At 57.1% G+C, this 57,498-nt stretch carries 52 protein-coding genes and 1 pseudogene (2 of these 53 cut by a window edge); 34 read left to right on the plus strand and 19 right to left on the minus strand.

From position 1 onward, the window contains the following. Both EGY08_RS24650 and EGY08_RS24655 read left to right on the plus strand, forming a co-directional pair. On the plus strand, positions 1-504 hold the 3' portion of the coding sequence (locus EGY08_RS24650; protein ID WP_004122893.1) for a pseudouridine-5'-phosphate glycosidase. Its footprint begins 432 nt before the window's first position; only the last 504 of its 936 coding nucleotides appear in the window; its start codon lies beyond the left edge, outside the window; the stop codon is at positions 502-504. A 95-nt stretch (positions 505-599) separates the two neighbouring features. After that, positions 600-1,850: a NupC/NupG family nucleoside CNT transporter gene (locus EGY08_RS24655; protein ID WP_004122892.1), complete on the plus strand. Its 1,251-nt coding sequence runs from the start codon at positions 600-602 to the stop codon at positions 1,848-1,850. 32 nt (positions 1,851-1,882) lie between these two features. On the opposite strand, the gene EGY08_RS24660 is transcribed toward EGY08_RS24655, so the two are convergent. The 3 genes from EGY08_RS24660 to EGY08_RS24670 form a co-directional block, all read right to left on the minus strand. After that, the gene (locus EGY08_RS24660; protein ID WP_123829077.1) at positions 1,883-2,971 is read right to left on the minus strand and encodes a sugar kinase; all 1,089 of its coding nucleotides are present in this window, start codon (positions 2,969-2,971) and stop codon (positions 1,883-1,885) included. Position 2,972: 1 nt separating this feature from the next. Continuing rightward, the gene (nfo, locus tag EGY08_RS24665) at positions 2,973-3,830 is read right to left on the minus strand and encodes a deoxyribonuclease IV (protein ID WP_004122889.1); all 858 of its coding nucleotides are present in this window, start codon (positions 3,828-3,830) and stop codon (positions 2,973-2,975) included. Positions 3,831-3,926: 96 nt separating this feature from the next. Then, positions 3,927-4,976, minus strand: coding sequence for a YeiH family protein (locus EGY08_RS24670; protein WP_004122887.1), 1,050 nt, complete (start codon positions 4,974-4,976; stop codon positions 3,927-3,929). 173 nt (positions 4,977-5,149) lie between these two features. Between EGY08_RS24670 and yieE the strand changes: the two genes are divergently transcribed. From yieE to cirA, 3 genes are all read left to right on the plus strand, one after another. Then, entirely contained in the window at positions 5,150-6,016 is an 867-nt protein-coding gene (yieE, locus tag EGY08_RS24675; protein WP_009653952.1) for a DNA-binding transcriptional regulator YeiE, read from the plus strand. Between the two features lie 158 nt (positions 6,017-6,174). Beyond that, positions 6,175-7,644, plus strand: coding sequence for an amino acid permease (locus EGY08_RS24680; protein WP_004122883.1), 1,470 nt, complete (start codon positions 6,175-6,177; stop codon positions 7,642-7,644). 302 nt (positions 7,645-7,946) lie between these two features. Then, on the plus strand, positions 7,947-9,920 hold the full coding sequence (cirA, locus tag EGY08_RS24685) for a catecholate siderophore receptor CirA (protein ID WP_004122881.1): 1,974 nt from the start codon (positions 7,947-7,949) through the stop codon (positions 9,918-9,920). 120 nt (positions 9,921-10,040) lie between these two features. Here cirA and fghA read toward each other — a convergent pair whose 3' ends face one another. Then, on the minus strand, positions 10,041-10,877 hold the full coding sequence (gene fghA, locus EGY08_RS24690; protein WP_123829078.1) for an S-formylglutathione hydrolase: 837 nt from the start codon (positions 10,875-10,877) through the stop codon (positions 10,041-10,043). 368 nt (positions 10,878-11,245) lie between these two features. On the opposite strand from fghA, the gene folE reads away from it, so the two are divergent. The 9 genes from folE to EGY08_RS24735 all read left to right on the plus strand — a co-directional run bounded on the left by folE (position 11,246) and on the right by EGY08_RS24735 (position 20,190). Beyond that, positions 11,246-11,914, plus strand: a complete 669-nt coding sequence (gene folE / locus EGY08_RS24695) for a GTP cyclohydrolase I FolE (protein WP_004103895.1) — start codon at positions 11,246-11,248, stop codon at positions 11,912-11,914. 15 nt (positions 11,915-11,929) lie between these two features. Continuing rightward, positions 11,930-13,087 carry a DUF418 domain-containing protein YeiB gene (yeiB, locus tag EGY08_RS24700; RefSeq protein ID WP_123829079.1) on the plus strand — a complete coding sequence of 386 codons (1,158 nt, stop codon included), beginning with the start codon at positions 11,930-11,932 and terminating at the stop codon, positions 13,085-13,087. Positions 13,088-13,242: 155 nt separating this feature from the next. Beyond that, entirely contained in the window at positions 13,243-14,265 is a 1,023-nt protein-coding gene (gene galS / locus EGY08_RS24705; protein ID WP_004122864.1) for an HTH-type transcriptional regulator GalS, read from the plus strand. Between the two features lie 288 nt (positions 14,266-14,553). Next, the gene (gene mglB, locus EGY08_RS24710; protein WP_004122863.1) at positions 14,554-15,552 is read left to right on the plus strand and encodes a galactose/glucose ABC transporter substrate-binding protein MglB; all 999 of its coding nucleotides are present in this window, start codon (positions 14,554-14,556) and stop codon (positions 15,550-15,552) included. A gap of 118 nt (positions 15,553-15,670) precedes the next feature. After that, entirely contained in the window at positions 15,671-17,191 is a 1,521-nt protein-coding gene (mglA, locus tag EGY08_RS24715; RefSeq protein ID WP_004122862.1) for a galactose/methyl galactoside ABC transporter ATP-binding protein MglA, read from the plus strand. A gap of 15 nt (positions 17,192-17,206) precedes the next feature. Further along, positions 17,207-18,217 carry a galactose/methyl galactoside ABC transporter permease MglC gene (gene mglC, locus EGY08_RS24720; protein ID WP_004122861.1) on the plus strand — a complete coding sequence of 337 codons (1,011 nt, stop codon included), beginning with the start codon at positions 17,207-17,209 and terminating at the stop codon, positions 18,215-18,217. Positions 18,218-18,433: 216 nt separating this feature from the next. After that, positions 18,434-19,105 (plus strand): CsgG/HfaB family protein, encoded by a 672-nt coding sequence (locus tag EGY08_RS24725; RefSeq protein WP_004122860.1) that lies wholly within the window; start codon positions 18,434-18,436, stop codon positions 19,103-19,105. Positions 19,106-19,177: 72 nt separating this feature from the next. Next, on the plus strand, positions 19,178-19,534 hold the full coding sequence (locus tag EGY08_RS24730) for a DUF4810 domain-containing protein (protein ID WP_004122858.1): 357 nt from the start codon (positions 19,178-19,180) through the stop codon (positions 19,532-19,534). Continuing rightward, positions 19,531-20,190 (plus strand): DUF799 domain-containing protein, encoded by a 660-nt coding sequence (locus tag EGY08_RS24735; RefSeq protein WP_049113998.1) that lies wholly within the window; start codon positions 19,531-19,533, stop codon positions 20,188-20,190. The genes EGY08_RS24730 and EGY08_RS24735 overlap by 4 nt, the downstream gene beginning before the upstream one ends. A gap of 82 nt (positions 20,191-20,272) precedes the next feature. Here EGY08_RS24735 and sanA read toward each other — a convergent pair whose 3' ends face one another. The 5 genes from sanA to EGY08_RS24760 form a co-directional block, all read right to left on the minus strand. Further along, positions 20,273-20,989 (minus strand): outer membrane permeability protein SanA, encoded by a 717-nt coding sequence (gene sanA / locus EGY08_RS24740; RefSeq protein WP_123829080.1) that lies wholly within the window; start codon positions 20,987-20,989, stop codon positions 20,273-20,275. Positions 20,990-21,113: 124 nt separating this feature from the next. Next, complete coding sequence (gene cdd, locus EGY08_RS24745) at positions 21,114-21,998, minus strand: cytidine deaminase (RefSeq protein WP_004122852.1); 885 nt, start codon at positions 21,996-21,998, stop codon at positions 21,114-21,116. Positions 21,999-22,125: 127 nt separating this feature from the next. Continuing rightward, positions 22,126-22,821 (minus strand): CidB/LrgB family autolysis modulator, encoded by a 696-nt coding sequence (locus tag EGY08_RS24750; RefSeq protein WP_004122851.1) that lies wholly within the window; start codon positions 22,819-22,821, stop codon positions 22,126-22,128. Then, positions 22,818-23,216 (minus strand): CidA/LrgA family protein, encoded by a 399-nt coding sequence (locus tag EGY08_RS24755; RefSeq protein ID WP_004122849.1) that lies wholly within the window; start codon positions 23,214-23,216, stop codon positions 22,818-22,820. The genes EGY08_RS24750 and EGY08_RS24755 overlap by 4 nt, the downstream gene beginning before the upstream one ends. 121 nt (positions 23,217-23,337) lie before the next feature. Next, complete coding sequence (locus EGY08_RS24760) at positions 23,338-24,255, minus strand: LysR substrate-binding domain-containing protein (RefSeq protein WP_004122848.1); 918 nt, start codon at positions 24,253-24,255, stop codon at positions 23,338-23,340. A gap of 128 nt (positions 24,256-24,383) precedes the next feature. Here EGY08_RS24760 and EGY08_RS24765 point away from each other — a divergent pair, with 128 nt between their 5' ends. The 9 genes and pseudogenes from EGY08_RS24765 (at position 24,384) to EGY08_RS24805 (ending at position 34,901) form a co-directional block, all read left to right on the plus strand. Then, positions 24,384-25,742 (plus strand): MFS transporter, encoded by a 1,359-nt coding sequence (locus EGY08_RS24765; protein ID WP_123829081.1) that lies wholly within the window; start codon positions 24,384-24,386, stop codon positions 25,740-25,742. 11 nt (positions 25,743-25,753) lie between these two features. Continuing rightward, complete coding sequence (gtdA, locus tag EGY08_RS24770; RefSeq protein ID WP_004122841.1) at positions 25,754-26,791, plus strand: gentisate 1,2-dioxygenase; 1,038 nt, start codon at positions 25,754-25,756, stop codon at positions 26,789-26,791. 23 nt (positions 26,792-26,814) lie between these two features. Next, positions 26,815-27,513 (plus strand): fumarylacetoacetate hydrolase family protein, encoded by a 699-nt coding sequence (locus EGY08_RS24775; RefSeq protein ID WP_004122838.1) that lies wholly within the window; start codon positions 26,815-26,817, stop codon positions 27,511-27,513. Positions 27,514-27,521: 8 nt separating this feature from the next. Continuing rightward, positions 27,522-28,166, plus strand: coding sequence for a maleylacetoacetate isomerase (gene maiA, locus EGY08_RS24780; protein WP_123829450.1), 645 nt, complete (start codon positions 27,522-27,524; stop codon positions 28,164-28,166). 8 nt (positions 28,167-28,174) lie between these two features. Next, the gene (locus EGY08_RS24785) at positions 28,175-29,368 is read left to right on the plus strand and encodes a 3-hydroxybenzoate 6-monooxygenase (RefSeq protein ID WP_004122835.1); all 1,194 of its coding nucleotides are present in this window, start codon (positions 28,175-28,177) and stop codon (positions 29,366-29,368) included. A gap of 172 nt (positions 29,369-29,540) precedes the next feature. After that, positions 29,541-30,479, plus strand: a complete 939-nt coding sequence (dusC, locus tag EGY08_RS24790) for a tRNA dihydrouridine(16) synthase DusC (RefSeq protein ID WP_032742166.1) — start codon at positions 29,541-29,543, stop codon at positions 30,477-30,479. Positions 30,480-30,631: 152 nt separating this feature from the next. After that, positions 30,632-31,465 (plus strand): transcriptional antiterminator BglG, encoded by an 834-nt coding sequence (bglG, locus tag EGY08_RS24795; RefSeq protein ID WP_004122830.1) that lies wholly within the window; start codon positions 30,632-30,634, stop codon positions 31,463-31,465. 52 nt (positions 31,466-31,517) lie between these two features. Further along, positions 31,518-33,489 (plus strand): annotated as a pseudogene (gene bglF / locus EGY08_RS24800) (PTS beta-glucoside transporter subunit IIABC). A 17-nt stretch (positions 33,490-33,506) separates the two neighbouring features. Beyond that, positions 33,507-34,901 (plus strand): glycoside hydrolase family 1 protein, encoded by a 1,395-nt coding sequence (locus tag EGY08_RS24805; RefSeq protein WP_123829083.1) that lies wholly within the window; start codon positions 33,507-33,509, stop codon positions 34,899-34,901. Positions 34,902-35,003: 102 nt separating this feature from the next. Here EGY08_RS24805 and EGY08_RS24810 read toward each other — a convergent pair whose 3' ends face one another. Further along, positions 35,004-35,738: a class I SAM-dependent methyltransferase gene (locus EGY08_RS24810; RefSeq protein ID WP_123829084.1), complete on the minus strand. Its 735-nt coding sequence runs from the start codon at positions 35,736-35,738 to the stop codon at positions 35,004-35,006. A gap of 119 nt (positions 35,739-35,857) precedes the next feature. On the opposite strand from EGY08_RS24810, the gene mdtQ reads away from it, so the two are divergent. After that, a complete protein-coding gene (gene mdtQ / locus EGY08_RS24815) occupies positions 35,858-37,297 on the plus strand; it encodes a multidrug resistance outer membrane protein MdtQ (RefSeq protein ID WP_112165643.1) in 1,440 nt (479 codons plus the stop codon). A 105-nt stretch (positions 37,298-37,402) separates the two neighbouring features. On the opposite strand, the gene EGY08_RS24820 is transcribed toward mdtQ, so the two are convergent. Continuing rightward, complete coding sequence (locus EGY08_RS24820) at positions 37,403-37,972, minus strand: DedA family protein (RefSeq protein ID WP_004122820.1); 570 nt, start codon at positions 37,970-37,972, stop codon at positions 37,403-37,405. A gap of 155 nt (positions 37,973-38,127) precedes the next feature. Between EGY08_RS24820 and EGY08_RS24825 the strand changes: the two genes are divergently transcribed. Next, a complete protein-coding gene (locus EGY08_RS24825; protein ID WP_004122818.1) occupies positions 38,128-38,715 on the plus strand; it encodes a Yip1 family protein in 588 nt (195 codons plus the stop codon). A 176-nt stretch (positions 38,716-38,891) separates the two neighbouring features. After that, complete coding sequence (pbpG, locus tag EGY08_RS24830) at positions 38,892-39,839, plus strand: D-alanyl-D-alanine endopeptidase (RefSeq protein WP_004122816.1); 948 nt, start codon at positions 38,892-38,894, stop codon at positions 39,837-39,839. Between the two features lie 137 nt (positions 39,840-39,976). On the opposite strand, the gene EGY08_RS24835 is transcribed toward pbpG, so the two are convergent. Both EGY08_RS24835 and dld read right to left on the minus strand, forming a co-directional pair. Next, complete coding sequence (locus tag EGY08_RS24835) at positions 39,977-40,531, minus strand: GNAT family N-acetyltransferase (protein WP_004122814.1); 555 nt, start codon at positions 40,529-40,531, stop codon at positions 39,977-39,979. A 97-nt stretch (positions 40,532-40,628) separates the two neighbouring features. Continuing rightward, positions 40,629-42,371 (minus strand): D-lactate dehydrogenase, encoded by a 1,743-nt coding sequence (gene dld, locus EGY08_RS24840; RefSeq protein WP_123829085.1) that lies wholly within the window; start codon positions 42,369-42,371, stop codon positions 40,629-40,631. 194 nt (positions 42,372-42,565) lie between these two features. On the opposite strand from dld, the gene bglX reads away from it, so the two are divergent. The 5 genes from bglX (at position 42,566) to EGY08_RS24865 (ending at position 48,774) form a co-directional block, all read left to right on the plus strand. Continuing rightward, the gene (gene bglX / locus EGY08_RS24845) at positions 42,566-44,863 is read left to right on the plus strand and encodes a beta-glucosidase BglX (protein WP_123829086.1); all 2,298 of its coding nucleotides are present in this window, start codon (positions 42,566-42,568) and stop codon (positions 44,861-44,863) included. A gap of 167 nt (positions 44,864-45,030) precedes the next feature. After that, positions 45,031-45,948, plus strand: coding sequence for an ABC transporter substrate-binding protein (locus EGY08_RS24850; protein ID WP_123829087.1), 918 nt, complete (start codon positions 45,031-45,033; stop codon positions 45,946-45,948). Between the two features lie 7 nt (positions 45,949-45,955). Further along, on the plus strand, positions 45,956-47,113 hold the full coding sequence (locus tag EGY08_RS24855; protein ID WP_004122807.1) for an ABC transporter permease: 1,158 nt from the start codon (positions 45,956-45,958) through the stop codon (positions 47,111-47,113). Next, positions 47,106-48,053 (plus strand): ABC transporter ATP-binding protein, encoded by a 948-nt coding sequence (locus EGY08_RS24860; RefSeq protein WP_004122804.1) that lies wholly within the window; start codon positions 47,106-47,108, stop codon positions 48,051-48,053. Before EGY08_RS24855 ends, EGY08_RS24860 begins: the two co-directional genes overlap by 8 nt. Continuing rightward, entirely contained in the window at positions 48,037-48,774 is a 738-nt protein-coding gene (locus EGY08_RS24865) for an ABC transporter permease (RefSeq protein WP_004122802.1), read from the plus strand. Before EGY08_RS24860 ends, EGY08_RS24865 begins: the two co-directional genes overlap by 17 nt. On the opposite strand, the gene EGY08_RS24870 is transcribed toward EGY08_RS24865, so the two are convergent. Continuing rightward, positions 48,749-48,862, minus strand: coding sequence for a protein YohO (locus EGY08_RS24870; RefSeq protein WP_004103838.1), 114 nt, complete (start codon positions 48,860-48,862; stop codon positions 48,749-48,751). The genes EGY08_RS24865 and EGY08_RS24870 overlap by 26 nt on opposite strands. A gap of 159 nt (positions 48,863-49,021) precedes the next feature. Continuing rightward, positions 49,022-49,780 carry a MerR family transcriptional regulator gene (locus EGY08_RS24875; protein WP_004122800.1) on the minus strand — a complete coding sequence of 253 codons (759 nt, stop codon included), beginning with the start codon at positions 49,778-49,780 and terminating at the stop codon, positions 49,022-49,024. 210 nt (positions 49,781-49,990) lie between these two features. On the opposite strand from EGY08_RS24875, the gene EGY08_RS24880 reads away from it, so the two are divergent. From EGY08_RS24880 to EGY08_RS24890, 3 genes are read left to right on the plus strand one after another with little or no spacing between them, the layout of a single operon-like run. Further along, positions 49,991-51,679, plus strand: a complete 1,689-nt coding sequence (locus EGY08_RS24880; RefSeq protein ID WP_004122798.1) for a sensor histidine kinase — start codon at positions 49,991-49,993, stop codon at positions 51,677-51,679. Beyond that, the gene (gene btsR / locus EGY08_RS24885) at positions 51,673-52,392 is read left to right on the plus strand and encodes a two-component system response regulator BtsR (protein ID WP_004122796.1); all 720 of its coding nucleotides are present in this window, start codon (positions 51,673-51,675) and stop codon (positions 52,390-52,392) included. The genes EGY08_RS24880 and btsR overlap by 7 nt, the downstream gene beginning before the upstream one ends. Positions 52,393-52,445: 53 nt before the next feature. Continuing rightward, positions 52,446-52,913, plus strand: a complete 468-nt coding sequence (locus tag EGY08_RS24890) for a DUF1456 family protein (RefSeq protein WP_004138601.1) — start codon at positions 52,446-52,448, stop codon at positions 52,911-52,913. Between the two features lie 111 nt (positions 52,914-53,024). Here the strand turns inward: EGY08_RS24890 and EGY08_RS24895 are convergent, their stop codons facing one another. The 4 genes in view from EGY08_RS24895 to EGY08_RS24910 are tightly spaced (at most 12 nt apart) and all read right to left on the minus strand, a layout consistent with a single transcriptional unit that may run on beyond the window. Beyond that, complete coding sequence (locus tag EGY08_RS24895) at positions 53,025-53,486, minus strand: YehR family lipoprotein (protein WP_004122790.1); 462 nt, start codon at positions 53,484-53,486, stop codon at positions 53,025-53,027. Positions 53,487-53,498: 12 nt separating this feature from the next. Beyond that, positions 53,499-55,505: an SWIM zinc finger family protein gene (locus EGY08_RS24900; RefSeq protein WP_123829088.1), complete on the minus strand. Its 2,007-nt coding sequence runs from the start codon at positions 55,503-55,505 to the stop codon at positions 53,499-53,501. After that, positions 55,502-56,638: a vWA domain-containing protein gene (locus tag EGY08_RS24905; protein WP_004122786.1), complete on the minus strand. Its 1,137-nt coding sequence runs from the start codon at positions 56,636-56,638 to the stop codon at positions 55,502-55,504. Before EGY08_RS24905 ends, EGY08_RS24900 begins: the two co-directional genes overlap by 4 nt. Further along, a protein-coding gene (locus EGY08_RS24910; RefSeq protein WP_123829089.1) for a DUF5682 family protein crosses the window boundary here: on the minus strand, positions 56,638-57,498 show its end. The gene runs 1,425 nt beyond the window's last position; the window shows 861 of its 2,286 coding nt (coding positions 1,426-2,286); the start codon falls outside the window, past its right edge — the gene reads right to left on this strand; its stop codon occupies positions 56,638-56,640. The genes EGY08_RS24905 and EGY08_RS24910 overlap by 1 nt, the downstream gene beginning before the upstream one ends.

A 57,498-nucleotide genomic window follows, 5' to 3' on the forward strand; every position in this document is an offset into this window, starting at 1 on the left:
GATATTTCTGCCGATTTACAGGAGCTCGCTAATACCAACGTTACCGTGGTCTGTGCCGGTGCGAAATCTATTCTCGATCTCGGTTTAACCACCGAGTATTTAGAAACGTTTGGCGTCCCGCTTATTGGTTATCAAACTTCGGCGCTGCCGGCATTCTTCTGCCGAACCAGCCCGTTTGACGTCAGCATTCGCCTCAATAGCGCCAAAGACATCGCCAAAGCGATGGCGGTGAAATGGCAGTCGGGTCTGAATGGCGGCATGGTGGTGGCAAATCCTATTCCTGAAGCGTTCGCGATGCCGGAAGAGAAAATCAATGCCGCCATCAACCAGGCGGTGAAGGAGGCGGAAGAGCAGGGCGTAGTGGGTAAAGCGAGCACGCCGTTCCTGCTGGCGCGCGTCGCGGAACTGACCGGCGGCGATAGCCTGAAATCCAACATTCAGCTGGTCTTCAACAACGCCGTTCTGGCCTGCGAGATTGCCAAAGAGTATCAGCAGATCGCCTGACGACAGTCGCGGGCCGTTTGCGGTTGCCCGCCCCGATATCAACGATACCGAAAGCCTGGCCTGCGCCGGGTTTTCCACCAGGTAAGGATATCATTATGGACATCATGAGAAGTCTTCTGGGGATGGTGGTGTTGCTGGCCATTGCCTTTGCGCTGTCAGTTAATAAAAAACGCATCAGCATCAGAACGGTAGGGGCAGCGCTGCTGCTGCAAATCGTGATTGGCGGGGTGATGCTCTATTTTCCCCCTGGCAAGTGGCTGGTCGAGCAGGCCGCGCTTGGGGTACACAAAGTCATGTCCTATAGCGACGCCGGAAGTGCGTTCATTTTTGGTTCACTGGTCGGCCCGAAGATGGACGTGCTGTTTGACGGCGCCGGCTTTATCTTCGCCTTTCGCGTTCTGCCCGCCATCATTTTTGTTACCGCGTTGATCAGTCTGCTTTACTACCTCGGCGTGATGGGGCTGCTGATCCGTATCCTCGGGGGGATCTTCCAGAAAGCGCTGAATATCAGCAAGATCGAGTCTTTCGTCGCCGTGACCACCATTTTCCTTGGGCAAAACGAGATCCCGGCGATCGTCAAACCGTTTATCAACAAGCTCAACCGCAATGAGCTGTTTACCGCGATTTGCAGCGGGATGGCGTCGATCGCCGGGTCGATGATGATCGGCTATGCCGGTATGGGCGTGCCGATTGATTATCTGCTGGCCGCTTCGCTAATGGCCATCCCCGGCGGGATTCTGTTTGCCCGTATGCTGAGTCCGGCAACGGAAGCATCCCAGGTCACTTTCGACAATCTCTCTTTCACCGAGACGCCGCCGAAAAGCGTGATCGAGGCAGCGGCGTCAGGGGCGATGACCGGCCTGAAAATTGCCGCCGGGGTGGCCACCGTGGTGATGGCATTTGTGGCGATTATCGCGCTGCTGAACGGTATTATCGGCGGCATTGGCGGCTGGTTTGGCTACGGTCACGCGACGCTGGAGGGGATTTTCGGCTTTCTGCTCGCACCGCTGGCGTGGATCATGGGCGTTGACTGGAGCGATGCGACGCTGGCAGGCAGCCTGATTGGCCAAAAGCTGGCGATCAACGAATTCGTTGCCTATCTCAACTTCTCGCCCTACCTGCAAAGCGGCGGAAACCTGGACGTGAAAACCGTTGCGATTATTTCGTTTGCGCTGTGCGGTTTCGCCAACTTTGGCTCGATCGGCGTGGTTGTCGGGGCGTTTTCGGCTATTTCACCGCAGCGCGCGCCGGAAATTGCCCAGCTTGGACTGCGCGCCCTGGCGGCGGCCACGCTCTCTAACCTGATGAGCGCCACCATCGCCGGGTTCTTTATTGGGCTGGCATAATGTGATGCGCGCGCCGCGTCTGCGGTGCGCTGCTATCCGTTGGGAAGTAAATTGAGCGCGTTATCAACGGACAAAGAGGGGTTGTTGATGCTGTCGCTGGCTCGGGTGATGGCGGTGCAGGCCATGGCGAAAGCGGCGCTCTCTTTAAAGTCGCTGCCGTCGAGGTAGCTATAAAGTAGCCCGGCCATCAGCCCATCGTCGGCGCCGAAGCTGTCAATCGTCGTATGGCCCGGCAAACTCATCCGGAAGCGTTCGCCGCCGGCTTCGCTACAGAAAATCGAATCATCTTCCGAGCAAATCACCACCCGCTGGGTGCCTTTTTCGTGTAGCCATGCTAGCGCCCGATCGCGATCGGCCTCGTTTTCAATGGGCTCGCCCCAGAGAATCTGCAGTTCGCGCAGCGTGGGTTTCAGCGTGTGGATCTTTCCCAGCCACGGGCGAATGCGGTGCGCTTTAAACTCTGACACGGTATCAACAAACACCGGAATAGCGTTGGTCAGAGTAAACACCCACTCCAGCGACTGTTCCGTTAAATTACAATCGACCAGAACGACGCCTGCATGCGTCAGTAGATCCCGATACTGATTCAGCAGCTGCGGCGTGAGCGACTGTAAAATATGCGTATCGTTAATCGCCAGCACCGTCTCTTCCTGCGGATTGGCGATGGAGAGGTAGGTGGCGGTATTGTGACCGTGCAGGCGGATACAGCTTTGCACGTTAACCCCGGCCTGTCGGGTCTGCTCCAGCAGCGTTTCGCCATAAAAATCGCTGCCGACGGCGGAAATCAAATGCACATCGCGGCCCAGCAGCGCCAGGTTATGCGCGATATTTCGCGCCACGCCGCCAGCGGAGCACTGGATATTACCCGGATTTGACACCGGTTGAGGATAATGGATATCGGCAATTCCGCGGATATCCATATTCACCGCGCCCAGCGAGACGCAATACTCCTGCTCGGTAAGGATGTAGCCTTTGCCCTTGATGGCCCCCTTACGCGTGAGGTCCATAATATGCGCGGCTACGCGGGAGCGGCTAATCTGCAGAATATCGGCAATCTCATGCTGCTGAATCAGCGGGTTGCGCCGCAAAATTTTGAGGATCTGCTTTTCCCTGTCGTTCATATCAGACCGTAGCCTCTTCCGTTTGCTGAGCCCGCAGCCAGGCGATCTCTTCCGCCCAGATATCAGGATTGATCGTTTCCAGAATCAGCGGGATACCGTCAAAGCGGCTGTCCTGCATAATCCAGCGGAAAGCATCATGGCCGATATTGCCTTCACCCAGGCTGTGGTGACGGTCAACGCGGCTGGCGAACGCGCTTTTCGCATCGTTCAGATGCATACCGCGCAGATACTGAAAACCGACAATCCGTTCGAAATCAGCGAAGGTTTTTTCACACTCTTCGGCGCTGCGCAGATCGTAGCCGGCGGCGAAGGCATGGCAGGTATCAATGCATACGCCGACGCGTGATTTATCTTCTACGCCGTCGATGATGGCCGCCAGATGCTCAAATTTAAAGCCCAGGTTACTGCCCTGGCCAGCGGTGTTTTCAATCACCGCCGTAACGCCTTCGGTTTTTGCCAACGCGATATTGATCGATTCGGCGATTCGCGCCAGACATTCGTCTTCCGGGATTTGCTGCAGATGGCTACCCGGATGGAAATTCAGCAGCGTCAGGCCGAGCTGCTGGCAGCGGGAGAGTTCATCAATAAACGCATCGCGGGATTTTTCCAGCGCATCCTCAACCGGATGGCCGAGGTTTATCAGATAGCTGTCGTGCGGCAGAATTTGCCCCGGACCGAAATGGTGCTTTTCGCAGGCGGCTTTAAATTCAGCAATGGTTTCGTCGCTCAGAGGCGCGGCGCGCCACTGGCGCTGGTTTTTGGTAAAGAGGGCAAATGCGGTCGCGCCGATTTCGGCTGCGCGAATGGCGGCGTTGGCTACACCGCCGGAGGCGCTGACGTGCGCTCCAATATATTTCATAAAAAAACTCCAGATAAGCCGCTGGGGGGAGGGTAATGATAGCGGCTTAGCCGGAGAGTTACATCATCCTTAATACAACCTGAATCGCGAGGGGCTTCAGGCCATCAGGCTATGAATGGCCAGGTTAATCGCGCCGCCGCCGACAATCAGCCAGGCGAAGAGCATCAGCGCCATCAGCAGCGGTTTGGCGCCGGCTTTTTTCAGCGCGCTGACGTGGGTGGTCAGGCCGAGGGCGGCCATCGCCATCGCCAGCAGTACGGTATCCAGCGTGACCAGCATATCGACAACCGCTTTCGGCAGCAGGTGGAAGGAGTTAAACACCGCCACCAGAATAAACAGGATCGCAAACCACGGAATGGTGATTTTGCTTTTTTCCCCGCCGTTGGCCGGGGCTAATTGTTTCACGCGCGCGGCGAGGAACAGCAGGAACGGAGCCAGCATCATCACGCGCAGCATTTTTGCAATCACCGCCGCGTTTTCCGCGTCCGGACCCACCGCGTGGCCCGCAGCGACAACCTGAGCAACCTCATGCATCGTCGACCCCATATAAATGCCGTAGGCTTCCGGCGTAAACCAGTGCGCCAGGAAGGGGTAAATAGCCGGGTACAGGAAAATGGCAATGGTGCCGAAAATGACCACCGTGGCGACGGCAACCGTCACTTTGCTGGCTTCCGCTTTGACGACCGGTTCGGTCGCCAGCACCGCTGCGGCGCCGCAGATGCTGCTGCCGGCGCCAATCAGCCAACTGGTATGTTTATCCAGGCCGAAAACCTTTTGCCCAAGAAAGCAGGCGATAAAAAAGGTGCTGGAAAGTGTCAGCGCGTCAATGACGATACCGCCTATGCCGACGTCGGCAATCTGGGCGAACGTCAGGCGAAAGCCGTATAAAATGATGCCGAGACGCAGCAGGTGCTGCTTGGCAAAGATCACGCCGCCGTCGCAGGGCTGCCAGATTTTCGGGTAAACCGTGTTACCGATGACCATGCCGAATAAGATAGCCAGCGTGAGGGCGCTGAAGCCCGCGCCGGCGATAGCCGGATAACTACCGGCCCACAGCGCTGCGCCGGTGAGAACGGCGGTCAGCGCCAGTCCAGGTGCAAAGTGCCGCAATGGGCGATGTTTAGTCGGTAAAGTGAGTGCTGTCATAACCTTCTCCTTTGTCTGGGAAAAGCATACGACCCGCTGGTTTAAATATAAAATTGATTATATATTTATAATTAATCGAAATAAGTGGTAAATGCGCGATTTCGCGGTTTGAGATCGATGGACCTCAGCCTCACGCCGCGGATCGCGAGTTGTATATAAAGGCAGGAAAAATCATGCATATCACGCTAAGGCAGCTGGAAGTTTTTGCTGAAGTATTAAAAAGCGGTTCGACGACGCAGGCATCGCAAATGCTGGCGCTTTCCCAATCGGCGGTTAGCGCGGCGCTGACCGATCTCGAAGGGCAGCTGGGCGTGCAGCTATTTGACCGCGTAGGGAAAAGGCTGGTGGTCAACGAGCACGGCAGGCTGCTTTATCCGCGGGCGCTGGCGCTTCTGGAGCGGGCGCTGGAGATAGAACAGCTGTTTCGCGGCGACAACGGCGCGATCCGCGTCTACGCCAGCAGCACCATCGGCAACTATATTCTGCCGGAAATTATTGCGCGCTATCGACGCGATCTGCCGGATTTACCGCTGGAGCTGAGCGTAGGCAATAGCCAGGACGTGATCAATGCGGTGGCCGATCTGCGCGTGGATATCGGGCTGATTGAAGGTCCCTGTCACGCCGCGGATATTATTGCCGAACCCTGGCTGGAAGATGAACTGGTTGTCTTTGCCGCGCCAGATTCGCCGCTCCTCGAAGGGGAGGTGACGCTGCAACGGCTGGCGGAAGCGCCGTGGATTTTACGCGAGCATGGCTCCGGGACCCGGGAAATCGTCGACTATTTATTACTCTCGCATTTACCGGCGTTTCATCTGGGGATGGAGCTGGGCAACTCGGAAGCCATCAAGCACGCTGTGCGCCATGGCTTAGGCATTAGCTGCCTGTCGCGACGCGTGGTGGCGGAGCAGCTTGAAGTGGGGTCTTTGGTAGAGCTGGCGATCCCGCTGCCGCGTTTAACCCGCACCTTGTGGCGCATTCATCACCGGCAGAAACATATTTCCAAGGCATTACAGCGATTTCTGCATTATTGCGACGTGTAAAAGCGACACAATGCGCGCTGGCGTTTCCGGGATTTCATGCTTTACTAATAATCCATGCTCGATCATGAAGCTCTCTTATAACTTTGCAATTGTATCGGATGGATCACAGACACTCTGCTACAATCTCGCCTCGTTTTTTGGATGGATAGCATTTTCACATGGTTTCGGATACTAAAACCACAGAAGCGCCCGGTTTACGTCGTGAACTGAAGGCGCGCCACTTGACCATGATCGCGATTGGCGGTTCCATAGGTACAGGTCTTTTTGTTGCCTCTGGCGCAACGATTTCTCAGGCGGGCCCTGGCGGGGCGCTGCTCTCTTATATTCTCATCGGCCTGATGGTTTATTTCCTGATGACCAGCCTCGGCGAGCTGGCGGCGTTTATGCCGGTGTCCGGCTCTTTTGCGACCTACGGGCAAAATTACGTTGAGGAAGGCTTTGGTTTTGCCCTGGGCTGGAACTACTGGTACAACTGGGCGGTAACCATCGCCGTTGACCTCGTTGCCGCTCAGCTGGTGATGACCTACTGGTTCCCCGATGCGCCCGGCTGGGTCTGGAGCGCGCTGTTCCTCGGCATCATGTTCCTGCTGAACTGGATCTCGGTAAAAGGCTTTGGTGAAGCGGAATACTGGTTTTCGCTGATCAAAGTCGCCACCGTCATCATCTTTATTATTGTCGGCGTGATGATGATCTTTGGCATCTTCAACGGCGCACAGCCTGCGGGCTGGAGCAACTGGGTCGTCGACGATGCGCCGTTTGCCGGCGGCTTTGCGGCGATGATTGGCGTAGCGATGATTGTCGGCTTTTCGTTCCAGGGAACCGAGCTTATCGGCATCGCGGCCGGCGAGTCGGAAAACCCGGAGAAGAATATTCCGCGCGCCGTACGGCAGGTGTTCTGGCGTATCCTGTTGTTCTATGTGTTCGCGATTCTGATTATCAGCCTGATCATTCCGTATACCGATCCGAGCCTGCTGCGTAACGACGTTAAAGATATTTCCGTTAGCCCGTTCACGCTGGTCTTCCAGCACGCGGGGCTGCTGTCGGCAGCGGCGATTATGAACGCGGTTATCCTGACGGCGGTACTGTCGGCGGGTAACTCTGGGATGTACGCGTCCACCCGCATGCTCTACACTCTGGCCTGCGATGGCAAAGCGCCGCGTATTTTCTCTAAGCTGTCCAAAGGCGGCGTGCCGCGTAATGCGCTGTATGCCACCACGGTGATTGCAGGGCTGTGCTTCCTGAGCTCGATGTTCGGTAATCAGACCGTTTACCTGTGGCTGCTGAATACCTCCGGCATGACCGGTTTTATCGCCTGGCTGGGGATTGCTATCAGCCACTATCGCTTCCGTCGCGGCTACGTGCTGCAGGGGAACGATCTCAACGACCTGCCGTATCGTTCAGGCTTCTTCCCACTGGGGCCGATCTTCGCTTTCGTGCTGTGCCTGATCATTACCCTGGGCCAGAACTACGAAGCGTTCCTCAAAGATACCATCGACTGGGGCGGCGTGGCGGCAACCTATATCGGTATTCCGCTGTTCCTGGTGATCTGGTTCGGTTACAAGCTGGCGAAAGGGACGCGTTTTGTACGCTACAGCGAAATGAAGTTCCCGGAGCGCTTTAAAGGCTAAACCGCGCTCGCATAGTCAGATAAAACCCTCTCATGAAGAGGGTTTTTTTATGTCCCCAGCCCTTACAAATTGACACATTTCTCCATAATTTTATTGATAACTGTAATCATTATCTTTATCATTTCCGCCAAATTCAGGATGAAGCCAATCCCCGTATCTTGCAGAGGGTCAGACTGACAAGGGGCGACCAGCCACATCTACTGTAAAAAATTGCGCGCATACGCCGTTAGAGCGCTATGCCGACAGTACCTGTGAGCAGGACCTTTTTGTTTGTTTTGTTGTACACCTCATGGAGATATGGAATGTTCAGGCTAAACCCTTTTGTCCGGGCCGGATTATGCGCGTCCGTCGTATCCCTGGCGTTTCCGGCGCTCGCCGACGTCAATGAAGAAACGCTGGTCGTCACCGCTGCGGCAACTGAACAGAGCGTCAAAGATGCGCCCGCCAGTATTAGCGTTATCACCCAGCAGGATCTGCAGCGTAGACCGGTACAAAACCTGAAGGATGTCCTGCGGGAAGTGCCGGGCGTGCAGCTCACCAACGAAGGGGATAACCGCAAAGGGGTGAGCATTCGCGGCCTCAGCAGCGGCTATACGCTGATCCTCGTTGACGGCAAACGCGTTAACTCGCGCAACGCCGTTTTCCGCCACAACGATTTTGATCTCAACTGGATCCCGGTTGATGCCATCGAACGTATCGAAGTCGTGCGCGGGCCGATGTCCTCACTCTATGGTTCCGACGCCCTCGGCGGCGTGGTGAATATCATCACCAAAAAAGTCGGCCAGCAGTGGACCGGCACCCTCAGCGCGGACACCACTCTTCAGGAACACCGCGATCGCGGCGATACGTACAACGGTCAGTTCTTTACCAGCGGCCCGCTGATTGACGGCGTGCTGGGGATGAAAGCCTACGGCAGCCTGGCGAAGCGCGCCAAGGACGATCAGCAGGCTTCCAGCAACGCAGCGGGCGAAACGCCGCGTATTGAAGGCTTCACCAGCCGCGACGGCAACGTCGAATTCGCCTGGACGCCAACCGATAATCAGGACATGACCGCAGGCTACGGGTTTGATCGCCAGGATCGGGATTCCGACTCTCTTGACCGCAACCGCCTCGAGCGCCAGAACTACTCCCTGAGCCACAACGGCCGCTGGGATGTCGGCAATAGCGAGCTGAAATTCTACGGCGAGAAAGTGGATAATAAAAATCCGGGTCAGGCCGGGACCATCACTTCTGAGAGTAACTCGGTTGACGGCAAATACGTTCTGCCGTTGGGAATGATTAACCAGCTGCTGACCTTCGGCGGCGAATGGCGTCACGATAAGCTGAAAGACCCGGTCAATCTGAGCAGCGGCAGCCAATCCACCTCCGCCAGCCAGTACGCGCTGTTCCTCGAAGATGAATGGCGGATCATCGAACCTCTGGCCTTGACCACCGGCATTCGTATGGACGATCACCAGACCTATGGCGATCACTGGAGCCCGCGCGCTTATCTGGTGTATAACGCCACCGATACCGTGACCGTGAAGGGCGGCTGGGCGACGGCATTTAAAGCGCCATCCCTGCTGCAGCTGAACCCGGACTGGACCACCAACTCCTGCCGCGGCTCGTGCAGCATTATCGGTAACCCGGATCTGAAACCGGAAACCAGCGAAAGCTTCGAGCTGGGCCTGTACTATCGCGGCGAAGAGGGCTGGTTTGACGGCGTGGAAGGAAGCGTCACCACCTTCCAGAATAACGTTGACGATATGATCGATATCCTGCGTACCTCCAGCGCCAGCGAAGCGCCGGGCTACCCGAACTTTGTCGGCTGGAAAACGGTGAACGGTAAACGCGTGCCGATCTTCCGCTACTTCAACGTCAATAAGGCGCGTATCAAAGGGGTAGAAACGGAATTGAAGGTGCCGTTCGGCGACGAATGGAAGCTGACGGTTAACTACACCTATAACGATGGCCGCGACCTGAGCAACGGCGGCGATAAACCGCTGCAAACGCTGCCGTTCCATACCGCTAACGGTACCCTCGACTGGAAACCTCTGGACGACTGGTCCTTCTACGTCACCGCCAACTATACCGGCGAACAGCGTTCGGTCAGCGCGACGGGCAAAACGCCCGGCGGCTACACCATGTTTGATATCGGCGCGGCCTGGAACGTCACCAAAAACGTCAAGCTGCGCTCCGGGGTACTCAACGTTGGCGATAAGGATCTGAGCCGCGACGACTATAGCTATACAGAAGAAGGCCGCCGCTACTTTATGGCCGTCGATTACCGCTTCTAACCGGGCGATAAAAGAGGGCTGGCAGATTTCCCTGCCAGCCCTCGCTAAAGGCGCTCAGGGTGAAGCCAGACGGAAAAGCATCAATGCGCCGGGAAGGAGCTTCACGACGCATTGAGATGATCAGGCGAAGAGGTACCGGGCGTGGAAGCGCAGGTGGTCCTCAATAAATGAGGCGATAAAGTAGTAGCTGTGATCGTAACCGGGCTGAATGCGCAGGGTTAACGGCCAGCTTTTCTGCCGCGCGGTTTCCGCCAGTACTGCCGGCTGCAGCTGCTCGGCAAGAAATGCATCGCTGTCACCCTGATCAATCAGGGTTGGAATCGCGTCAGATTCGCTGCTGGCCTGCATTAACGCGCAGCTGTCCCAGGCCTGCCAGGCCGCTTCATCCGCTCCCAGATAGGCGGTAAAGGCTTTTTTGCCCCAGGGAACCTGGGTCGGGTTAACGATAGGCGCGAACGCGGAAACGCTGACGAAGCGGCCCGGATTCTTCAGCGCCATCACCAGCGCGCCGTGGCCGCCCATGGAGTGTCCGCTGATGGCGCAGCGATCGCTGAGAGTGAACTCGCGGGCAATCAGCTGCGGCAGCTCGTCGCGAAGGTAATCGTACATGCGGAAATGCGCTGACCACGGCGCCTGGGTGGCATTGAGGTAAAAGCCCGCGCCTTTACCCAGATCGTAAGCGCTATCGTCGGCAACATTATCACCGCGCGGGCTGGTGTCCGGCATCACCAGCGCAATGCCCAGTTCGGCGGCGACGCGCTGAGCGCCCGCTTTGGTAGTGAAGTTTTCATCATTGCAGGTCAGGCCGGAGAGCCAGTAGAGAACCGGCGGCGGCGCGTCCGCGTTGGCGGGCGGTAAAAAGATGCTGAAGGTCATTGAGCAGTTCAGCGTTGCGGAGTCGTGCCGCCAGCGTTGCTGCCGACCTTCAAAACAGCGGTGCTCTTCGAGCAGTTCCATGCAGGGCTCCTTAAGTGTCTCAGGCGTAATTTTCCATAATACAGATATTTCATGGCCTCGTGAGTAACTTTCACTTCCTCCTTTTCGGAACGTATTGCATCATTAATGCAACTTTTAACCAACATGCTGACCTTGCCGTAGCGGCAGGAGTCGCGCTATGGGGCGGCGATTGGGTTGGTTGCGGCAAGGTGAGCAGGGCGTTGCGTGACGCATCGTAGTGCGCTGGTCTGGCGGCGTGGAACGAGAGGTGACGCCAATTTCAACAATTATCGATGCGGCTACTGGATTCTGTGCGTCACCTCACGCACAATGAATACAAACTTTGCCCTCAGAAGAGCAAAGAGCGCCACACCTGCAGGAGAACAAAAATGTCATCACTGAGTAAAGAAGCCATACTCGTTCATGAAGCGCTGGTCGCTCGTGGGCTGGAGACGCCGCTGCGTCCGCCAGTACAAGAAATTGATAATGAAACTCGCAAGCGTCTGATCGCCGGACACATGACCGAGATTATGCAGCTGTTAAACCTTGATCTAAGTGATGACAGCCTGATGGAGACTCCGCATCGCATCGCCAAAATGTACGTCGATGAGATTTTCTCCGGCCTGGACTACGCCCGGTTCCCTAAAATCACCGTCATCGAAAATAAGATGCAGGTTGATGAAATGGTGACCGTACGCGATATCACTCTGACCAGCACCTGCGAACACCATTTTGTCACGATCGACGGCAAAGCGACGGTGGCCTATATCCCGAAAGATTCGGTAATTGGCCTGTCGAAAATTAACCGCATCGTGCAGTTCTTCTCCCAGCGCCCGCAGGTGCAGGAGCGACTGACGCAGCAGATCCTCACCGCGCTGCAAACGCTATTGGGAACCAGCAACGTCGCGGTTTCCATCGATGCGGTGCACTACTGTGTGAAAGCGCGCGGCATTCGCGATGCGACCAGCGCCACCACCACCACGTCGTTGGGCGGCCTGTTTAAATCCAGCCAGAATACCCGCCAGGAGTTCCTGCGCGCCGTACGTCACCACAACTAAAACGGAGCAGGGTACATGGAGAGAAATGTCACGCTGGACTTTGTCCGCGGCGTCGCCATCCTCGGTATCCTGCTACTGAATATCAGCGCCTTCGGTTTACCGAAGGCCGCTTACCTAAACCCGGCGTGGTCCGGGAGCATCTCCGATAGCGACGCCTGGACCTGGGCGATTCTCGATCTGCTGGCGCAGGTCAAATTCCTGACCCTGTTCGCCCTGCTGTTTGGCGCCGGGCTTCAGCTTTTACTGCCGCGCGGCAAGCGTTGGATCCAGTCGCGCCTGACGCTGCTGGCGCTGTTGGGCTTTATACACGGTCTGTTTTTCTGGGACGGCGATATTCTGCTGGCTTATGCGCTGGTAGGGCTGGTGGGATGGCGAATGGTGCGCGACGCCCACGATGTCAAATCGCTGTTTAATACCGGCGTGGTGCTGTACGTCATTGGCGTGGCGGTCCTGCTACTGCTGGGATTGATTTCCGGCAATACGCCCAATCGTTCGTGGGTGCCGGACGCGGCCAATTTGCAGTACGAGCAGTACTGGAAGCTAAAAGGCGGCTTTGAGGCGGTGAGCAATCGCGCGGATATGCTGTCGGATAATCTGCTGGCGCTGGGCGCGCAGTACGGTTGGCAGCTGGCCGGTATGATGCTGATGGGCGCCGCGCTAATGCGCAGCGGCTGGCTCAAAGGGCAGTTCAGCCTTCACCACTACCGGCGTACCGGCGGGCTGCTGATTATCGCCGGAATGGCGGTCAATTTGCCCTCTATCGTCGCCCAGTGGCATCTGGGCTGGGATTATCGTTGGTGCGCATTTTTGCTACAGGCGCCGCGCGAACTGAGCGCGCCGCTGCAAACCATCGGCTACGCGGCGCTGGCCTGGGGCTTCTGGCCGCAGCTGTGTAAGTTTCGTCTGGTGGGGGCGATTGCCTGCGTCGGGCGCATGGCGCTGACCAACTATCTGCTGCAGACCCTCATTTGCACCACCCTATTTTACCGCTTCGGCCAGTTTATGAAGTATGACCGCTTACAGCTGTTAGCCTTCGTGCCGCCCGTATGGGCGGTGAATCTTCTCTTCTCGTGGTTTTGGCTACGTCATTTCCGCCAGGGGCCCGTTGAGTGGCTATGGCGCCAATTCACCCTGCGTGCGTCGGGGACATCATTAAAAGATACATCCAGATAACGATCTGGATCACAATCATTAACAAAATGGATGTAACCGTTTCCATCCCTGTGACCTCACTCACGTAGCGTACGGCACGTCGCTGCCAGAATAGCCTCCTTGCTGAACACAGGAGGTGAGTGTGACGTACTGCAATGCTCTACAGGTTGGTGAGTATGATCACCATTCGTGATGTCGCCCGCCAGGCGGGGGTTTCCGTTGCGACGGTTTCGCGCGTGCTGAATAACAGCGCGCTGGTGAGCCCGGATACGCGAGAAGCGGTAATGAAGGCGGTAACGCTATTGGGCTATCGGCCGAACGCCAACGCGCAGGCGCTGGCGACGCAGGTCAGCGATACCATCGGCGTGGTCGTGATGGACGTGTCGGACGCCTTTTTTGGCGCGCTGGTCAAAGCGGTTGATACCGTCGCCCAGCAGCATCAGAAATATGTGCTTATCGGCAATAGCTATCATGAAGCGGAAAAAGAGCGTAACGCCATTGAGGTGCTGATTCGCCAGCGCTGTTCAGCGCTGATCGTCCATTCCAAGGCGCTGAGCGACGCAGAGCTGGGGGATTTTATGGAGCATATGCCGGGAATGGTGCTGATTAACCGCATCGTGCCGGGGTACGCCCACCGCTGCGTTGGGCTGGATAACGTCAGCGGCGCGCTGATGGCGACCCGCATGCTGCTCAATCATGGTCACCAGCGCATCGGCTACCTCTCTTCCAATCACGGCATCGAAGATGATGAATTACGGCGGGAAGGATGGTTCAGGGCGTTACATGAACACGGCATCGTCGCTCCCGAAAGCTGGGTGGGATCCGGATCTCCGGATATGCAGGGCGGCGAGGCGGCGATGGTCGAACTGCTGGGGCGCAACCTCGGTCTGACCGCGGTCTTCGCCTATAACGACAGCATGGCGGCCGGCGCGCTCACGACGCTTAAAGATAACGGCATTGCCGTACCGCAGCATCTCTCGCTGATCGGTTTTGATGATATCCCCATTTCCCGTTACACCGACCCGCAGCTGACGACGGTGCGCTACCCGATTATGTCGATGGCGAAACTGGCGACCGAGCTGGCGCTACAGGGCGCGGCGGGGAAGCTGGATCGTGAAGCCAGCCACTGCTTTATGCCGACGCTGGTGCGCCGGCATTCGGTGGCGCAGAGGCAAATTGTGGGGCCGATCACTAACTAATTATCTGCCTGATGTAACCGCTTTCAATATGTGAGTGATTTCACAGTTTGTTAACATTAAGCTGACTATGATTGCTGCGTTTACAAGTCTGAACATACTATGTCACGGTGATTAATCACTTTTACAGCAGTAATCGGCGTTAAACGATGAATAAAGCCGTTTTTCAGGAGCGGTACCCTACACGGAAGACAGAATTACAGTCGTGAATGTCGCTGTGCAGTAACATTAATGTAACGCTCGCCAGCCATTTTCACACCAAAGACCCTGCATAATAAAACCGGAGATTCCATGAATAAGAAGGTGTTAACCCTGTCTGCTGTAATGGCCAGCATGTTATTCGGCGCCGCGGCGCACGCAGCAGATACGCGTATCGGCGTGACGATCTATAAATACGACGACAACTTTATGTCGGTGGTGCGTAAGGCAATTGAGAAAGACGGCAAATCGGCGCCGGATGTTCAGCTGCTCATGAATGACTCGCAAAACGATCAGTCCAAGCAGAACGATCAGATTGACGTCCTGCTGGCAAAAGGCGTGAAGGCGCTGGCGATTAACCTGGTTGACCCGGCGGCGGCGGGGACGGTCATCGATAAAGCCCGTAGCCAGAACGTGCCGGTAGTATTCTTTAACAAAGAGCCATCCCGTAAGGCGCTGGATAGCTACGATAAAGCGTACTACGTCGGTACCGATTCAAAAGAGTCCGGCGTGATTCAGGGTGACCTGATTGCCAAGCACTGGAAAGCGAACCCGAACTGGGATCTGAATAAAGATGGCCAGATTCAGTTTGTCCTGCTGAAAGGCGAGCCGGGCCATCCAGATGCGGAAGCGCGTACTACCTATGTGATTAAAGAGCTTAACGACAAGGGCTTCAAAACCCAGCAGCTGGCGTTAGACACCGCCATGTGGGACACCGCTCAGGCGAAAGATAAGATGGATGCCTGGCTGTCTGGCCCGAACGCCAACAAAATTGAAGTCGTTATCGCTAACAACGATGCGATGGCGATGGGCGCGGTAGAAGCGCTGAAGGCCCACAATAAGAGCAGTATCCCGGTATTCGGCGTCGATGCGCTGCCGGAAGCGTTAGCGTTGGTTAAATCCGGCGCTATGGCGGGTACAGTACTGAACGATGCCAACAACCAGGCGAAAGCCACCTTCGATCTGGCGAAAAATCTCGCCGATGGCAAAGAACCGGCTGCCGGCACTAACTGGAAAATTGAAAATAAGATTGTCCGCGTACCGTACGTGGGCGTTGATAAAGACAATCTGAGTGAATTTATCGGTAAGTAATAGCTTAATAAGCTGCGGGCGTGCGCGCTGTACGCCCGATTATTCCTGATACAGAACCCGTCCCTGTTCGTCGTTAATTCGTCGGCTGGGGTATGCACGCACGCAGCCAGGTATAACTATGGTCAGCAATAATAGCGAACGGTCAGGCGAATATTTGTTGGAAATGACCAACATCAACAAATCGTTTCCTGGCGTCAAGGCTCTCGATAATGTGAACCTCAAGGTTCGTCCCCACTCTATTCACGCCTTAATGGGGGAGAACGGCGCGGGCAAATCAACATTATTAAAATGCCTATTTGGGATCTACCAAAAAGATTCCGGCAGTATTCTTTTTCAGGGGCAAGAGATCGATTTCCATTCGGCTAAAGAAGCCCTGGAAAACGGTATTTCAATGGTTCATCAGGAATTAAACCTGGTCTTACAACGTTCGGTGATGGACAACATGTGGTTGGGACGTTATCCCACCAAAGGCGTGTTTGTCGATCAGGACAAAATGTATCGTGATACCAAAGCGATTTTCGATGAGCTGGATATTGATATCGACCCGCGCGCTCGCGTCGGTACGCTATCGGTATCGCAAATGCAGATGATTGAAATTGCGAAGGCATTTTCCTATAACGCCAAAATTGTCATTATGGATGAGCCGACCTCTTCGTTAACCGAAAAAGAGGTCAACCATCTGTTTAAAATTATCCGTAAGCTAAAAGAGCGCGGCTGCGGTATAGTCTATATTTCCCACAAAATGGAAGAGATCTTCCAGCTGTGCGATGAAATTACCATCCTGCGCGACGGCCAGTGGATCGCCACTCAGCCGTTGGAAGGGCTTGATATGGATAAGATTATCGCGATGATGGTCGGTCGCTCCCTCAATCAGCGCTTTCCGAACAAGGAAAATAAGCCGGGTGAGGTGATTCTCGAGGTGCGCAATTTAACCTCATTGCGCCAGCCGTCGATTCGCGATGTCTCTTTCGATCTGCACAAAGGCGAAATCCTGGGTATTGCCGGACTGGTTGGCGCGAAACGTACCGATATCGTCGAGACGTTATTTGGTATTCGCGAGAAGGCCGGTGGGACGATCAGGTTGCACGGTAAGAAGATTAATAATCATAGCGCCAATGAAGCCATCAACCACGGCTTTGCCCTGGTGACCGAAGAGCGACGCTCGACGGGAATTTATGCCTACCTGGATATCGGTTTTAACTCGCTGATCTCCAATATTAAGAAATACAAGAATAAGGTCGGATTGCTGGATAATTCACGCATGAAAAGCGATACCCAATGGGTGATTGATTCGATGCGCGTGAAAACCCCAGGGCAGCACACGCAAATTGGTTCGTTGTCCGGTGGTAACCAACAAAAAGTGATTATCGGTCGCTGGCTATTAACCCAGCCGGAAATTCTGATGCTCGATGAACCCACGCGTGGGATTGACGTTGGGGCGAAGTTCGAAATTTATCAGCTGATCGCCGAGCTGGCAAAAAAAGACAAAGGGATCATTATTATTTCCTCCGAGATGCCGGAGCTGCTGGGTATTACTGACCGTATTCTGGTAATGAGCAATGGTCTTGTTGCCGGAATTGTTGAGACTAAAACCACCACGCAAAACGAAATTCTCCGTCTTGCGTCGTTGCACCTTTAAGATCAGGGGCTCCTCATGAGTGCGTTAAATAAAAAGAGTTTTCTCACCTATTTGAAAGAAGGTGGGATTTACGTGGTTCTTTTAGTATTGCTGGCTATTATTATTTTCCAGGATCCGACATTCTTAAGTTTGCTGAACTTAAGTAATATTCTGACCCAGTCTTCGGTGCGTATTATTATCGCGCTCGGCGTGGCCGGACTTATTGTCACTCAGGGTACCGACCTTTCAGCCGGACGTCAGGTCGGTCTCGCGGCGGTTATCGCCGCCACGATGCTGCAGGCGGTGGACAATGCCAATAAGGTGTTCCCGGAGATGGCTACGATGCCGATCCCGCTGGTTATCCTGCTGGTGTGCGCGATCGGCGCGGTCATTGGTCTTATCAACGGTATTATTATCGCTTACCTGAACGTGACGCCGTTTATCACCACTCTCGGCACGATGATCATCGTTTACGGTATCAACTCCCTGTATTACGACTTTGTTGGCGCGTCGCCGATTTCCGGCTTCGATAGCCACTTCTCGCAGTTTGCCCAGGGGTTCGTGGCGCTGGGCTCATTCCGCCTGTCGTATATTACCTTCTATGCGCTGATTGCGGTGTTCTTCGTATGGATCCTGTGGAACAAAACCCGCTTTGGTAAAAACATTTTTGCTATCGGCGGTAACCCGGAAGCGGCGAAGGTTTCCGGCGTCAACGTCGCTCTGAACCTGCTGATGATTTATGCGCTCTCCGGCGTGTTCTACGCCTTCGGCGGCCTGCTGGAAGCCGGACGCATCGGTTCGGCGACCAATAACCTTGGCTTTATGTATGAACTGGATGCCATTGCCGCCTGCGTGGTCGGCGGCGTATCGTTCAGCGGCGGGGTCGGCACCGTGTTCGGCGTGGTGACTGGGGTGATTATCTTCACCGTCATCAACTACGGTCTGACCTATATCGGCGTGAACCCGTACTGGCAGTACATTATCAAAGGGGCGATTATCATCTTCGCCGTGGCGCTGGATTCGCTGAAGTATGCGCGGAAGAAGTAAGTTCCTCTGTTGATAAAAGCTGCCTTCGGGCAGCTTTTTTATTTTGCGCGGGTCTGGCTCACGAAAATCGATATTGCTGAATAAATAGCTATTAGTCTTTTCATATCACGAATGAATTAATGAGTTTGTCAAGATGTAAACATATATTTATATATCTTTCCGCCAACTACGGATATTATGCTCATTTGCTTTTTGATGATGGAAAGGAACCATACAATGTTAAAGAAAATCATTGCCGCGATAGGCTTCGCAAGCCTCTTTTTATTGAGCGGCTGCGCAAAAGAATCATCCCGCTCTCTTGAAGTCGCCAAGGTGACGACCTGGAATACGCCTTACCACGGCGCTCGCAGCCCAATTTCAGTGGGTAAGTTTGATAACCGCTCCAGCTATATGAACGGCGTATTTTCTGATGGCGTCGATCGTTTGGGTAATCAGTCAAAAACAATTCTCATAACACATTTGCAACAAACCGGGCGATTCAACGTTCTCGACCGGAGTAATATGGCCGAGTTGCAGAATGAAGCCAGTATAAAAGGAACCAGCCAGACGCTAAAGGGCGCTGATTACGTGGTGACGGGCGACGTGACCGAATTTGGGCGCAAGGAAGTCGGGGACCATCAGTTATTTGGCATCCTGGGAAGAGGGAAGAGCCAAATTGCCTATGCCAAAGTGAATCTGAATATCGTAAATGTCCAGACATCCGAAGTCGTTTTTTCATCGCAGGGTGCCGGGGAGTTTGAGCTTTCTAACCGCGAAGTGATCGGATTCGGCGGTACCGCCAGCTATGACTCCACGCTAAACGGAAAAGTGTTGGATCTCGCTATCCGCGAAGCCGTAAATAATCTGGTTGCAGGTATCGAAAGCGGTGCGTGGACACCGGCTAAATAATCGTTCTGATTTCGACATTTCCCGTGTGCGCACGGTGAAATGTCGCGTTAAATCATAATATGGATGTTAAAAATGAATATTATTCGTTCTGTTTTCATTCTGCTCGCCGTGGCGGTGATAAGCGGTTGTGCGACAAGCCCCAAACCTCTCTATAGCTGGAATGAATATCAGCCTGTGGTTTATGAGTATTACGCGCTGGATATGGGGCCACAAGAGCAAATCGAAGCATTAAAAAAAGATATTGAAAAAGCGCGGGCGCAGGCCCTTCCTGTTCCTCCGGGACTGCATGCGCATCTGGGGATGTTATATATCGATACCGGTCATCCGGAATTGGCAAAAACAGAATTTGAACAGGAGAAACGGCTATTTCCTGAATCCAGCCAGTTTATGGATTTTCTGTTGAAGAAAATGCAGGGAGGCAAAGCATGAAAAAGTTATATGTATTATGCGCAGGTTTATTAGTGACCCTGTTGTTGAGCGGTTGCGCACCGAAAAAATCCTATGACTACACGGCATTCAGGCAGAGTAAACCGAAGAGTATTCTGGTCCTGCTGCCGAAAAACGAATCACCGGACGTTAAAGCGGGCTATGGGGTACTTTCGCAGGTCACGCTGCCGCTTGCCGAGGCGGGATATTATGTTTTCCCTGTTGCCGTCGTTGAGAACACCTTTAAACAAAATGGCGTCGTGAATGGTGAAGAAATGCACGGTGTCAGCCATCAAAAGCTAAGAGAAATTTTTGGCGCTGACGCTGTGCTCTATCTTAAGGTCACGGAATATGGGACATCGTATCAGGTTATCAATAGCGATACGCGTGTCGCCGTTTCCGGTGAACTGGTGGATATTCGTAACGGGAAACTATTATGGAAAGGCAGCGCGGTAGCTTCAAGCAGCGAAGGTGACAGCAGCGGCGGTTCGCTTTTAGGCATGCTTATCCAGGCTGCCGTTGACCAGATAGTCAACACCATGACCGACAGAAGCTATAAGGTTGCGGGTATTGCCGATGCGCGCCTGCTTACGCCTGCCGCGCCCGCAGGTATGTTGTACGGCCCTCGCTCTCCTAAATACGGTAAAGATTTGCAATAGTGTCCTCAATAGATGGCCGATGCGCGCCTTTGCATCGGCCATTTATTGCTTATCAGGAAGCCGTCTTTGCCAGATAACGAGGCTACTTCTCTTTTTTCTGCAGCTCCAGCAGCTGCTGGGGCGTGACCGCAGGATAGGACTGCGCGCCGTCGGGAACTTCCTGCTGCGTGGGGATGGGGATCAGCGGGCCTAAAAAGCGCGGCTCGCGTTTAAAAATATAGAGATCCGCCAGCGCGCCGAAGCGGGCGCCGAACTCGCGCAGGCGAACGCTCCACATATCTTTTGGCGACGGTACCGCGTAGCACTGCGCCTGAATCCCCATATGCAGGGCAATAAACAGCGCCCGCTCGCAATGGAAGCGTTGGGTAATGATAATAAAGTCGTTCGTATCGAAGACTTTACGGGTGCGAACAATCGAATCGAGGGTACGAAAACCCGCATAGTCCAGCACGATATCCGCCGGATCGACGCCGGCTTTGATCAAATCGCGGCGCATGGTCATCGGCTCGTTATAGCTTTGCAGCGCGTTATCGCCGCTGAGCAGCAGATAGTTCACTTTGCCGCTGTTGTAGGCGTTCAGCGCGCCCTGAATCCGGTAACGATAATATTGGTTGATAACCCCGGTACGGTAGTACTTGGCGGTACCGAGCACGACGCCGACCTGGCGGTAGGGCAGGTCCTGTAGCTCATCGTAAATATAGGGAGAGGTTTTCCAGCTCATCCAGCGGTCGAGACCCAGCACGGTTAACAGCAGCAAGCCGAACAGGACTAACAGGCTGTATAACACACGCTTTAACATGAACCTGGCTCAATAGTGGATGAGGGAAGCTTCAGGCTACTTTACCCGTCGGGCAAGCGCAAGAAACCGTCGTTTAATTGCGGGGATTTTCAACAGTGCGGGCCGTTTGGCCCGCAGAATGTGACTAACCTAACAGTACGCGATCGATATTATGGCAGCCCAGCGCCTTTAGCGTCGCCGCGGTGGCGTCCCACTGAATTAGCGCCGCATCGGCCTTCTCGGCCAGAATCGCGCGCTGGATATCCGGGTAATCGTATCCATTGAGGCTCAGTAGATTTAGCGCGCCCTGTAGCGGAGGCAGCGTCGGGTTAAAAGCGGCGTTCTCGGCATAGCTGCCGGTGAAAAGGGTACCGTCTTTCAGCTCCAGCGCAACGCCGGATGGCGAATTGCTGTAAGGCATGTGGCAACGGTTGGCCGCCTGAATCGCCGCCTGAGCCAGCGCGTCGCCACTGAGCGGGAAGCCGTGGTCCTGCTCATCCATCAGCAGTATTTTAATGTCCAGATCTTTCGGGCCGAAAGCGTCCGGCAAATAGTGCTGCAGCGAATGCGCCTCGCGACCGGGGAGGTGGATGCGCAGCGCCAGGCCGCTGTTCAGCTCGTTCATAAACTGTCGGCAGTGGCCGCAGGGAGTGTAGTTAACGGTAATCGCCCGCAGGGATTTTTCGCCGCGCAGCCAGGCATGGCTGATGGCGCTTTGTTCGGCGTGCACGGTTTGCTGCATGGTGGCGCCGAGAAATTCCATATTTCCGCCGAAGTACCAGGTACCGCTGATGCCGCGGGCAATCGCGCCGACGTTAAAATGCGACAGATCGGCCCTCGCGCAGGCCGCCGCCAGCGGCAGCAAAGCAAAGGCCAGCGCGTCTTCATCCAGCCCCGTTGCGCTTTGCAGCGCCGCAACCTGGTCTGCATTCAGCAGGGCCGGGAAATGCCGATCGGCCAGCATCGGGGCGATGGCCGCTTGCAGGTCCGCCGCCAGTTGGGGAAGAACAGCTTGAAAACGTGGGTGCATGGCGTTGCCTCATAACAATGTAATGGAAATCTAGTGTACGGGGGGTGACAGCCTGTATATGTGATAAACATCTCATTGTCATTGCAACTAATTCGTGTTGCATTTAAAAATGCGATTCAAATCACAATTATCCAACAACAGCTAAAATAAGCGGAAATAAGAACGGCGCGACCAGCGAGGTAATGATCCCGCAAAGCACCAGCGCCAGCGAGCTGAATGCCCCTTCCTGATAGTCGAGTTCAGCGCAACGGGCGGTCCCCAGGGCGTGGGATGCGGTGCCCATCGACAGCCCGCGCGAGGCTTTGGTGCGGATGCGCATCACATTCAGCAGGGTGTGGCCAAAGACCGCGCCGAGAATGCCGACGAAAATCACGCACACCGCGCTGATCGCCGGGATCCCGCCAATGCTGCTGCTCACCGCCATGGCAATCGGCGTCGTCACCGATTTCGGCAAAATAGAGGCGGCAATCTGCGGGGTTGCGCCCATCATCAGGGCAACGGTAGTGCCGGTGACCATCGCCACCACGCTGCCGATAAAGCAGATGGTGATGATTGACTTCCAGCGGGCGCGGATTTGGTGCAGCTGCTCATACAAAGGAAAGGCCAACGCCACCACCGCCGGCTGCAGCAGGTCGTTAAGAATTTTGCTGCCGAGGAAATAGCGCTCGTAGGAGATGCCGGTAATCAGCAGAAAAGGTATCAGCACCACCATCGCCACCAGCAGCGGGTTGAGCAGCGGAAATTTAAACCGCGCCGCCAGCCTGCGGGCAAGGAAAAAGACGGCCAGGGTTAGCGGCAGCGACCACCAGATTTCATGGATCATTCTTCACTTCCTTTTTGTCCAACCACTTTGCGCTCACCGTGAACCAGGTGTGAACTCCAGCTGACGACTAAAAAGACGACCAGCGTGCTTATCGCGCAGGAAACCACCACCGGGCCAAACTGCGCGCGCAGTAAATCCCAGTACTGCATGACGCCGACGCCGATAGGCACAAATAGCAGCGCCATATAGCGAATCAGAATGTTGCAGCCGGGGTTGACCCACTGTGGCGGCATGATCTGCAGCGCCAGCAGAAAAAACAGAATCAGCATGCCAATAATGCTGCCGGGAATAGCGATCGGCAGTAGCGAAGAGAGAAAAATGCCCGCATACAGGCAGGCGTAGATGAGCACGAAAGCGCGCAGATACTGCCAGACAATAATCAGTGATTTACTCATGGTAATAACCCTTGATGAACCGCATTCATCATACAATTAAAGCCAAAAATGTGCTACCGATCACATCATGAATTCTACGCATACCTGCAATAGAGACGGGGAACAGCAAAACGGACGGCTATCAGAGTGTAGATTGCAGCGACAGGCAGTGCAGAAACCGGCTCAGCGCCAACGACGGTGTTTCACTTTTTCGCCAGAACACCCCAACGCTACCTTTTTGTTCAATGCGCGGCAAATTAAGAATCGCCAGCTGGTGCTGGGCCGCGTAGCGCTGCGCCAGGCGCAAGGAGAGAATTGAGACCATATCGCTACTCTGCAGCAGGTTGCTGGTCACGTTCATCGAGGCCGATTCGATAGTATTCTCCGGCAGCATCACGCCGTTATCCACCAGCGCGTTGTCGATGCTCAGGCGAATTGGCGTGCCGGTGGGCCAGACAATCCAGCGCCAGGGGGAGAGGTCGGCCCAGCTTAATTGCGGTTTCTGGGCCAGCGGGTGATCGGGGCGGGCGACAAAGCAGACCGGTTCGGTGTAGAGCACCCGGTAGCTCAGCGGCAGTTCCAGCGCCCGCCCGCCAACGCGTCCGACAACGACATCAACCACGCCGGCGAGCAGATCGTTAAGCAGCGGCGTCATAACCTTTTCTTCGATATTCAGGTGCAGAGTCGGCATCTCTTTGAGCAGTTCAAGAATTGCCTGTGAGACGCAGTCGGTCGCCACCGGCGAACAGCCAATCATCAGGCTGCCCACCTGTCCGCCCTGTTTAAAACGCTCGATTTCATACTGCGAACGCGACATATCGTTAATCAGCCGCTGGGCGTGCTGAAGCAGCAGCTTTCCGCCTTCGGTCGGGCGCAGGCCTTTGCTATGGCGTTCGAACAAAGTCATGCCGACTTCCTCTTCAAACTGGCCGAGCCATTTGGAGAGCGCGGGCTGAGTAATGTTAATCATTTTCGCCACCTGCGTGAGATTGCCTTGCTCCCCCAGCGCCACCAGCATCTGTAAATGATGCAGCTTGAGTTTCTGCGTCCAGTTCACCATTAGGTATAACCTCCAGGTTATGTCTATGCCCGAAATACCATTGTACATTTCATTGCCATGCTTACAAAATCGCAACATAAAAGAAATAAATACAACATCTACCTCCCTACCTGCTCTGAGGCATAACCATGACTCAACGACTTGAACTACAAAAACTACTCAATGCCGCGCCGGTCGGCGCCCGACAATGGCGCGTGATTATCTGCTGTTTCCTGGTGGTCATGCTCGATGGTTTCGATACGGCGGCGATTGGTTTCATCGCCCCGGATATCCGTAGTCATTGGCAGCTCACCGCCGGTGACCTCGCGCCGTTATTTGGCGCAGGGCTGCTGGGCCTGACCGCCGGGGCGCTGCTCTGCGGTCCGCTCTCCGACCGCTTTGGCCGTAAACGGGTAATTGAGTTCTGCGTCGCTCTATTCGGCCTGTTCAGCCTGCTTTCCGCGTTTGCCCCCGATCTACAGATGCTGGTGTTCCTGCGTTTCCTGACCGGGCTCGGCCTCGGCGGCGCGATGCCTAATACCATTACCATGACCTCGGAATATCTGCCTGCCCGGCGGCGTGGGGCGCTGGTGACCCTGATGTTTTGTGGATTCACACTCGGCTCGGCGTTCGGCGGCGTGGTCAGCGCGCAGCTGGTCCCGCTGATTGGCTGGCACGGCATTCTGGTTCTCGGCGGCGTTTTACCGTTGACGCTGGCGGTGGCGCTGATACCGCTGCTTCCCGAGTCTCCGCGCTGGCAGATCCGTCGCCAGCTCCCGCAAGCGGTGATAGCCAAAAACGTTGGCGCAATAACCGGCGAACGCTATACCGATACCCATTTCTGGCTTGATGAGCCTGCCGCAGCGGCGAAGGGCAGCATCAGCCAGCTGTTCGCCGGGCGTCAGCTGGCCATCACCTTAATGTTATGGGTGGTGTTCTTTATGAGCCTGTTGATTATCTATCTGCTCTCCAGCTGGATGCCGACGCTGCTTAACCATCGGGGGATTGATTTACAGCACGCTTCGTGGGTCACCGCCGCCTTCCAGATTGGCGGTACCTTCGGCGCCTTGCTGCTCGGCGTGCTGATGGATCGCTTCAATCCCTATCGGGTGCTGGCGCTGAGCTACGGCCTGGGGGCGGTGTGTATCGTCATGATTGGCCTGAGCGAGAACGGCCTGTGGCTGATGGCGCTGGCGATTTTCGGCACCGGGATTGGCATCAGCGGTTCGCAGGTCGGTCTCAATGCGTTAACCGCCACTCTGTATCCCACCCAAAGCCGCGCGACCGGTGTGAGCTGGTCAAACGCGGTCGGCCGCTGCGGCGCCATCGTTGGCTCGCTCTCCGGCGGCGTGATGATGGCGATGAATTTCTCTTTTGACACCCTGTTTTTTGTTATCGCAGTACCGGCCGTCGTTAGCGCCGTGATGCTTGTCCTGCTGACGCTTGCCGTCCGCAACCCAACATCTGTACCTGCCGCGTTGCCTTCTGCGGGCATCGTGAATAAATAAGGAGAACGCTCATGACTCAATCTTCAATGGAAATCAATAAAGATCGTCAGCAGTACTATCAGCATATTTCCGGGCAAAACCTGACGCCGCTTTGGGAATCCCTGCACCACCTGGTGCCGAAAACGCCGAACGCCACCTGCGCCCCGGCCTACTGGAATTATCAGGAGATTCGTCCGCTGCTGATGAAAAGCGGCGAGCTGATTGGCGCGAAAGAAGCGATACGCCGCGTGCTGGTGCTGGAGAACCCGGCGCTGCGCGGACAGTCATCGATTACCTCATCGCTGTATGCTGGTTTACAGCTGATCATGCCCGGAGAGGTAGCGCCGAGCCATCGGCACAACCAGTCGGCGCTGCGCTTTGTCGTGGAAGGCGAGGGGGCGTTTACCGCCGTTGATGGCGAACGCACCGCCATGCGCGCCGGGGATTTTATTCTGACTCCGCAGTGGCGCTGGCACGATCACGGCAACCCCGGCAATGAGCCGGTGGTCTGGCTCGATGGTCTCGACCTGCCGCTGGTGAATTATTTGGGCTGCGCTTTTGCTGAGGATTACCCGGAAGATCAGCAGCCGGTGACCCGCAAAGAGGGAGACTACCTGCCGCGCTACGCCGCCAATATGTTGCCGCTGCGCCATCAGGTGGGTAACTCTTCGCCCATCTTTAACTATCGTTACGACCGCAGTCGCGAAGCGCTGCACGACCTGACGCGAATGGGCGATGCCGACGAGTGGGACGGCTATAAAATGCGCTACGTCAATCCGGTTACCGGCGGCTATCCGATGCCGTCGATGGGCGCTTTCCTGCAGCTGTTACCGCAAGGGTTTACCTCACGCGCGGCGAAAACCACCGACAGCACTATCTATCATGTGGTGGAAGGTAGCGGCCAGGTCACCATTGGCGAACAGACCTTCACTTTCCAGGCAAAAGATATCTTCGTGGTGCCGACCTGGCACGCCGTCTCTTTTAACTCTGCCGAAGATACCGTGTTATTCAGCTTTTCGGACCGTCCCGTGCAGGAAGCGCTCGGCCTGTTCCGCGAAGCGCGTTATTAAAAATGAAGAATAAGGAATCCATCATGACTCAATACGTTTTTGCCCCCCAGGCCCCGATTAGCGTTCCAGTTGTCGGCAGCGATGAGCAGTTTCCGGTGCGCCGCGTTTACTGCGTGGGCCGCAACTATGCCGCCCACGCGCGTGAAATGGGCTTTGACCCGGATCGCGAACCGCCGTTTTTCTTCTGTAAGCCAGCCGATGCGGTGGTGCCCGTCGCCGCGGGAGAAACGCTGAACCTGCCGTATCCGACGCAAACCGATAACTATCACTATGAAATTGAGCTGGTGGTGGCGATTGGTAAACAGGGAAGCGATATCCCGCTGGAGCAGGCCCACGAGTATATCTGGGGCTATGCCACGGGGCTGGATATGACCCGCCGCGATCGCCAGATGGAGATGCGCCAGATGGGCCGTCCGTGGGAGATTGGTAAAGCTTTTGACCTTTCCGCGCCGATTGCGCCGCTGCACAAAGCGGATACGGCGGACGTGAACCAGGCCGGAATTTGGCTGCAGGTGAACGGGGAAGATCATCAGCGCAGCGATATTCGACACCTGATCTGGTCGGTCAATGAAACCATCAGCTATCTTTCCGGCTTCTTTGAGCTGCAGCCAGGCGATCTGATTTTTACCGGCACGCCGGAAGGCGTCGGCGCGGTGGTGAAAGGCGATGTGATCACCGGCAACGTAGAGGGTCTGACGCCAATCGCCGTGCGTGTGGTGTGAGGTGAATGATGAAGCTGTACAGTTTTTTTAATAGCTCGGCGTCATATCGCGTGCGGATTGCGCTGGCGCTGAAGGGCATTGACTACCAGAGCGTGGGGGTCAACATCCGCATTGGTCAGCAGAACGCGCTGGAATACCGGCGGCTGAATCCGGTTGGCCTGGTGCCAACGTTGATCACCGATGATGGCGAATCTCTCGGCCAGTCGCTGGCGATTGCCGACTGGCTGGATCGGCACTATCCGCAGACGCTGCTGCTGCCTCAGGACGACAGCGCGCGGATGCGGGTGCTGGAGATTGTTTACGCCATCGCCTGCGATATTCACCCAATAAACAACATGCGCGTTTTACGCTACCTTGGCGACGAACTGAAGGTAAGCGAAGAGGATAAAAAACGCTGGTATGCGCACTGGATCCAGCAGGGATTCAGCGCCGTCGAGCAGCTATTGCGCCACGCGAAATCCGGCGATTTTTGCGTGGGCGATGCGCCCACCCTGGCGGACTGCTGTCTGGTACCGCAGTGGGCCAACGCCTTGAGGATGGGCTGCGATCTCAGCCACTATCCACGCTGTCAGGCGGTCTATGACGCCTGCACCCGGCTGCCGGCGTTTATCGCCGCTGCGCCGGAAAACCAACAAGATAAGATCCCGGCTTAGGAGGCAACATGGCAAAAGTAATGCGAGCAATCATTGTCGGCGGTGGGATTGGCGGGGCAGCTACCGCTCTCTCTCTGGCGCGCCAGGGCATCAAGGTCATGCTGCTGGAAAAGGCCCATGAAATCGGCGAAATCGGCGCCGGGATCCAGCTTGGCCCTAACGCGTTCTCGGCGCTGGACAGCCTCGGCGTCGGCGAAGTCGCCCGTCAGCGTGCGGTCTTTACCGATCATATCACCATGATGGATGCGGTCAACGGTGAAGAGGTGGTTCATATTGAGACCGGACAGGCGTTCCGCGACCATTTTGGTGGGCCGTATGCGGTGATCCACCGGGTAGACATCCACGCCACCGTCTGGGAAGCCGCGCTGACCCATCCGGCTGTCGAGTATCGCACCTCGACGCAGGTGGTGGATATCCGCCAGACCGCCGATGACGTGACGGTTTTTGATGATAAAGGCAACAGCTGGACGGCGGATATTCTGATCGGCTGCGACGGCGGTAAGTCTGTGGTGCGCCAAAGCCTGCTGGGCGATTCGCCGCGGGTCACCGGCCACGTGGTCTATCGTGCGGTCGTCGATGCCGCCGACATGCCGGATGATTTACGCATCAATGCGCCGGTGCTGTGGGCCGGTCCGCACTGCCACCTGGTACATTACCCGCTGCGCGGCGGCAAGCAGTACAACCTGGTGGTGACCTTTCACAGCCGGGAAACAGAAGAGTGGGGCGTGCGCGACGGCAGTAAAGAAGAGGTGCTCTCCTACTTTAAAGGTATCCACCCGCGTCCCCGGCAGATGCTGGATAAGCCGACCTCCTGGCGCCGCTGGTCCACCGCCGACCGCGAGCCGGTAGAGAAATGGGGCAACGATCGTATTACGCTGGTCGGCGATGCCGCGCATCCGGTGGCGCAGTATATGGCCCAGGGGGCCTGTATGGCGCTGGAAGATGCGGTGACGCTGGGTAAAGCGCTGGCGCAGTGCGACGGCGACGCCGCCCGCGCTTTCGCGCTGTATGAGTCGGTTCGTATTCCGCGTACCGCGCGGATCGTCTGGTCGACGCGTGAAATGGGGCGGGTCTATCACGCCGCCGGCGTTGAGCGCCAGGTACGCAACCTGCTGTGGAAAGGCAAAACCCAGAGCGAGTTTTATCGCGGCATCGAGTGGCTGTACGGCTGGAAAGAGGATAACTGCCTGGAAGCACGTTAAGCGGCTTTGCATTTCCCGGGTCGCAAACAGAGGTGACCTTGTAGCCCGGCTAAGCGCAGTGCAAGCCGGGAAGCAGCAGAGCCGCGGCAGGGAAAACCGATATTGGCCCCTTTCAACCCGCATCCAGAGGCGCTAACATAGCGCCTCTTTTTTCCGGGCAATGAAAAACAATATGCGTGTACTACTGGCGCCGATGGAAGGCGTGCTCGATTCGCTGGTGCGCGAGCTGCTGACCGAAGTGAATGATTACGATCTCTGCATCACTGAATTCTTGCGCGTGGTGGATCAGCTCTTGCCGGTAAAATCGTTCTACAGACTGTGTCCGGAACTGCATAACAACAGCCTGACGCCGTCCGGCACCCGCGTGCGCGTGCAGCTGCTCGGGCAGTATCCGCAGTGGCTGGCGGAAAACGCCGCTCGCGCGGTCGAGCTCGGTTCCTGGGGCGTTGACCTCAACTGCGGCTGCCCGTCAAAGCTGGTAAACGGCAGCGGCGGCGGGGCGACGCTGCTTAAAGACCCTGAGCTTATCTATCGCGGCGCGAAAGCGATGCGCGAGGCGGTTCCCGGCCATCTGCCGGTCACGGTAAAAGTACGGCTTGGCTGGGACAGCGGCGAGCGGCGATTTGAAATTGCCGATGCGGTCCAGCAGGCCGGAGCCAGCGAGCTGGTGGTGCACGGTCGCACCAAAGAGGACGGCTATAAAGCGGAGCGCATCGACTGGCAGGCCATTGGCGAAATCCGTCAGCGCCTGACTATTCCAGTGGTGGCCAACGGCGAAATCTGGGACTGGCAAAGCGCCCAGGATTGCCTGGCCGCGACCGGCTGCGACTCGGTGATGATTGGTCGCGGCGCCCTGAACGTTCCAAACCTGAGCCGGGTGATAAAATATAACGAACCGCGTATGCCCTGGCCGCAGGTGGTCGAACTGCTGCAAAAATACACCCGTCTGGAAAAGCAGGGCGACACCGGCCTTTATCACGTCGCGCGTATCAAACAGTGGCTGAGCTATTTGCGTAAAGAATACCTTGAGGCTGCTGAGCTGTTCAGCGCGGTACGCACCCTACAGGATTCAACCAGCATTGCGCGCACGATTAACGACTGGCGTAGCTAAACTATCTGACCGGCATCACATTTTTTAGCTTGTCCCATTGAGATTACCCGGCGGACAGTGAAATACTCACTACCGATTGTTACTGCTCCGGCAGGCAAAACCTGATTTCCTGGCATCCGTCGGGGTCAGGTTTTTTTGTTTTTGGGGTTCATATGCAAATCGCCAAAGTACTTAATAATAATGTAGTGGTGGTTGTTGATGAGCAGCAGCGCGAACAGGTAGTCATGGGCCGAGGGCTTGCCTTTCAAAAACGCGTTGGTGACTCTCTTGATGAAAGTAAAATTGAAAAGGTCTTCGCGCTACAGAGCGATGAACTGGTTGGCCGTTTAGGTGAATTACTCAGTCAAATACCGTTAGAAGTGATGACGACCTGCGATCGGATCATCGATCTGGCGCGCGGTCGTCTCGGTAAGTTACAGGATAGTTTGTACATTACCCTGACCGACCACTGCCACTTTGCGATTGAGCGGCAGAAGAAGGGCATCGCCATTCGTAATGTGCTGCTGTGGGAAATAAAGCGGCTGTATCCGAAGGAATTTGAGTTAGGGCAGGAGGCGCGGGCGATCGTCAGCAAACGGCTCGGGGTTGAACTGGCCGAAGATGAAGCGGGTTTTATCGCCCTGCATCTGGTCACGGCGCAGCTCAACAGCGAAATGCCGGAAGTGATGCACGTGACCCGGGTCATGCAGGAGATCCTGCAGCTGGTGAAGTATCAGCTGACGCTGAACTACGACGAAGAGTCGCTGAGCTACCAGCGCTTTGTCACCCATCTCAAGTTTTTCGCCCAGCGTATGCTGACGCGAACGGTGGTTGAAGATGATGATGTGACGCTGCACAGCGCGGTAAAGGATAACTACCCTAAAGCGTGGAAGTGTGCGGAAACCGTCGCCCGGCACCTGCAAAAGAGCTATCAGCGGCCGCTGACGACGGAAGAGATTATGTTTCTCGCCATTCATATTGAGCGGGTGAGAAAAGAGGGACGCTAAGCGCCGATCGGGCCTGGCGCATACTCCCACTCTACAACTGGATTGTTACTGCATTACGCAGGCAAAACCTGAGCGCAACGCCTACACGGCGTTGTTCTCGGGTTTTTTTATTTTTAATACTCAGTTAACGATGCCTGCGGGCAGCGGAAGTAAGGAAAAACAGCATGGAATATAAAGCACTCGCGCAGGATATTCTCACTCGGGTAGGCGGCAGAGAGAATATTGTGAGTCTGGTTCACTGCGCTACACGGCTGCGTTTTAAGCTCAAAGATAGCAAGAAGGCGGATGCCGAAGGACTGAAGGCGAACCCTGGCGTCATTATGGTCGTCGAAAGCGGCGGCCAGTTTCAGGTGGTTATCGGTAATCACGTGCACGATGTCTGGCTGGCGGTGCGCGGCGAAGCCGGCCTGACGGATGACAGTGAGCCGGTGGCGGTAAAAGGCGAAAAAGTGTCGATTATCGGCCAGCTTATCGACATTGTTTCCGGTATTTTCACCCCGTTTATCGGCGTCCTGGCGGCCTCGGGGATCCTCAAAGGCTTGCTGGCGCTGGCGGTGGTTTGCGGCTGGTTAACGACGCAGCAGGCAACCTACAAAATCTGGTTTGCCGCAAGCGATGCGCTGTTCTTCTTTTTCCCGCTGTTTCTCGGCTATACCGCAGGCAAGAAATTTGGCGGCAACCCCTTTATTACCATGGTGATCGGCGGCGCGTTAACCCATCCGCTGATGATTCAAGCGTTTGACGCCAGCATGGCGCCCGGCGCCGCGACGGAGTATTTTCTCGGCATTCCCGTGACCTTTATCAATTACAGCTCCTCGGTCATTCCGATTATCCTCGCTTCGTGGGTCAGCTGCTGGATTGAAAAACGCAGCAACGCGATACTGCCTTCCTCAATGAAGAACTTCTTCACGCCGGCGATTTGCCTCGCCGTCGTCGTACCGCTCACGTTTCTGATTATCGGCCCCGTAGCCACTTGGCTGAGCCAGCTGCTGGCCAATGGTTATCAGCTTATCTATCAGGTTGCGCCCTGGCTTGCCGGAGCGGCGATGGGGGCGCTGTGGCAGGTATGCGTTATCTTCGGCCTGCACTGGGGATTGATACCGTTAATGATTAACAACCTCGCCGTGCTGGGCCATGATTCGATGATGCCGATGCTGCTGCCTGCGGTGATGGGCCAGGTGGGCGCCGCGCTGGGGATTTTCCTGCGCACTCGCGATGCGCGGCAAAAAGTGCTGGCGGGTTCTGCGGTTTCCGCCGGGATCTTCGGCGTGACCGAGCCGGCGATTTATGGTCTGAACCTGCCTTTACGCCGTCCCTTTATCTTCGGCTGCGTTGCTGGTGCCATCGGCGGCGCGATGGTTGGTTTTAGCGACAGCCACGTCTACTCTTTTGGTTTCGGTAACATTTTCACGCTGGCGCAAATGATCCCGCCGGAGGGCATTGACGCTACGGTGTGGGGCGGCGCGGCGGGGATGTTTGCCTCGTTAATCATCGCCTGCGTACTCACCCTCGTCGCCGGACTGCCGCGCAGCAGCGCTGAGCAGGCTGCGGTTGTCGTGGCTCCGGCCTCGGAAAACGATATCCTGGCGCCGATGACCGGCAGCGTTCTGGCGCTGGATCAGGTGCCTGACAGTACCTTCGCCAGCGGTCTGTTGGGCAAGGGCGTGGCGATTATTCCCTCAGTGGGCAAGGTTATCGCGCCGTTCTCGGGCGAAGTCGCTTCCATTTTTCAAACCAAACACGCCATCGGTCTGCTGAGTGACAGCGGCATTGAGCTGCTCATCCACGTTGGCATAGACACCGTTAAGCTCGATGGTGTGCCGTTTACCGCCCATGTAAAAGAGGGCGACAAAATCAAAGCGGGCGACCTGCTGCTGGAGTTTGACCGCAAGGCGATCCTGGACGCCGGCTATGATCTGGCGACGCCCATTATTATCAGCAACAGCGATGATTATCGTGCTCTCGACATGGTCTCCGCCAGCGCGGTGGAAGCCGGTCAGCCGCTGTTGTCTATAACCCGTTAACCACAGGAGAGAGATGAATGAAGAGATTCCCGCAGGCGTTTTTATGGGGCGGCGCGACCGCGGCAAATCAGGTCGAAGGCGCTTATCTGGAAGACGGGAAGGGATTAACCACTTCTGACGTCCAGCCGCGCGGCGTATTTGGCGATGTGGTAGAGCGCGTACCCGGCGATAGCGGCATTAAGGATATCGCCATCGATTTTTACCACCGTTATCCGGAAGATATCAGCCTCTTTGCCGAGATGGGCTTTAACTGCCTGCGCGTATCAATTGCCTGGGCACGTATTTTCCCTAACGGCGATGAGGCGCAGCCAAACGAAGCCGGGCTGGCCTTTTACGATAAGCTGTTTGATGAAATGGCGAAGCACAATATTACTCCGCTGGTGACCCTGTCCCACTATGAGATGCCGTGGGCGCTGGTAAAAAACTACGGCGGCTGGGGCAATCGCAAAGTGATTGGCTTCTTCGAGCGCTATGCCCGTACGGTGTTTGAGCGCTACCAGGCGAAGGTCAAACTGTGGCTGACCTTCAATGAAATCAATATGTCCCTGCACGCGCCGATGACCGGCGTCGGTCTGCCGGCCGGCAGCAGCAAAGCGGAAGTCTACCAGGCTATTCACCATCAGCTGGTGGCGAGCGCGCTGGCGGCAAAGGCCTGTCATGACATCGTGCCAGAGGGCAAAATCGGCAATATGCTGCTCGGCGGCCTGATGTATCCGCTCAGCTGCAAACCGGACGATATTTTTGAAACCCTGCAGCAGAACCGCAGCTGGCAGTTCTTTGGCGATGTCCAGTGCCGCGGCGCTTACCCGGGCTATATGCTGCGCTATTTCCGCGACAACGGCATTAATCTCGAAATAACCGATGCCGATCGCGCCGCCCTGAAAGAGACCGTCGACTTTATCTCCTTCAGCTACTATATGACCGGCTGCGTGACCGCCGACGAAGAGCTGAACAAAAAAGCGCGCGGCAATATTCTCAGCATGGTGCCGAACCCGCACCTGGCAAGCTCGGAATGGGGCTGGCAGATTGACCCGCTCGGTCTGCGCACGCTGCTGAACGTGCTGTGGGATCGCTATCAGAAACCGTTGTTTATCGTGGAAAACGGCCTGGGCGCCAAGGATAAGGTGGAAGCCGACGGCAGCATCAACGACGATTACCGGATCAGCTACCTTAACGACCATCTGGTGCAGGTTCGTGAGGCCATAGAGGACGGCGTTGAGCTGATGGGCTACACCAGCTGGGGGCCTATCGACCTGGTGAGCGCGTCGAAGGCGGAGATGTCCAAACGCTACGGTTTTATCTATGTCGATCGCGACGATGAAGGCAACGGCACCCTGGCGCGCAGCCGCAAGAAGAGCTTCTGGTGGTATAAAGAGGTGATTGCCACCAACGGCGGCAGCTTAAAAGAGTGATTGCTCTGGACAGGTAAAGCGTTAGCTGCCAGCTAATAAAATGCGAGCACGGAAGCTGACATCATTCTTATGGCCCGGATAACCTCCGGGCCATTTTGCGTATTACGCCGGCTTGCGCGCGCGCAGGAGGAAAATCATCGGCCGCTCTTTTTCTTCATCCAGCGCCGGCTGAGCGGCAATCTGCTCCGCCGTCGGTCCCCACTCATCCAGATGCTCGATGATAAAACCGGCGGCGATCAACTGGTTTATCCAGGTGGATAGCTTGCGGTGCTGTTTTTTCACTCCGTCGGCAAACCAGTTGCTGATGCGCTCGCCCTCCTGCTGGTAGTGGCTCACCGGCCAACTTTTCTGTCCGTTCTCATCCACCTGCCAGCCCTGCTGCGGCGGGGCGGTGTAGATGGGATGTTCAGCGGAAAACAGCAGCGTGCCGCCGGGCGTCAGCGCCTGGTAAGCGGTGGCGAACAGCGGCGCGACGTCGGGCAGATAGTGCAGCGCCAGCGAGCTATAGACCAGCTCGCAGCTATCGGCGGGCAGGGTAAGCGTCTGGAGATCTTCGCAGCGATAGCGAATACCTTCGCCGTGGGTCATTTCGCGGGCGCGATCTAGCATACGGCTGGAGAGATCCAGCCCGTCCACCTGCACGGCGCCCTGGTCACGGGCCCAGCGGCAAAACCAGCCGTAGCCGCAGCCAAGATCGACGACGCGTAAACCGGATAACGGTGGAAGCATTTGCTGAAGGGTTGGCCACTCAGGCGCGCCTTCCAACCCTTTGACTGAACGGTCGAGGGTGGCGTATCCGGCAAAAAAAGCGGGATCGTCATAGATGTTCTGACTCATTTTCACTCCATGAGAAGTTTATTTTTAGCCTGCTAATAGTTACGGCACACGCTTTACTAAACGGCAAGGATGCAAGTAGCTTAATATACCCGACCTTATTTAATCATCTGACCGATTTCATGAACCTGACTTTGAGCAAACGCGCGTTGGCTGGCCTGCCACTGGTTATCGCGCTGGCGGGCTGCGCGCCATCGCACGATACTGGCAAGCCGCTCCAGCAGCAAACCCCGGCATCCCACGTCGCAATGGAACTGCCCGCCGCCGTGAAAAACGGCTGGCCGCAGAGCAACTGGTGGCAGGATTATCATGACCCTCAGCTCAATAGCCTGATTCAGCGTGCCTTAGCCAACGCCCCGGATATGCAGATTGCCGAACAGCGCATCAGGCTGGCGGAAGCGCAGGCGCGGATGTCGAAGTCTAACCTGGGACCGAACCTGGATTTTTCCGCCGATATCGAACGGCAGAGAATGTCCTCCGAGGGGCTGATGGGGCCGTTTGCCACCGATACCGATGGCAACACCGGGCCGTGGTATACCAACGGCACCTTCGGACTGACCGCCGGATGGGATCTGGACCTGTGGGGTAAAAACCGCGCGCTGCTTAAAGCGCGCATCGGTGAAGTCAAAGCCCAGGTCGCCGAAGAGGCCCAGACCCGCGAACTGCTGGCCGGCAGCGTCGCCCGCCTTTACTGGCAGTGGCAGACCGAAGCGGCCATTAAAAACGTGCTGACGCAGGTGAAGCAGGAACAAAGTAATGTCGTCACCGTGGATACTGCGCTGTACCAGCGCGGGATCACCAACTCGGCCGAAGGGGCGGAGAACGATATTAACGTCAGTAAAACCGATCAGCAGCTCGCCGACGTAGCGGGTAATATGAAAGAGATCGAAGCGCGGCTGATGGCGCTGACCAACAGCCAGAGCCAGGCGCTGAATCTTCATCCGGCGGATTTACCCGCCGTCAGCGCGCAAATGCCAAGCCAACTGGGCTATGAGCTGCTGGCGCGACGCCCGGACCTGCAGGTCGCGCACTGGTATATCGAGGCTTCATTAAGCGAAGTTGATGCCGCGAAAGCCGCGTTTTATCCGGATATCAACCTGATGGCCTTCTTGCAGCAGGATGCTCTGCATCTCAGCGATCTGTTCCGCCACTCTGCCCAGCAGATGGGCGTCACCGCCGGGCTGACCCTGCCGATCTTTGATAGCGGCCGCCTGAACGCGAACCTGGATATCGCCAGCGCGCAAAACGCCCTGTCGATAGCGAAGTACAACAAAGCGGTGGTCGATGCGGTGAACCAGGTGGCGAAAACCGCCAGCCAGATGGAAACGCTGATGGCGAAAAATCAGCAGCAGCAGCAGGTTGAAAAAGATGCTCAGCGGATGGTCGCGCTGGCCCTGGCGCGAATGAATGCCGGGATCATTTCCGGCTCGCGCGTCAGCCTGGCGAAGCTGCCGGCGTTGCAGGAGCGGATTGCCGCGCTGCGCCTGCACGGCCAGTGGCTTGATGCCAGTATTCAGCTGACTTCCGCGCTGGGCGGCGGATATCATCAGGCGGCGAAGTAGTTCTGTTTCCCCGGCTCGCGCTGCGCTTAGCCGGGCTACAGATTGCGTAGTCCATGGGGTTTGTAGCCCGGATAAGGCGTTTACGCCGCCATCCGGGAACTCTCGTTACTCTTTCTTCTTTGCCTCGCGGCGCTTTAGCCACCAGTGCGCCGCAACCACCAGTGCCACCGCCAGAATCAGCCAGATCCAGTGCTTGAGATGCGCGTCCAGATGATGCAGCCACGGGCCAATCGCTTCGCCGCCGAGATAGCCGAGCGTGGTAAAGATAAGCGCCCAGATAATCGCGCCGAGAATATTCAGCGGCAGAAACACCTTCGGCGGCAGGCGGCTGGCGCCAATCAGCAGTGGGCCGATAACCCGGAAGCCGTACATAAAGCGGGTGCCGATGACAAACAGGTAGGGGCGACGCTGGATCATGCGCTGGGCTTTCTGGATCCGTTTTTTCTGGCGCGCAAACCGCCGCAGGATCCGTCCGCCAAAGCGCCTGCCGAGCAAATAAAGCAGCTGATCGCCAATCATGCCCCCGAGGGCGACCGAAATAACCACCAGCCAGAACTTCAATAATCCCTGATGTGCCGCCACGCCGCCGAGCAGCGTAATGGTTTCGCCTTCCGCCATGCTGCCAATGACCAGCGCCGCGTAGCCGTACTGGGAAATCAGGTTATTGATATCCATATAAAGATTAACTCCATAAAACGTCAGTCCCTTAATCATACACCCTGATGATAAAAATGCGGGGGAAGCGCATTTTTCTCGCTGTACACAAAATAATCTACAAGGTGAATTATACTTGGATCAATGCTGTACCACGCCGTGACAAGGGGGACGCTATGAACCATGTCTGGGGGCTCTTCTCTCATCCTAATCAAGAGATGAGCGTTATTAAAAGTGAAAACGAAACCGTTTCGCATCACTATACGCACCATGTGCTGGTCATGGCGGCGGTTCCGGTTATCTGCGCCTTTATCGGCACCACGCAGCTGGGCTGGAACTTCGGCGACGGCACGGTGGTAAAACTGTCGCTGATGACCGGGCTGGCCCTGGCGGTGCTGTTTTATGCCGTCATGCTCGCCGGGGTTGCGGTGATGGGGCGGGTTATCTGGTGGATGGCGCGAAGCTATCCGCAGCGGCCATCGCTTAAGCGCTGTATGGTTTTCGCCGGCTATGTCGCCACGCCGCTTTTCCTCAGCGGGCTCGTGGCGCTCTATCCGCTAGTGTGGCTGTGTGCGCTGGTGGGAACCGTTGCGCTGCTGTATACCGGCTATCTGCTGTATCTCGGTATTCCGACTTTCCTTGGGATCAATAAAGAAGAGGGGCTGAGCTTTGCCAGCTCGACCCTGGCGATCGGGGTGCTGGTGCTGGAAGTGCTGCTGGCTATCACCGTCATTCTCTGGGGATACGGCTACCGACTCTTCTGATTTAACTCATTGCCGGCATAAATAGATTTTTATGTCGGCAATGCAGCATTTGTTCACGATTCTTATTAGCCAGCTCGCGTTCTGACAGGGTATGATGATTTTTGCCAGCGGCGTCATCACCCCAGCGCCGCGGCGTACGTTCATAACGTGCAAAAATACTTTTCAGAATGTTCACGATGACCAAATTTCGAGTTTCTTTGCTCAGCCTGACGTTGCTGCTGGCTGTGCCTTTTGCGCCCCAGGCGATGGCTAAAACTTCCACGGCGATGACCGCCTCCCAGCCGGATATCGCTTCCGGCAGCGCGATGATTGTCGATCTTGCCAGCAAAAAAATCATCTATGCCAGCCAGCCGGATCTGGTTCGCCCGATGGCGTCGATCACCAAAGTGATGACCGCGATGGTGGTGCTTGACGCCCATCTGCCTCTTGATGAAATGCTGACCGTTGATATCAGCCAGACGCCTGAGATGAAAGGGATCTATTCGCGCGTTCGCCTGAACAGCCAAATCAGCCGCCGCAATATGCTGCTACTGGCGCTGATGTCGTCGGAAAACCGCGCCGCCGCCAGCCTGGCGCACCATTATCCGGGCGGCTACGACGCGTTTATTCGCGCGATGAACGCCAAGGCGCAGGCGCTGGGGATGACCCGTACCCGTTACGTCGAGCCCACCGGCCTGTCGATTCATAACGTCTCTACCGCGCGCGATCTGACTAAGCTGCTGATCGCCAGTGAGCAGTATCCGCTGATTGGCCAGCTGAGCACCACCAAAGAAGATATGGCGACATTCGCCCACCCGGCCTACACGCTGCCGTTCCGCAATACCAACCATTTGGTCTACCGCGACAACTGGAATATACAGCTGACCAAGACCGGCTTTACTAACGCGGCGGGCCACTGCCTGATTATGCGGACGGTAATTAATCAGCGCCCGGTGGCGCTGGTGGTGATGGATGCATTTGGTAAATATACCCACTTTGCCGACGCCAGCCGTCTGAGAACGTGGATTGAAACGGGAAAAGTGATGCCGGTTCCGGCTTCCGCGCTCAGCTATAAAAAGCAGCGTGAAGCGCAAATGGCCGATGCGATGCTGAAAGGCGGCGCGCAGACCGCGCAGAACGATTAACCCCATTTCCCCGGCTTGCGGCGCGCAGATTGCTGGATACCTGTAGCCCGGCTAAGCGCAGTGCGAGCCGGGGAATTTTCCCGGCGGCGGCGCTGGCGCGCCTGTCCGGGCTACCGTTTACCCGCGACGCTAAGGGGTTACTCCGGCAGCGTCCAGTCGCCATCGCCGAGCGGGCGCTGCATAATCAAGGTATCCCGCCAGTCGCCCATCTTATAGCCGACGCTGCGCAGCTGACCTGCCACGCTAAAACCGAACTTTTTATGAATCGCGATCGACCCGGCGTTGCTGTGCCCGTCGCCGATAATCGCCAGCATCTGCCGCCACGGTCCCTGTTCGCATTTCGCAATTAACCGCGAGAGTAGGGCGCTGCCGATACCGCGTCCGCCCATTCCCGCTTCAACGTAAATCGACTCTTCCAGCGTGTAGCGATAGGCCGGACGCGGGCGGTAAAAAGTGGCGTAGCAGTAGCCGACGATGGTTCCGCGCCACAGGGCTACCAGCCACGGCAGACCGCTATCGCGCACGGTTTTGATACGCTTGCGCATCTCATCGACGGTTGGCGGGATCTCTTCAAACGAGGCGCGTCCATTGAGTACGTGCCAGACGTACAGCGCGGCGATGGCGTGGGCGTCATCGGGCAGCGCTTCGCGGATCTCTATGTCAGCGTCATGTAGCTTATCCACTGCGGGCATGATGGGTGGGTTCCTTAAACGGGTTTGCCGGAGAGGAGAATTCTCCGGCGTGCAGCGTAATACAGAAGCCCCGGGGCTGAACAGTCCCCCGTGCGGATTATTGCCGTTCGGCGGCGCCTGTCGTTTTATCCGGCGCTTCGCCCCAGTATTTTTGCTTACTGGTTTTACCGATCCCCGGATTCATGCTGTTGGTGGGATCGTTTTCGCGATAGAAGCGTTTTAAGCTTTCCGGCGCTTCATACAGATGGCCGACGTTATGCTCGGCCGGATACTGAGCGCCGCGCTCCTTCAGCAGCACCAGCATTTTCTCTTTCAGTTCGTGGGCATCGACGCCTTTTTTCACGATGTAATCCTGATGGAAAACGTGGCACATAAAGTGGCCGTAATAGAGCTTATGCACCAGTTGGCTATCAATATCGGCGGGAAGATGCTCAAACCACTCGGTGTCGTTACGGCGCAGGGCGATGTCCAGCGCCAGAATATCTTCCACCTCATCGGCGTGAACCGCCTGGTAGCGGATCGCCGCGCCCGCGGCGGCAAAGCGGTGCAGAAAGGCTTTACTGCCTTCTTCCGCGGTGCAGACGAAGAAATCGCCTTCGGCGTTCTTAAAATATTCCCCGAGCCAGGCCTGGGCTTCTTCGATGCCGTCACCCGCCATCTTCAGCAGCAGATGGTGTTCGTATTTATCGCGCCAGGTTTTCATTCGCTCCGGCAGATGCGCCGGGAAGACGTGACCCAGTTTTTGCATAAAGCGGTCGGTGAAGTGCGGCTTAAACAGCGACACTTTCTCCAGCATCGCGTCGGTACGGCCCTTCATGGTAAAGAAGAACGGCATTTTATCGGTGCCGAGCTTGTCGATCATCAGGAAGGTATCTTTCCCGTACTGCTCGGCGATATCGTAAATATCGCGGTGCATGTACTCGCCTGCCACCGGCAGATGGTTAAATTCGGCGAGAATATGGCGGCGAATTTCGGTCAGCACTTCCGGGCGGTTGGTGCCGATATAGAAGACCTGCTGGCGTTTTTCCGCCGGGAAGGTATCGAGGCGCACGGCGAACACCGCCAGCTTGCCGGCGCAGCCCGAGGATTCAAACAGGCGATCCGGGTCGGCGTTGTAGCGCGCCGGGGTATCGGCATTTACGTCGCGCACGCGGGTGACGTAATCATGATCGTGGGCGTGGCGACCATCGTGGCGGACATCTTCATCTTTAACCCGCTCGTCGTCGAGGCGGCTGAGGATTTGCTCCGGCGTGGCGCCGAGGTCAATGCCGAGGTGGTTCACCAGGCTGAGCTTGCCGTTTTCATCGATTTGCGCGTATAGCGACATTTCGGTGTACGCCGGGCCGCGCTGGACCAGCGAGCCGCCGGAGTTGTTGCAGATCCCGCCGACCACCGATGCCCCGATGCAGGATGAACCAATGACCGAGTGCGGCTCGCGGCCCAGCGGCTTCAGCGCTTTCTCCAGCGAATAGAGCGTCGTGCCGGGATAGGCCAGCACCTGCTCGCCTTTACCCAGCAGATGCAGTTTATCCAGGCGCAGGGTGCTGATAATCACGATATCGCGGTCATAGTCGTTGCCGTTCGGCGTTGAGCCTTCGGTCAGGCCGGTATTCGCCGCCTGCATCAGAATGATTTTGTCGGCGTTGACACAAGCGCTCAGTACGCGCCACAGCTCCAGCAGCGTACCGGGAAAGACCACCGCCAGCGCGTCGCCCTGGCCGGAGCGGAAGCCTTTACGGTAGCGCTGGGTTTTAGCCGGGTCGGTGAGCAGATGGGACGAGCCGACCAGACGGGTGAGTTCAGCCAGAAAAGCGTTGTTATGGGTTGTTGCAGATGACATGTTCCACTCCTTGTGGTGGTACAAAATTATCAAAAATAAGAATAGCGCTTTGTATGACAATTTGATGCATCAATGTTTCGAAAAATCAGAGAACAACGCGCGCTTTATTCAGGCGTCTCGTTTATGTTTATGGCAGACTTCGATTTTTGCTATCTTTTCGCCGATCTGGTCGACTGGAACAATGAGGGATAAAAATGAAATGGCTTTGTACTGTAGGCGTCGCTGTGAGCCTGGCGCTGCAACCCGCGCTGGCGGATGAATTGTTCGGCAATCATCCCCTAACGCCGCAGGCGCGGGATGCGTTTGTGACGGAACTGCTGACGAAAATGACGGTGGATGAAAAAATCGGTCAGCTGCGCTTAATTAGCGTCGGCCCGGATAACCCGAAAGAGGCCATCCGCGAAATGATCAAAGAAGGTCAGGTGGGGGCGATTTTTAACACCGTGACCCGCCATGATATCCGCACTATGCAGGATCAGGTGATGGAACTCAGCCGCCTGAAAATCCCGCTCTTTTTCGCCTATGACGTGCTCCACGGCCAGCGCACCGTTTTCCCGATTAGCCTTGGTCTGGCCTCTTCTTTTAACCTCGACGCAGTGAATACCGTCGGGCGAGTATCGGCGTACGAAGCGGCCGATGATGGCCTGAACATGACCTGGGCGCCGATGGTCGACGTCTCCCGCGACCCGCGCTGGGGCCGCGCCTCGGAAGGCTTCGGGGAGGATACCTACCTGACCACCGAGATGGGCAGGGCGATGGTCGAGTCGATGCAGGGGAAAAGCCCGGCCGAGCGCTATTCGGTGATGACCAGCGTCAAGCACTTTGCCGCCTACGGCGCGGTTGAAGGCGGAAAAGAGTACAACACCGTTGATATGAGTCCGCAGCGCCTGTTCAACGACTATATGCCGCCGTACAAAGCGGGGTTGGATGCGGGCAGCGGCGCGGTCATGGTGGCCCTTAACTCGCTTAACGGCACCCCGGCGACCTCCGATGCCTGGCTGCTCAAGGACGTGCTGCGCGACCAGTGGGGCTTCAAAGGCATTACCGTCTCCGACCATGGGGCCATCAAAGAGCTGATTAAACACGGGGTGGCGTCGGACCCGGAAGACGCGGTGCGCGTGGCGCTGAAGTCCGGCATCAACATGAGCATGAGCGACGAGTACTACAGCAAGTATCTGCCCGACCTGGTGAAGTCCGGGAAGGTGACGATGGCGGAGCTGGATGACGCGACCCGCCACGTGCTGAACGTCAAATACGATATGGGCCTGTTTAATGACCCGTATAGCCACCTGGGGCCGAAAGATTCCGACCCGCAGGATACCAACGCCGAAAGCCGCCTGCATCGCAAAGAAGCGCGCGAAGTTGCGCGCGAAAGCCTGGTGCTGCTGAAAAACCGTCTCGATACGCTGCCGCTGAAAAAATCGGGCACTATCGCGGTGATTGGCGCCCTGGCCGACAGCAAGCGCGACATGATGGGCAGTTGGTCGGCGGCGGGCGTGGCCGATCAGTCGGTGACCGTGTTGACCGGTATGCAGAACGCGCTGGGCGACAAAGGCAAGATTATCTATGCCAAAGGCGCCAACGTGACCGACGATAAAGGCATCGTCGACTTCCTCAATCTGTACGAGAAAGCGGTGCAGGTTGACTCGCGCTCGCCGCAGGAGATGATTGACGAAGCGGTGGCGGCAGCGAAGCAGTCTGACGTGGTGGTTGCCGTGGTGGGTGAGGCGCAGGGCATGGCCCACGAAGCCTCCAGCCGTACCGACATCACCCTGCCGCAGAGCCAGCGCGCCCTGATTAGCGCCCTGAAAGCGACCGGCAAGCCGCTGGTGCTGGTGCTGATGAACGGCCGTCCGCTGGCGCTGGTGAAAGAGGATCAGCAGGCCGATGCGATCCTTGAAACCTGGTTTGCCGGTACCGAAGGCGGCAACGCGATTGCCGATGTGCTGTTCGGCGACTACAACCCGTCGGGCAAGCTGCCGATGTCCTTCCCGCGCTCGGTTGGACAAATCCCTACCTACTACAGCCATCTCAACACCGGTCGTCCGTACAATGCGGATAAGCCGAACAAGTACACCTCGCGCTACTTTGACGAGGCCAACGGTCCGCTCTATCCGTTTGGCTACGGCCTCAGCTACACCACCTTTAGCGTTTCCGACGTAAAAATGTCGGCGCCGACCCTGCAACGTGACGGCAAAGTGACCGCCAGCGTGCAGGTGACCAATACCGGCAAGCGTGAAGGAGCGACGGTGATTCAGCTTTATCTGCAGGACGTCACCGCTTCCATGAGCCGTCCGGTGAAAATGCTGCGCGGCTTCAAGAAGGTGACCCTCAAGCCGGGCGAGACGCAAACCGTCAGCTTCCCGATTGACGTTGAGGCGCTGAAGTTCTGGAACCAGCAGATGAAGTACGATGCCGAGCCGGGTAAATTCAACGTCTTTATCGGCGTCGATTCCGCCCGCGTGCAGCAGAGCGAGTTTGAACTGCTGTAATGGCGATTTGTCGCCCGGGTAAGGCGTCAGCCGCCACCCGGGAACACGCTTTCCGTTATCCTAAAGGCCGATTAATCGGCCTTTTCTTTTTCCGCTCCGCCCTAAATGAACTACGCTTTTCTCTTAAGCTCCTGTTAATGGAGCGCAAATTAAAGAGGGACGCGAGGATGATAAAGGCAAGTGTTTGGTCAGGCGCGCTGGCGCTGGCGGCCCTGATTAGCCTGCCGCTGCAGGCGGCCGAGCCGGTTAAGGTCGGCTCAAAAATTGACACCGAAGGGGCGCTGCTCGGCAATATTATTTTGCAGGTGCTGGAAAGTCATGGGGTAAAAACCGTCAATAAAATCCAGCTTGGCACCACCCCGGTGGTGCGCGGGGCGATAACCGCCGGTGAGCTGGATATTTACCCGGAATATACCGGCAACGGCGCGTTCTTCTTCAAAGAGGAGAACGACCCGGCGTGGAAAAACGCGCAGCAGGGATACGAAAAAGTCAAAAAGCTGGACGCGGAAAAGAATAAGCTCATCTGGCTCACCCCGGCTCCGGCCAACAATACCTGGACTATCGCCGTTCGTCAGGATCTGGCGGAGAAAAACCACCTCGCCTCATTAAGCGACCTCGCCGGCTATCTGCAAAAGGGTGGCGACTTTAAGCTGGCCGCCTCGGCGGAATTTATTGAACGGCCGGACGCGCTGCCGGCGTTTGAAAAAGCCTACGACTTTACGCTCAAGCAAAATCAGCTGCTGTCGCTGGCGGGCGGCGATACGGCGGTCACCATCAAAGCGGCGGCGCAGCAAACCTCCGGCGTGAATGCGGCGATGGCCTACGGTACCGATGGCCCGGTCGCCGCGCTGGGTCTGCAAACCCTGAGCGACCCGAAGGGCGTGCAGCCGATTTATGCACCCACGCCGGTCGTGCGTGAAGCGGTGTTAAAAGCGTATCCGCAGATAGCCGACTGGCTACAGCCGGTATTTGCCAGTCTGGATGAAAAGACGCTGCAAAAGCTGAACGCCAGCATTGCGGTAGAGGGGCTGGATGCGAAGAAAGTCGCCGCCGACTATCTGCAACAAAAAGGGCTGCTGAAGTAGCGCGCGCGTGACGATTCGTTGCGGTAACCGGGTTGCGCTGCTGCTGGCATGGCTATTGCTATTGGCGATGGCGCTGCCGTTTATTAGTTATGCGCCTAACCGTCTATTATCCGGCGAGGGGCGTTGGCTATGGCAGGTCTGGCCGTGGCTGGCGGGGGGGCAGGCGGCGGTCGCGCTGCTGATAGCGCTGCTGAGCTGGCGTTCCGGGCGCCTCCCGCTGCTGTTTATCTTCCTGCTGGCGGATCTGCTGCTGCCTCTATTGCTGTGGGGGGCCGGCAGGGCGGCGGTACAACTGGCCCAGAACGGTTCTTCTTTGGCCCGCACCTCGCCGGGCAGCGGTCTGTGGCTGGCGCTGGCGCTTTGCCTGCTTATCGCCAGCGATGCGGTTCGTCGCCTGACCTCCCGCACCCTGTGGCGCTGGCTGCTAAATGCGCAAATCTGGCTGCTGCCCGCGCTGCTGCTGGGGCTCGGCGCGCTCAATGACCTCTCTTTGCTGAAAGAGTATGTCAATCGCCGCGATGTTTTTGACGATGCGCTGTCTCAGCATCTGATCCTGCTGTTCGGCACACTGCTGCCGGGGCTGCTGATTGGTATACCTGTTGGCGTTTGGCTCTGGCGGTATCCCCGCTGGCAATCGCCGGTTTTTGCGGTTCTCAACGTGATTCAAACCATTCCCTCCGTCGCGCTATTTGGCCTGCTTATCGCGCCGCTGGCCGGGCTGGCGCGGCAGTTTCCGACGCTGGCGCAGATCGGCGTTTCCGGGACCGGTATGACGCCAGCGCTGATCGCGCTGGTGCTGTATGCCCTATTGCCGCTGGTGCGCGGGGTGACGACCGGCCTGCAGCAGGTGCCGCGTGAAGCGCTGGAGAGCGCGGCGGCGATGGGGATGAGCGGCGGGCAGCGCTTTCGCCAGATACAGCTACCGCTGGCCTTGCCCGTACTGTTGCGCAGCCTGCGGGTGGTCAGCGTGCAAACCGTCGGTATGGCGGTGGTGGCGGCCCTGATCGGCGCGGGCGGTTTCGGCGCGCTGGTTTTCCAGGGGCTGCTCAGCAGCGCGCTGGATCTGGTGCTGCTGGGGGTAATCCCGACCATCGCGCTGGCGGTGGTGGTGGATGCGTTATTCGCGCTGTGGGGCGCATTACTGAAAGGAGCGGCCGGTGATTGAGTTTGACGGCGTCAATAAAGCCTTTGCCGGACAGCCTGCGGTGAAAAACCTCAATCTGCACCTGCGTGAGGGGGCATTTTCGGTGCTGATCGGCACCTCCGGTTCGGGGAAGTCGACCACGCTGAAGATGATTAATCGTCTGGTGGAACACGATAGCGGGACGATCCGTTTCGCCGGGCAGGATATCCGCCAGCAGCCGGTGCTCGAACTGCGCCGCAAAATGGGCTACGCCATCCAGTCCATCGGCCTGTTTCCCCACTGGACGGTGGCGCAGAACATTGCCACCGTTCCGCAGTTGCAGAAGTGGTCGCGACAGAAAACTCAGGCGCGGGTCGATGAACTGATGGCCTTGCTGGGGCTGGAGCCCGGCCTGCGCGAACGCTACCCGCATCAGCTGTCCGGCGGGCAGCAGCAGCGCGTCGGCGTGGCGCGCGCCCTGGCGGCCAACCCGGAAGTGCTGCTGATGGATGAACCCTTCGGCGCGCTCGATCCGGTGACGCGCGAAGCCTTGCAGCAGGAGATGATCCGTATTCATCGCCTGCTGGGACGCACGATAGTGCTGGTGACCCACGATATCGATGAGGCGCTGCGGCTGGCGGACCATCTGGTGTTGATGGATGGCGGCGAAGTGGTACAGCAGGGGGAGCCGCTGCATATGCTGCTTGAGCCGAAAAATGCGTTTGTGCAGACCTTCTTTGGCCGCAGCGAATTGGGCGTACGTCTGTTATCGCTGCGCGGCGTCGGTGATTATCTGCGCCGCGACGAGCGCCTGGCAGGGGATGCGTTAAACGTGGCGATGACCCTGCGCGAGGCGCTGTCGCAGTTCGTTGCCCATCGCCGCGAGGTGCTGCCGGTGGTTGATGAGCAGGGAGAGGCCTGCGGGACGCTGCATTTTGCCGACCTGCTGCGCGAGGAGGCCCGGCGTGAAGGCGCTGCGTGATCCGCTGCTGTGGCTCAGCGCCATGTTTATCGCGCTGCTGCTGGCGTTGCCCTACAGCGCGCCGCTGTTCAGCGCGCTGTTTCCCGAGCTGCCGCGTCCGGTTTATCAGCAGGAGAGTTTTGTCTCTCTCACACTGGCGCACTTTTGGCTGGTGGCGCTCTCCAGCCTCGCGGCGACGATCGTAGGCGTCGGGGCCGGGATTGCGGTCACCCGTCCGGGTGGAGATGAGTTTCGTCCGCTGGTGGAGACCATCGCCGCAATGGGGCAGACGTTCCCGCCGGTCGCGGTGCTGGCGATTGCGGTTCCGGTGATGGGGTTTGGCTGGCAGCCCGCGCTTATCGCGCTGGCGCTGTATGGCATATTGCCGGTTTTGCAGGGCACGCTGGCCGGGATTGGGGCGGTACCGTCCGGGGTGTTAACTATCGCGCAGGGGATGGGGATGAGCGGCTGGCAGAGGCTGATGAAGGTTGAGCTGCCGCTGGCGGCGCCGGTGATGCTGGCCGGAATTCGTACCTCGACGATCGTTAATATCGGTACGGCGACCATTGCTTCAACCGTTGGTGCGAATACGCTCGGTACGCCGATTGTTATCGGCCTCAGCGGATTTAATACCGCTTATGTGATTCAGGGGGCGCTGCTGGTGGCGCTGGCGGCGATTATCGTCGACCGGGGGTTTGAACGGCTGAACCGGCGAGTCAGCCGACACCACCGCGAACAATAAATGAATAACCGGCCAGCATCACGCCGCCGATGCCGCTGATGGCCATAAATAAGAACAGGGTAATTACCGCAATTTTCGCTGGCTTCATAATAGGCTCCTGATGTTAACGCAGGGATTATACGGTGAAGCGCAGGTGTTAATAAAACATTAATTGCTTTTTAGCGACGACAATAACCCCGGCTTGCGCTGCGCTTAGCCGGGCTACCGGGCCACAGATTGCGGGTAACCCGTAGCCCGGACAGGCGCGTCAGGCGCCGCCTCCGGGAGACGTGGCGGTGGCGTGATTGAGCCAGATAATCTGGCCCTGCTGCTCCCAGAGACGCATTTGGTTGACCTGAGCGCTACAGGGCGCTTCTCCACACCAGACCATCAGCGTACTCTCGGGGAAAAGCTCCGGCCGGAGTTGGTTTAACGAATGGGCGAGAATATCCACCCGCCAGCCCTGCTCACTGGCTATCCATCCCTCCAGCCATAGCCGGGTAATATCGCTAACGTTCCAGCCAATAACCAGCGCATGGTTGCCGGGGTATTTTGCCGTGGATGAGAGACTGCGGGCGATATGATTAATCAGAATACCGTCAAGGATGCCACGCAGCGCCAGCAACGTAGGCTGCGGGCTAAGCAGGCGCTGGCGCAAAGGATTAATCAGGTGCTTGACCAGAATGTGCGCAGAGTCGCTGTGGTTGCGCTCCTTAAGCCACATGCGCAGGCGATGATAGCTACCGGTTTGTAAATAATCGAGCAGGATCTCCTGTTGAGCGCGCCAGCCGTCGGCAACCTCCTGCTCGTTATCCATCAGCAGCGTTTTCACTTTCCCGACCTGCACGCCGGAATCAATCCAGCGTTTAATTTCGCGAATGCGGTCTATTTCATATTCGTTGAACAGGCGATGACCGCCGTCGGTACGCTGAGGTTTCAGTAATCCGTAGCGCCGCTGCCAGGCGCGTAACGTCACGGGATTGATATCGCAAAGCTGGGCAACTTCGCCGATTGTATAAAGCGCCATTTTCTCCTCCCGCAGTGTTCTCCTCTATTAACTGTAGAAGCTGTTTGCCGAAGCGGGAATTTTTGTCTGTTTTTTGTACAGGGACGAACCGGCGAGACGCTGAAAAATGTGATCTTAACCATGAATTATCATTTTCATGTATTGCTTCAAAGAAAGTTATAAGCAAGCAGTGTATGTTACGCGCTTTCAAATGAAGTGTGGTCTGCGGGTATGTACGAGTTCGATCTGGTGTTGCTGCTGCTTCAGCAGATGTGCGTGTTTTTGGTCATCGCGTGGCTGATGAGCAAAACGCGGCTGTTCATCCCGTTAATGCAGGTCACCGTCCGACTACCGCACAAGCTGCTGTGCTACGTGACCTTTTCCATTTTCTGCATCCTCGGCACCTACTTCGGCCTGCATATCGAAGACTCGATCGCCAATACGCGGGCCATCGGCGCGGTGATGGGCGGCCTGCTGGGCGGCCCGGTAGTCGGCGGTCTGGTGGGGCTGACCGGCGGGCTTCACCGCTATTCGCTGGGCGGCATGACGGCGCTGAGCTGCATGGTGTCCACCATCGTTGAGGGGCTACTTGGCGGCCTGGTGCACAGCATTCTGGTCAAACGCGGGCGGCCGGATAAAGTCTTCAGCCCGCTTACCGCCGGCGCGATTACCTTTTTCGCCGAAATGGTGCAGATGCTGATTATTCTGCTTATCGCTCGCCCGTTCGAAGATGCGCTGCATCTGGTACAGAGCATCGCCGCGCCCATGATGGTTACCAACACCGTCGGGGCGGCGCTGTTTATGCGCATCCTGCTGGATAAGCGGGCGATGTTTGAAAAATATACCTCGGCTTTCTCAGCCACGGCGCTGAAGGTTGCCGCGTCGACGGAGGGGATCCTGCGTCAGGGATTTAACGAAGAGAACAGTATGAAGGTCGCGCAGGTGTTGATCCAGGAGCTGGATATTGGCGCGGTGGCGATAACCGATCGCGACAAGCTGCTGGCGTTTACCGGAATCGGCGACGATCACCACCTTCCCGGGAAACCCATCTCTTCGCTGTATACCCAAAAGGCGATAGATACCGGCGAAGTCGTTTACGCCGACGGCAACGAAGTGCCTTACCGCTGCTCGATTCATCCCAACTGTAAGCTGGGCTCGACGTTGGTTATCCCGCTGCGCGGCGAAAATCAGCGGGTGATCGGCACCATTAAGCTCTATGAAGCCAAAAACCGCCTGTTCAGCTCGATCAACCGTACGCTGGGAGAGGGGATTGCGCAGCTGCTGTCGGCGCAGATCCTGGCTGGTCAGTATGAACGGCAAAAAGCGTTGCTGACGCAATCGGAAATCAAACTGCTGCACGCGCAGGTGAACCCGCACTTCCTGTTCAACGCGCTGAATACGCTAAAAGCGGTGATTCGCCGCGATAGCGACCAGGCCGGGCAACTGGTGCAGTATCTGTCGACCTTTTTTCGCAAAAACCTGAAGCGGCCTGCGGAAATTGTTACCCTGGCGGATGAAATTGAGCATGTGAACGCCTATCTGCAGATTGAGAAAGCGCGTTTTCAGGCCAATTTACAGATTCAGATGCTGGTGCCCGAAGCGCTGGGACAGCATCAGCTTCCGGCGTTTACCCTGCAGCCAATCGTCGAAAACGCCATTAAACACGGGACTTCGCAGCACCTCGGGGTGGGCGAGATCACCATCCGCGCCAGTCAACACGAACGTTGGCTGCAGCTGGATATTGAAGATAATGCCGGGCTGTACCAGGACAAACCCAGCGCCAGCGGGCTGGGTATGAACCTGGTCGACCGCCGGCTGCGGGCGCGCTTCGGCGCCGACTGCGGGATCACCGTAACCTGCGAGCCGGAATGTTTTACCCGCGTCACGCTGAGACTGCCTGTGGAGGACAACGCATGTTAAAAGTATTAATTGTCGACGACGAGCCGCTGGCGCGTGAAAATCTGCGTATTTTGCTGGAGACACAGCCTGATATTGAGATCGTCGGCGAATGCGGGAATGCCGTCGAAGCGATTGGCGCGGTGCACAAACTGCATCCCGATGTGCTGTTCCTGGATATCCAGATGCCGCGCATCAGCGGTCTGGAGATGGTTGGCATGCTCGATCCCGAGCATCGCCCCTATATTGTCTTCCTCACCGCGTTCGACGAGTACGCAGTGAAGGCCTTTGAAGAGCACGCGTTTGATTATTTACTGAAGCCGATTGAATCCACCCGGCTGGAAAAAACGCTGGTTCGTTTGCGCCAGGAGCGCAGCTTGCAGGATATGACCGTCCTCGACGATACTCAGCAGGCGCTGAAGTACATTCCCTGTACCGGACACAGCCGGATCTGGCTGCTGCAGATGGAAGATGTGGCCTTCGTCAGCAGCCGGATGAGCGGGATTTACGTCACCGACCGCGAAGGGAAGGAGGGCTTTACCGAGCTGACCCTGCGCACCCTGGAGAGCCGTACGCCGCTGCTGCGCTGCCATCGCCAGTACCTGGTGAACATGTCCCATCTCAAGGAGATCCGCTTTGAGGAGAACGGCCAGGCGGAGCTGCTGATGCGCGCCGGGCAAACGGTACCGGTCAGCCGCCGCTATCTGAAGAGCCTGAAAGAGGCGATTGGGCTGTAAAATGGCGGAATCGTGATAGACTGAGCGGCAGATTTTTTCATCATGAAGGCAATATGATCAGTAACGATATCTTACGTAGCCTGCGCTACACCCTGAAAACCAACAACAACGGCCTGGTCAGTATTTTTGCGCTGGCGGATGCGCCAGTGAGCGCGGAACAGCTGGTTCCCTGGCTGAAAAAAGAAGACGAAGAGGGGTTTGCGCGCTGCCCGGATATTGTGCTGTCCAATTTCCTTAACGGCCTGATTTACGCGAAGCGCGGTAAAGATGAATCCGCGCCGCCGCTCGCGGTCGAGCGCCGGGTCAACAACAACATCGTGCTGAAAAAGCTGCGAATCGCCTTCTCCCTGAAGACGGATGATATTCTCGCTATCCTCACCCAGCAGAAATTCCGCGTCTCCATGCCGGAAATCACCGCCATGATGCGCGCCCCGGAGCATAAAAATTTCCGCGAATGCGGCGATCAGTTCCTGCGCTATTTCCTGCGCGGGCTGACCGAGCGCGAACACGCGAAATCCTGATATGCCTCCCCCCAGCTTGCGGCGTAAACGCTTGAGCCGGGCTACCCGAAGACACAGCCCCGTCACCCGGCTCGCGTAGCGCTAGCCGGGAATTCTCCAAACCAGGCAGGGCTATTTCACTTCTTTAAATCCTTGCGATTTCAGCAATTTCTCCGACTCGCTCAGTGAAATAAACTTTTGTGAACAGTCGGTAAAACTGGCCCCCGGCAGGTGACACAGCTCGCTGATTTTAGCCTGATTAAAGTCGATGGAGAGGTGCTCCTGGGCAGCGTGCTCTTTATAGTCGACGCTGTGGGTGACGCCTTTGATTTTGCTGTAGGCCGCGCCGATAGGGTCGATGACCTTACGCGCCTGCTCTTCGTTACTTACCCCGAGCGATTGATAGGGGATAATGTTATCCGCGTCCTGGCGGGTGACGACATCGCCTTTGTAGTGATAGGTGTAGGTCAGGTCAACGCCGTTGATCGTGTTGTTGAACGTTTTGACCTCATCTTTGTTGTTATCGCAGCCGACAAGCGTGGCCATCAATAGCGTTGCGCCCAAAGCGGCGATAATCCTGCGGTTAAATTTCATTATCATTCCTTGTTAATCAATCATCATCTCTAATTGTATACAGAGTTGCGCGATGGTGCTGAGCGTATCCTCGGAGGTGGCCGTTTCGCTCTCGCCCAGCTGGCGGAGCAGGCGCGCAAGATGGCTAAAACCAGCGTTTGCCAAATCGACGCTCAGCGTTTGAGCCTCGCGAAACAGACTCTTTTGCTGATAGCGCAGGCCGTTGTGCAGTATCTGGATCAGCAGCGTTCGGGCGCGCTGCAGCAGACTTTGGGCCAGCGAAGGCGGCGGTAATATATTACCAGCAGGCAGTGGCCCGACGGAAAGCGGTTCGGCGTTCAGCGCCCAGGCGCGGCTGCGGGTCATCATGACCAGCGGCTCCAGACAAAGCATCCCGCCGCTAAGGGTGACCAGCCCGGAAACCATCACCACCGGATCGTCCTGTTGTTGTAGCAGCGCCGCCATTCGCTCAACGGCATACGGCGCGCTGGCGCAGACGGGGAGAGACAGCTGCAAAAGGTTGTCTTGTCCTTCGCCGCTGAGCACTAGCGCATCCAGCGTTTGTCGGGCGGCGTCCCACCCAACGGCTACGCAGGAATCCACGGGTAAAATAAACAGATTATCAACCTGGTCTAGCGGGCGCACCCAGGCCGGATCGCGCTGGCGCAGATGCTCGCGCAGCGCTGCGGCGCCCGGCTGGCGCAGCGGCGCGCTGAGCAAAAGCCAGGCATCTTCGCTGAGCGGAACGTTGCTGCTCAGGCGGTGGCGCGCGCCCAGCAGCAGTTCGCCGCCGGCGTTACGGCTCGCGGATTGCGTAATAATTTGCCCGCCCGCCAGCGTACTGGCCTGAAAGCTAAACAGACGGCGTTGCCATAGCGGACTTTGCGCTCTTTCAGCCAGCGGCCAGCTGCGCGACAGATGCATAACGCTGCCGGTATCGGGATCGCTAAACCACATGCATAAGCCGTAGCGATGGTTATCCTGCCAGCAGCGCATGCCCAGTGAAATAAGCCGCAGATGGTCGAGCTGGGCTTCGCCGGCGATCCCCAGACCGACGACGGTACGCCACGGCAGAGGCGGGGTCTGGCCGGTATCGGTAAGCTGCGCCATGTGGGCGGCGCTCTCAAGTCGGGCGTTAAGGCCTGCAAGCTGGGCGAGCAGTTGTTCAGGATGGTAATGGCTGGCGCGCTGCTCAAAAGCCGTGACGCCTTCGCGCAGCTCGGCAAGCGCGGAGACGACCCAGCGCCAGTTAGCCGCCTGGGCTGCGCGCTGCGCGCGGGTGAACGCGGCCTCAAAGCCGATCGGCGGCTGGCTGACGCCGTTATGCCACAGCAGCTGACTGAGCTGGCGCAGGCGAAGTCGACAGGTCTCGCCCTCGGGCGTATCAAAAGGCCCGCCGCGGGCGGCTATTTTACGACTGCGCGTTTGCCATACCAGATGCGTAAAGCCGGGCTGCTGGGCTTCAGCATCGGTAAAGGCCTGCACCGCCAGCGCCACGTGCTCGCACAGCGAACCGTCCACGCAGTCGCAGCGGGCAAAACGGATGCTGCTGCGGGAATAAAAACGCACGTCGCTCATCGGCAGCTTTGCCGACGGCGCTTCGTTTGGTCGGCAGAATAATTCCACCGTTATCCCTTTATCCGCCAGCTGTTGTGCCCGCTTCAGAATCGATTCGGGCAGGGTGGCCAGTTCTTCTTGCCACTGTCCGGGATGCCAGCGTTCGGCGCTTTCCGGCTCCGCTTCGGCGAGGGCATTGCCGGCGTTGGCGCGCTGATAGCTCAGGATGAGCATCACCCGGTGACGGCACATTCCGCTGGCGCCGCAGGTACAGCTGGACTCTTTGAGGGCCTGATCTTTTGCCAGCCGGGTACAGGTGCCGTCGCTAAACACGGCGGTAAGCGTACCGTCGTCATCCTGCTCCAGCTCGGGGATATTGCCGTTATCCAGCTCTTTCTGACCGCGCTTGACGAAACCGGCGTTGCTCAACGCCATGAGCGCCTGCGGCGTAAGTTCCAGTAGTTCAGGGCGTAAAGGAGTCATGATTGTAAATTCTCCGCCAGCCAGGAGGCCAGCTCACCGGGAGTCATGGCGGCAATTTGCGCCCCGACGTTGACCAGCGCCTGGGCCATATCGTGGTCATAGCAGGGAGACGCCGAGCTGTCTAACGCCGCCAGCCCGAGGACTTTGACGCCGCTTTGCGCGCACTGCTTCACCTGGTTTATCAACAGCGAGTTCGCGCCGCCCTCAAAAAAGTCGCTCACCAGTACAATGACGCTCTTGTGCGGTTGTTCAATCAGCTGACGCGCGTATTCTACGGCCTGAGCGATATTGGTGCCGCCGCCAAGCTGGACTTTCATCAGCAGTTCAACCGGGTCGGCAATGTCATCGGTCAGATCCACCACGCTGGTATCAAATGCCACAAGGTGGGTGCGAATGCCGGGCAACTGCCACAGGCAGGCGGCCATGACCGCCGAATGGATAACCGAATCCACCATTGAACCGCTCTGATCGACCAGTAAAATCAGCTGCCATTTTTCGCTGTGGCGTTTAACGCGGCTGATAAATTTTGGCGCTTCAATGTACAGCTTGCCGCGCTGCGGATCCCAGTGCTTGAGATTGGCGCGCAGGGTTTGTTTGAAATCGAAATTGCGCGCCAGCGGAATGCGCGAGGGTCTTTGCCGGTCGCGCGTGCCGGAAAACGCCTGACGAACCTCTTTTGCCAGCCTGGCCATAATCTGCTCGACCACCTGACGTACCAGCTTACGGGCGGCGTTAAGCACTTCAGGATTCATCAGATGCTTTGTATGCAGCACCGCGCGCAGCAGGCTTTCGGAAGGCTCGATGCGTTCCAGCACCTCCAGATTAGTCACCACTTCGTCGATGCCGTAGCGCAGCACCGCATCGCTCTCCAGCCGCTCGATAACCGGCTGCGGAAAAAGCGTATGGATGGCGTTGATCCAGTCCGGCGTCGTCAGACTGGACTCGTCCAGTCCGCCCTGACGCTCGCCCCGCTGTAGCCGTTGCGGATCGCGGCCATAAAGCCACTCAAGCGCCTGGTCCATCCGGCGGGCGTGCTCATCAAGGCCGCCGAGGCTATTCTCGGCGGCCTGGCCCAGAATCAGCCGCCAGCGCTGGAGTTCTCGGATGGTCAGAATATCGGATAGCGTATTCATTAGCGTGCTCCCCAGCGGCTTAGCGCTGCCAGCGCCTGCTGTTCCCGCTGCTGGTGATAGATTAGCTGCCCTGGCGAGCAGGAAACCGGCGCCTGTAGTGCATGCGCCGGCAGCATGGTCAGGTGATAGTGATCCAGCACCAGGCGGGCCAGATCGCCGCGTTCCCGGGGCGGTAGCCAGCCCATCGCCGCTCGTAAATCCGGCAGCGCGAGAATAAACTCATCCTCCGTCAGCCTGGCGAGGAGCTCGCTGAATCCGGCGATAAAGGCGGGCTGACAGGCAAGCTGGTGGCGCGCCAGCGCCAGCAAACCGTGGGCCGCTTCCCCCAACGACGCCGGAGGGAGTTGCGTTAGCAGGGTCAGCGCCGTTTCGGCGGAGGCGGCGGGATGTTCAAGGCGAATCAGCGCGCCGAGCGCCGCCCCGCGGTCAAGCGGTGCGGCGTCAAACGCGTGAATACGCCGCTCAAACAGCGCCATGGCGGCGTTGAGTGAAATCCCGGGTAAAACGGTACCGCTATGTATATCGCGCAGGATATGGCACAGGGCCCGCCAGCTATGCAGATGGGCGTGAAACTGCTTTTCGTCGGCAACGCCGCTGGATTCGCAGAGCCACAGCGTCCGGTCAAGGGCCGCGCAGAGCGCGATCTCCAGCACCTCGGCGTTCTGCATGCCGCTGCTGTCATCCCGCTGCCACAGGGCGTAAAGCACCTCCAGCGCCGGACCCATTTCCGCAAACCGGCTCTCTTCGGCAATCAGCTGCGCCAGCTGTTCCAGCAGCTGCTGGCTAAAGGTGGAGAGCCCCGCCAGCGCTGCCTGATTCAGGCTGGCGGCGAGGCTTTTGATGCCAAAAGAGGCGAGAAT

Origin of the sequence: Klebsiella sp. FDAARGOS_511, assembly GCF_003812845.1 — a bacterium.
In the GTDB taxonomy this organism is placed as follows: Bacteria; Pseudomonadota; Gammaproteobacteria; order Enterobacterales; family Enterobacteriaceae; genus Klebsiella; species Klebsiella grimontii.

Bases quoted from the DNA above. Each gene is read 5' to 3' on its own strand.
- EGY08_RS24655 (WP_004122892.1), top strand. From the start codon at position 600: ATGGACATCATGAGAAGTCTTCTGGGGATGGTGGTGTTGCTGGCCATT.
- EGY08_RS24660 (WP_123829077.1), bottom strand. From the start codon at position 2,971: ATGAACGACAGGGAAAAGCAGATCCTCAAAATTTTGCGGCGCAACCCG.
- nfo (WP_004122889.1), bottom strand. From the start codon at position 3,830: ATGAAATATATTGGAGCGCACGTCAGCGCCTCCGGCGGTGTAGCCAAC.
- EGY08_RS24670 (WP_004122887.1), bottom strand. From the start codon at position 4,976: ATGACAGCACTCACTTTACCGACTAAACATCGCCCATTGCGGCACTTT.
- yieE (WP_009653952.1), top strand. From the start codon at position 5,150: ATGCATATCACGCTAAGGCAGCTGGAAGTTTTTGCTGAAGTATTAAAA.
- EGY08_RS24680 (WP_004122883.1), top strand. From the start codon at position 6,175: ATGGTTTCGGATACTAAAACCACAGAAGCGCCCGGTTTACGTCGTGAA.
- cirA (WP_004122881.1), top strand. From the start codon at position 7,947: ATGTTCAGGCTAAACCCTTTTGTCCGGGCCGGATTATGCGCGTCCGTC.
- fghA (WP_123829078.1), bottom strand. From the start codon at position 10,877: ATGGAACTGCTCGAAGAGCACCGCTGTTTTGAAGGTCGGCAGCAACGC.
- folE (WP_004103895.1), top strand. From the start codon at position 11,246: ATGTCATCACTGAGTAAAGAAGCCATACTCGTTCATGAAGCGCTGGTC.
- yeiB (WP_123829079.1), top strand. From the start codon at position 11,930: ATGGAGAGAAATGTCACGCTGGACTTTGTCCGCGGCGTCGCCATCCTC.
- galS (WP_004122864.1), top strand. From the start codon at position 13,243: ATGATCACCATTCGTGATGTCGCCCGCCAGGCGGGGGTTTCCGTTGCG.
- mglB (WP_004122863.1), top strand. From the start codon at position 14,554: ATGAATAAGAAGGTGTTAACCCTGTCTGCTGTAATGGCCAGCATGTTA.
- mglA (WP_004122862.1), top strand. From the start codon at position 15,671: ATGGTCAGCAATAATAGCGAACGGTCAGGCGAATATTTGTTGGAAATG.
- mglC (WP_004122861.1), top strand. From the start codon at position 17,207: ATGAGTGCGTTAAATAAAAAGAGTTTTCTCACCTATTTGAAAGAAGGT.
- EGY08_RS24725 (WP_004122860.1), top strand. From the start codon at position 18,434: ATGTTAAAGAAAATCATTGCCGCGATAGGCTTCGCAAGCCTCTTTTTA.
- EGY08_RS24730 (WP_004122858.1), top strand. From the start codon at position 19,178: ATGAATATTATTCGTTCTGTTTTCATTCTGCTCGCCGTGGCGGTGATA.
- EGY08_RS24735 (WP_049113998.1), top strand. From the start codon at position 19,531: ATGAAAAAGTTATATGTATTATGCGCAGGTTTATTAGTGACCCTGTTG.
- sanA (WP_123829080.1), bottom strand. From the start codon at position 20,989: ATGTTAAAGCGTGTGTTATACAGCCTGTTAGTCCTGTTCGGCTTGCTG.
- cdd (WP_004122852.1), bottom strand. From the start codon at position 21,998: ATGCACCCACGTTTTCAAGCTGTTCTTCCCCAACTGGCGGCGGACCTG.
- EGY08_RS24750 (WP_004122851.1), bottom strand. From the start codon at position 22,821: ATGATCCATGAAATCTGGTGGTCGCTGCCGCTAACCCTGGCCGTCTTT.
- EGY08_RS24755 (WP_004122849.1), bottom strand. From the start codon at position 23,216: ATGAGTAAATCACTGATTATTGTCTGGCAGTATCTGCGCGCTTTCGTG.
- EGY08_RS24760 (WP_004122848.1), bottom strand. From the start codon at position 24,255: ATGGTGAACTGGACGCAGAAACTCAAGCTGCATCATTTACAGATGCTG.
- EGY08_RS24765 (WP_123829081.1), top strand. From the start codon at position 24,384: ATGACTCAACGACTTGAACTACAAAAACTACTCAATGCCGCGCCGGTC.
- gtdA (WP_004122841.1), top strand. From the start codon at position 25,754: ATGACTCAATCTTCAATGGAAATCAATAAAGATCGTCAGCAGTACTAT.
- EGY08_RS24775 (WP_004122838.1), top strand. From the start codon at position 26,815: ATGACTCAATACGTTTTTGCCCCCCAGGCCCCGATTAGCGTTCCAGTT.
- maiA (WP_123829450.1), top strand. From the start codon at position 27,522: ATGAAGCTGTACAGTTTTTTTAATAGCTCGGCGTCATATCGCGTGCGG.
- EGY08_RS24785 (WP_004122835.1), top strand. From the start codon at position 28,175: ATGGCAAAAGTAATGCGAGCAATCATTGTCGGCGGTGGGATTGGCGGG.
- dusC (WP_032742166.1), top strand. From the start codon at position 29,541: ATGCGTGTACTACTGGCGCCGATGGAAGGCGTGCTCGATTCGCTGGTG.
- bglG (WP_004122830.1), top strand. From the start codon at position 30,632: ATGCAAATCGCCAAAGTACTTAATAATAATGTAGTGGTGGTTGTTGAT.
- EGY08_RS24805 (WP_123829083.1), top strand. From the start codon at position 33,507: ATGAAGAGATTCCCGCAGGCGTTTTTATGGGGCGGCGCGACCGCGGCA.
- EGY08_RS24810 (WP_123829084.1), bottom strand. From the start codon at position 35,738: ATGAGTCAGAACATCTATGACGATCCCGCTTTTTTTGCCGGATACGCC.
- mdtQ (WP_112165643.1), top strand. From the start codon at position 35,858: ATGAACCTGACTTTGAGCAAACGCGCGTTGGCTGGCCTGCCACTGGTT.
- EGY08_RS24820 (WP_004122820.1), bottom strand. From the start codon at position 37,972: ATGGATATCAATAACCTGATTTCCCAGTACGGCTACGCGGCGCTGGTC.
- EGY08_RS24825 (WP_004122818.1), top strand. From the start codon at position 38,128: ATGAACCATGTCTGGGGGCTCTTCTCTCATCCTAATCAAGAGATGAGC.
- pbpG (WP_004122816.1), top strand. From the start codon at position 38,892: ATGACCAAATTTCGAGTTTCTTTGCTCAGCCTGACGTTGCTGCTGGCT.
- EGY08_RS24835 (WP_004122814.1), bottom strand. From the start codon at position 40,531: ATGCCCGCAGTGGATAAGCTACATGACGCTGACATAGAGATCCGCGAA.
- dld (WP_123829085.1), bottom strand. From the start codon at position 42,371: ATGTCATCTGCAACAACCCATAACAACGCTTTTCTGGCTGAACTCACC.
- bglX (WP_123829086.1), top strand. From the start codon at position 42,566: ATGAAATGGCTTTGTACTGTAGGCGTCGCTGTGAGCCTGGCGCTGCAA.
- EGY08_RS24850 (WP_123829087.1), top strand. From the start codon at position 45,031: ATGATAAAGGCAAGTGTTTGGTCAGGCGCGCTGGCGCTGGCGGCCCTG.
- EGY08_RS24870 (WP_004103838.1), bottom strand. From the start codon at position 48,862: ATGAAGCCAGCGAAAATTGCGGTAATTACCCTGTTCTTATTTATGGCC.
- EGY08_RS24875 (WP_004122800.1), bottom strand. From the start codon at position 49,780: ATGGCGCTTTATACAATCGGCGAAGTTGCCCAGCTTTGCGATATCAAT.
- EGY08_RS24880 (WP_004122798.1), top strand. From the start codon at position 49,991: ATGTACGAGTTCGATCTGGTGTTGCTGCTGCTTCAGCAGATGTGCGTG.
- btsR (WP_004122796.1), top strand. From the start codon at position 51,673: ATGTTAAAAGTATTAATTGTCGACGACGAGCCGCTGGCGCGTGAAAAT.
- EGY08_RS24890 (WP_004138601.1), top strand. From the start codon at position 52,446: ATGATCAGTAACGATATCTTACGTAGCCTGCGCTACACCCTGAAAACC.
- EGY08_RS24895 (WP_004122790.1), bottom strand. From the start codon at position 53,486: ATGAAATTTAACCGCAGGATTATCGCCGCTTTGGGCGCAACGCTATTG.
- EGY08_RS24900 (WP_123829088.1), bottom strand. From the start codon at position 55,505: ATGACTCCTTTACGCCCTGAACTACTGGAACTTACGCCGCAGGCGCTC.
- EGY08_RS24905 (WP_004122786.1), bottom strand. From the start codon at position 56,638: ATGAATACGCTATCCGATATTCTGACCATCCGAGAACTCCAGCGCTGG.